This is a genomic window from Planktothrix paucivesiculata PCC 9631 (assembly GCF_900009265.2).
GTDB lineage: Bacteria > Cyanobacteriota > Cyanobacteriia > Cyanobacteriales > Microcoleaceae > Planktothrix > Planktothrix paucivesiculata.
This window is the reverse complement of record NZ_LR735002.1, coordinates 1-57,671: the sequence shown is the minus strand read 5'-3', so window position 1 is coordinate 57,671 and position 57,671 is coordinate 1. Positions and strand designations below refer to the sequence as shown.

45 protein-coding genes and 1 CRISPR repeat array (1 of these 46 running past the window's edge) are annotated in these 57,671 nt (G+C 40.9%); of the genes, 21 read left to right on the top strand and 24 right to left on the bottom strand.

Annotated elements, in window-relative coordinates; genetic code table 11:
- The 5 genes from PL9631_RS26620 to rpsT all read right to left on the bottom strand — a co-directional run.
- Positions 1 to 1,397 carry the 5' end (the start) of a DNA-directed RNA polymerase subunit beta'' gene (locus PL9631_RS26620; RefSeq protein WP_083617831.1) on the bottom strand. The gene continues 3,103 nt to the left of window position 1, outside the view, so the window shows 1,397 of its 4,500 coding nt (coding positions 1–1,397); the start codon lies at positions 1,395 to 1,397; its stop codon lies off the left edge, out of view.
- A 205-nt stretch (positions 1,398 to 1,602) separates the two neighbouring features.
- Complete coding sequence (locus PL9631_RS05410; protein WP_083617829.1) at positions 1,603 to 3,498, bottom strand: DNA-directed RNA polymerase subunit gamma; 1,896 nt, start codon at positions 3,496 to 3,498, stop codon at positions 1,603 to 1,605.
- Positions 3,499 to 3,663: 165 nt separating this feature from the next.
- On the bottom strand, positions 3,664 to 6,978 hold the full coding sequence (gene rpoB, locus PL9631_RS05405; protein ID WP_083617827.1) for a DNA-directed RNA polymerase subunit beta: 3,315 nt from the start codon (positions 6,976 to 6,978) through the stop codon (positions 3,664 to 3,666).
- A 181-nt stretch (positions 6,979 to 7,159) separates the two neighbouring features.
- Positions 7,160 to 7,945 carry a TatD family hydrolase gene (locus tag PL9631_RS05400; RefSeq protein WP_083617825.1) on the bottom strand — a complete coding sequence of 262 codons (786 nt, stop codon included), beginning with the start codon at positions 7,943 to 7,945 and terminating at the stop codon, positions 7,160 to 7,162.
- A 194-nt stretch (positions 7,946 to 8,139) separates the two neighbouring features.
- Complete coding sequence (gene rpsT / locus PL9631_RS05395) at positions 8,140 to 8,436, bottom strand: 30S ribosomal protein S20 (RefSeq protein WP_079679896.1); 297 nt, start codon at positions 8,434 to 8,436, stop codon at positions 8,140 to 8,142.
- Positions 8,437 to 8,872: 436 nt separating this feature from the next.
- Here rpsT and hisD point away from each other — a divergent pair, with 436 nt between their 5' ends.
- Positions 8,873 to 10,168, top strand: coding sequence for a histidinol dehydrogenase (gene hisD / locus PL9631_RS05390; RefSeq protein ID WP_083617820.1), 1,296 nt, complete (start codon positions 8,873 to 8,875; stop codon positions 10,166 to 10,168).
- Between the two features lie 101 nt (positions 10,169 to 10,269).
- Positions 10,270 to 10,695 (top strand): universal stress protein, encoded by a 426-nt coding sequence (locus PL9631_RS05385; RefSeq protein ID WP_083618058.1) that lies wholly within the window; start codon positions 10,270 to 10,272, stop codon positions 10,693 to 10,695.
- A 488-nt stretch (positions 10,696 to 11,183) separates the two neighbouring features.
- Here the strand turns inward: PL9631_RS05385 and PL9631_RS05380 are convergent, their stop codons facing one another.
- Positions 11,184 to 11,693, bottom strand: coding sequence for a hypothetical protein (locus tag PL9631_RS05380; RefSeq protein ID WP_083617818.1), 510 nt, complete (start codon positions 11,691 to 11,693; stop codon positions 11,184 to 11,186).
- 175 nt (positions 11,694 to 11,868) lie between these two features.
- Between PL9631_RS05380 and PL9631_RS05375 the strand changes: the two genes are divergently transcribed.
- The 4 genes from PL9631_RS05375 to PL9631_RS05360 all read left to right on the top strand — a co-directional run bounded on the left by PL9631_RS05375 (position 11,869) and on the right by PL9631_RS05360 (position 14,621).
- Complete coding sequence (locus PL9631_RS05375) at positions 11,869 to 12,555, top strand: P-loop NTPase family protein (RefSeq protein WP_083617815.1); 687 nt, start codon at positions 11,869 to 11,871, stop codon at positions 12,553 to 12,555.
- Positions 12,552 to 13,166 (top strand): hypothetical protein, encoded by a 615-nt coding sequence (locus PL9631_RS05370; protein WP_083617813.1) that lies wholly within the window; start codon positions 12,552 to 12,554, stop codon positions 13,164 to 13,166. Before PL9631_RS05375 ends, PL9631_RS05370 begins: the two co-directional genes overlap by 4 nt.
- A gap of 38 nt (positions 13,167 to 13,204) precedes the next feature.
- On the top strand, positions 13,205 to 13,954 hold the full coding sequence (locus tag PL9631_RS05365) for a hypothetical protein (RefSeq protein ID WP_083617811.1): 750 nt from the start codon (positions 13,205 to 13,207) through the stop codon (positions 13,952 to 13,954).
- 97 nt (positions 13,955 to 14,051) lie between these two features.
- A complete protein-coding gene (locus PL9631_RS05360; protein ID WP_083617810.1) occupies positions 14,052 to 14,621 on the top strand; it encodes a 2'-5' RNA ligase family protein in 570 nt (189 codons plus the stop codon).
- A 178-nt stretch (positions 14,622 to 14,799) separates the two neighbouring features.
- On the opposite strand, the gene PL9631_RS05355 is transcribed toward PL9631_RS05360, so the two are convergent.
- Positions 14,800 to 15,726: an alpha/beta fold hydrolase gene (locus PL9631_RS05355; RefSeq protein ID WP_083617808.1), complete on the bottom strand. Its 927-nt coding sequence runs from the start codon at positions 15,724 to 15,726 to the stop codon at positions 14,800 to 14,802.
- A gap of 152 nt (positions 15,727 to 15,878) precedes the next feature.
- Between PL9631_RS05355 and infC the strand changes: the two genes are divergently transcribed.
- The 4 genes from infC (at position 15,879) to PL9631_RS05335 (ending at position 21,273) form a co-directional block, all read left to right on the top strand.
- Entirely contained in the window at positions 15,879 to 16,412 is a 534-nt protein-coding gene (gene infC / locus PL9631_RS05350; RefSeq protein WP_026785810.1) for a translation initiation factor IF-3, read from the top strand.
- 208 nt (positions 16,413 to 16,620) lie between these two features.
- Positions 16,621 to 19,665 carry a HEAT repeat domain-containing protein gene (locus PL9631_RS05345; RefSeq protein WP_083617806.1) on the top strand — a complete coding sequence of 1,015 codons (3,045 nt, stop codon included), beginning with the start codon at positions 16,621 to 16,623 and terminating at the stop codon, positions 19,663 to 19,665.
- A 111-nt stretch (positions 19,666 to 19,776) separates the two neighbouring features.
- The gene (locus PL9631_RS05340; protein ID WP_083617804.1) at positions 19,777 to 20,256 is read left to right on the top strand and encodes a Crp/Fnr family transcriptional regulator; all 480 of its coding nucleotides are present in this window, start codon (positions 19,777 to 19,779) and stop codon (positions 20,254 to 20,256) included.
- A 45-nt stretch (positions 20,257 to 20,301) separates the two neighbouring features.
- The gene (locus tag PL9631_RS05335; RefSeq protein WP_083617801.1) at positions 20,302 to 21,273 is read left to right on the top strand and encodes a bestrophin family protein; all 972 of its coding nucleotides are present in this window, start codon (positions 20,302 to 20,304) and stop codon (positions 21,271 to 21,273) included.
- Positions 21,274 to 21,356: 83 nt separating this feature from the next.
- Here PL9631_RS05335 and PL9631_RS05330 read toward each other — a convergent pair whose 3' ends face one another.
- The gene (locus PL9631_RS05330) at positions 21,357 to 21,689 is read right to left on the bottom strand and encodes a DUF4870 domain-containing protein (protein WP_083617798.1); all 333 of its coding nucleotides are present in this window, start codon (positions 21,687 to 21,689) and stop codon (positions 21,357 to 21,359) included.
- Positions 21,690 to 21,744: 55 nt separating this feature from the next.
- On the opposite strand from PL9631_RS05330, the gene PL9631_RS05325 reads away from it, so the two are divergent.
- Positions 21,745 to 22,896: a nucleotidyltransferase domain-containing protein gene (locus PL9631_RS05325; protein WP_231516648.1), complete on the top strand. Its 1,152-nt coding sequence runs from the start codon at positions 21,745 to 21,747 to the stop codon at positions 22,894 to 22,896.
- Positions 22,897 to 22,953: 57 nt separating this feature from the next.
- Here PL9631_RS05325 and PL9631_RS05320 read toward each other — a convergent pair whose 3' ends face one another.
- On the bottom strand, positions 22,954 to 23,916 hold the full coding sequence (locus PL9631_RS05320; protein WP_083617796.1) for an aldo/keto reductase: 963 nt from the start codon (positions 23,914 to 23,916) through the stop codon (positions 22,954 to 22,956).
- 69 nt (positions 23,917 to 23,985) lie between these two features.
- Between PL9631_RS05320 and PL9631_RS05315 the strand changes: the two genes are divergently transcribed.
- Entirely contained in the window at positions 23,986 to 24,564 is a 579-nt protein-coding gene (locus PL9631_RS05315; protein WP_083618054.1) for a DUF1802 family protein, read from the top strand.
- Positions 24,565 to 24,674: 110 nt separating this feature from the next.
- A CRISPR array of direct repeats spans positions 24,675 to 25,089; the repeat unit is 37 nt; unit sequence GTTTCAGTCCCGCAAGCGGGATTATTTTTATTGAAAC.
- 351 nt (positions 25,090 to 25,440) lie between these two features.
- Here PL9631_RS05315 and cas2 read toward each other — a convergent pair.
- The 8 genes from cas2 to cas3 all read right to left on the bottom strand — a co-directional run bounded on the left by cas2 (position 25,441) and on the right by cas3 (position 35,351).
- Positions 25,441 to 25,737, bottom strand: a complete 297-nt coding sequence (cas2, locus tag PL9631_RS05310) for a CRISPR-associated endonuclease Cas2 (protein ID WP_083617795.1) — start codon at positions 25,735 to 25,737, stop codon at positions 25,441 to 25,443.
- The gene (gene cas1d, locus PL9631_RS05305) at positions 25,734 to 26,711 is read right to left on the bottom strand and encodes a type I-D CRISPR-associated endonuclease Cas1d (RefSeq protein WP_083617794.1); all 978 of its coding nucleotides are present in this window, start codon (positions 26,709 to 26,711) and stop codon (positions 25,734 to 25,736) included. Before cas1d ends, cas2 begins: the two co-directional genes overlap by 4 nt.
- A 6-nt stretch (positions 26,712 to 26,717) precedes the next feature.
- Complete coding sequence (cas4, locus tag PL9631_RS05300) at positions 26,718 to 27,296, bottom strand: CRISPR-associated protein Cas4 (protein ID WP_083617792.1); 579 nt, start codon at positions 27,294 to 27,296, stop codon at positions 26,718 to 26,720.
- A 174-nt stretch (positions 27,297 to 27,470) separates the two neighbouring features.
- Entirely contained in the window at positions 27,471 to 28,292 is an 822-nt protein-coding gene (cas6, locus tag PL9631_RS05295; protein ID WP_083617790.1) for a CRISPR-associated endoribonuclease Cas6, read from the bottom strand.
- Positions 28,267 to 29,046 carry a type I-D CRISPR-associated protein Cas5/Csc1 gene (gene cas5d / locus PL9631_RS05290; protein WP_083617788.1) on the bottom strand — a complete coding sequence of 260 codons (780 nt, stop codon included), beginning with the start codon at positions 29,044 to 29,046 and terminating at the stop codon, positions 28,267 to 28,269. The genes cas6 and cas5d overlap by 26 nt, the downstream gene beginning before the upstream one ends.
- A gap of 144 nt (positions 29,047 to 29,190) precedes the next feature.
- Positions 29,191 to 30,228, bottom strand: a complete 1,038-nt coding sequence (gene cas7d, locus PL9631_RS05285) for a type I-D CRISPR-associated protein Cas7/Csc2 (protein ID WP_083617786.1) — start codon at positions 30,226 to 30,228, stop codon at positions 29,191 to 29,193.
- Positions 30,229 to 30,250: 22 nt separating this feature from the next.
- Positions 30,251 to 33,217 (bottom strand): type I-D CRISPR-associated protein Cas10d/Csc3, encoded by a 2,967-nt coding sequence (gene cas10d / locus PL9631_RS05280; RefSeq protein ID WP_083617784.1) that lies wholly within the window; start codon positions 33,215 to 33,217, stop codon positions 30,251 to 30,253.
- A gap of 4 nt (positions 33,218 to 33,221) precedes the next feature.
- A complete protein-coding gene (cas3, locus tag PL9631_RS05275; protein ID WP_083617782.1) occupies positions 33,222 to 35,351 on the bottom strand; it encodes a type I-D CRISPR-associated helicase Cas3' in 2,130 nt (709 codons plus the stop codon).
- A 91-nt stretch (positions 35,352 to 35,442) separates the two neighbouring features.
- Here cas3 and PL9631_RS05270 point away from each other — a divergent pair, with 91 nt between their 5' ends.
- The gene (locus tag PL9631_RS05270) at positions 35,443 to 36,285 is read left to right on the top strand and encodes a helix-turn-helix transcriptional regulator (protein ID WP_083617780.1); all 843 of its coding nucleotides are present in this window, start codon (positions 35,443 to 35,445) and stop codon (positions 36,283 to 36,285) included.
- Between the two features lie 248 nt (positions 36,286 to 36,533).
- On the top strand, positions 36,534 to 37,160 hold the full coding sequence (locus PL9631_RS05265) for a Uma2 family endonuclease (RefSeq protein ID WP_083617776.1): 627 nt from the start codon (positions 36,534 to 36,536) through the stop codon (positions 37,158 to 37,160).
- A gap of 76 nt (positions 37,161 to 37,236) precedes the next feature.
- On the opposite strand, the gene PL9631_RS05260 is transcribed toward PL9631_RS05265, so the two are convergent.
- Both PL9631_RS05260 and PL9631_RS05255 read right to left on the bottom strand, forming a co-directional pair.
- Positions 37,237 to 37,866: an ABC transporter permease gene (locus PL9631_RS05260; protein ID WP_083617774.1), complete on the bottom strand. Its 630-nt coding sequence runs from the start codon at positions 37,864 to 37,866 to the stop codon at positions 37,237 to 37,239.
- 18 nt (positions 37,867 to 37,884) lie between these two features.
- Entirely contained in the window at positions 37,885 to 38,634 is a 750-nt protein-coding gene (locus PL9631_RS05255; RefSeq protein ID WP_083617772.1) for an ATP-binding cassette domain-containing protein, read from the bottom strand.
- 455 nt (positions 38,635 to 39,089) lie between these two features.
- Between PL9631_RS05255 and PL9631_RS05250 the strand changes: the two genes are divergently transcribed.
- Positions 39,090 to 40,157, top strand: a complete 1,068-nt coding sequence (locus tag PL9631_RS05250) for a GUN4 domain-containing protein (RefSeq protein ID WP_083617770.1) — start codon at positions 39,090 to 39,092, stop codon at positions 40,155 to 40,157.
- Between the two features lie 71 nt (positions 40,158 to 40,228).
- The gene (locus tag PL9631_RS05245) at positions 40,229 to 41,851 is read left to right on the top strand and encodes a YcjF family protein (RefSeq protein WP_083617768.1); all 1,623 of its coding nucleotides are present in this window, start codon (positions 40,229 to 40,231) and stop codon (positions 41,849 to 41,851) included.
- Between the two features lie 125 nt (positions 41,852 to 41,976).
- On the opposite strand, the gene PL9631_RS05240 is transcribed toward PL9631_RS05245, so the two are convergent.
- From PL9631_RS05240 to PL9631_RS05230, 3 genes are all read right to left on the bottom strand, one after another.
- Entirely contained in the window at positions 41,977 to 43,080 is a 1,104-nt protein-coding gene (locus PL9631_RS05240) for a M23 family metallopeptidase (protein WP_083617766.1), read from the bottom strand.
- An 89-nt stretch (positions 43,081 to 43,169) separates the two neighbouring features.
- On the bottom strand, positions 43,170 to 43,817 hold the full coding sequence (locus PL9631_RS05235; RefSeq protein WP_083617764.1) for a hypothetical protein: 648 nt from the start codon (positions 43,815 to 43,817) through the stop codon (positions 43,170 to 43,172).
- Positions 43,818 to 44,021: 204 nt separating this feature from the next.
- Positions 44,022 to 45,338: an AAA-like domain-containing protein gene (locus PL9631_RS05230; RefSeq protein ID WP_083617763.1), complete on the bottom strand. Its 1,317-nt coding sequence runs from the start codon at positions 45,336 to 45,338 to the stop codon at positions 44,022 to 44,024.
- Between the two features lie 404 nt (positions 45,339 to 45,742).
- Between PL9631_RS05230 and PL9631_RS05225 the strand changes: the two genes are divergently transcribed.
- From PL9631_RS05225 to PL9631_RS05205, 5 genes are all read left to right on the top strand, one after another.
- A complete protein-coding gene (locus PL9631_RS05225; protein WP_083617761.1) occupies positions 45,743 to 47,317 on the top strand; it encodes a sensor histidine kinase in 1,575 nt (524 codons plus the stop codon).
- A gap of 15 nt (positions 47,318 to 47,332) precedes the next feature.
- Positions 47,333 to 51,067 carry an MHYT domain-containing protein gene (locus PL9631_RS05220; RefSeq protein WP_083617759.1) on the top strand — a complete coding sequence of 1,245 codons (3,735 nt, stop codon included), beginning with the start codon at positions 47,333 to 47,335 and terminating at the stop codon, positions 51,065 to 51,067.
- Between the two features lie 66 nt (positions 51,068 to 51,133).
- On the top strand, positions 51,134 to 53,062 hold the full coding sequence (locus PL9631_RS05215) for an adenylate/guanylate cyclase domain-containing protein (RefSeq protein ID WP_083617757.1): 1,929 nt from the start codon (positions 51,134 to 51,136) through the stop codon (positions 53,060 to 53,062).
- Between the two features lie 139 nt (positions 53,063 to 53,201).
- Entirely contained in the window at positions 53,202 to 54,176 is a 975-nt protein-coding gene (locus tag PL9631_RS05210; RefSeq protein ID WP_083617756.1) for an adenylate/guanylate cyclase domain-containing protein, read from the top strand.
- Between the two features lie 59 nt (positions 54,177 to 54,235).
- Complete coding sequence (locus PL9631_RS05205; RefSeq protein WP_083618052.1) at positions 54,236 to 55,054, top strand: alpha/beta fold hydrolase; 819 nt, start codon at positions 54,236 to 54,238, stop codon at positions 55,052 to 55,054.
- A gap of 12 nt (positions 55,055 to 55,066) precedes the next feature.
- On the opposite strand, the gene PL9631_RS05200 is transcribed toward PL9631_RS05205, so the two are convergent.
- Positions 55,067 to 56,713 carry a mechanosensitive ion channel family protein gene (locus PL9631_RS05200; protein WP_083617753.1) on the bottom strand — a complete coding sequence of 549 codons (1,647 nt, stop codon included), beginning with the start codon at positions 56,711 to 56,713 and terminating at the stop codon, positions 55,067 to 55,069.
- A gap of 190 nt (positions 56,714 to 56,903) precedes the next feature.
- The gene (locus PL9631_RS05195; RefSeq protein WP_083617751.1) at positions 56,904 to 57,545 is read right to left on the bottom strand and encodes an HAD family hydrolase; all 642 of its coding nucleotides are present in this window, start codon (positions 57,543 to 57,545) and stop codon (positions 56,904 to 56,906) included.
- Positions 57,546 to 57,671: the final 126 nt, after the last annotated feature.

The following is a 57,671-nucleotide window of genomic DNA, read 5'->3' as shown; positions in this document are numbered from 1 at the left end:
TCGGGAACCACATCCGCAAATTTGACTTCCCCAGCTAAGTCCGTGGCCACGTCCTTGGTGGCTTTTTCCGTGGTTTTCCGGGCTGTCCGACCCCCGGCGGCAATTTCCGCTAGGATTTCGTTAGCTTTAACTCGTTGGCCTTCTTGGACAATAATGGTTGTCCCTTGGGCGATACTGTGTTTTTCGGTATTTTTTCCGCCACCCTCGACAATAATTTGGCCCGTGTTTTCCACGATGAACGCATCATCTCCGTGACGGGTACGGAAGGGACGGACTCGCAGGGATTTAGAGAACTTGACCACCCCATCAATTCCGGCTCGGATCATCCCCGCGGCTTCGGCGGTGAAAACCCCTCCGGTGTGGAATGTCCGCATGGTTAACTGGGTTCCGGGTTCGCCGATACTCTGGGCGGCAATAATTCCCACCGCTTCCCCCAGGTTGACGTTATGACCATGGGCTAAACTCCAGCCATAGCAATGTTGACAGACGGAACGGTTGGCTTCGCAGGTCAGAGGCGATCGCAATAGCACTTCCTCAACCCCGGCTTCCTGAATGGCTAGGGCTAACTCCTCACTCACGGAGTGATTTTTAACCGCCTGTTCCGACTGATAGGTGACAATTTCTCCGGTTTGGGGGTGGCGCACATCTTCCCCTAACACCCGGCCCATTAACCGATCTTTAATCGGAATTAACACCCGTTCCCCATCGGTCATACTGCGAGTCCAAATCCCCTTGCTGGTTCCGCAGTCAATTTCCCGCAGGATCACATCCTGGGAAACATCGACTAAACGGCGGGTTAAATACCCAGAGTCGGCGGTTCGGAGGGCCGTATCTACTAGACCTTTCCGCGCCCCGTATGAGGAAATAATATACTCAGTAACGGTTAAGCCTTCCCGGAAGTTGGTTTTAATCGGTAAATCGATAATCTCCCCTTGGGGGTCAGCCATTAGTCCCCGCATCCCGACTAGCTGACGGACTTGGGAAATATTCCCCCGGGCACCGGAGAAGGCCATCATATAAACCGAGTTCAGAGGGTTACTGGCTTTAAAGTTTTCCACCACCCGATCTTTTAGGGCTTCAGATGTGCCATTCCAAGTATCAATAACTTTTTGGAACCGTTCAACTTCGGTAATTTCTCCTTTAATATAACGGCGTTCTGTATTTCTAATTTCTTCTTCGGCTTCTTCTAATAAAGCTTTTTTGGAAGGCGGAATCTGTAAGTCATCCACACTAATAGAAACCCCGGCTTTTGTGGCATAGGTAAACCCTAATTCCTTTAATTCATCGGCAATTTGGGCGGTACGAGCCGTACCATAATTCATAAAAGCCCAGGACATGATTTTTTTTAATTGTCCTTTATCAATAACTTGATTCCGAAAGATTTTTTTGTTAGCCATGATTTTAAATCAGTTATCAGTTATCAGTTAATTCTTAACTATTACCCCTTATCCCTTAGAGGTAATCAGTAATGGTAATGGGTTTTAGTAGGTTTATTTCTTGTCGTGAATACGCCTTAAATTGCTTGTAATTAAAGGCGTATTCTATTTAGAAGAACAATAAACTCTACCCATTACCCATTACCCATTACCCATTACCTATTACCTATTGAATTAGGGTGTCTTGAACGGTTTTATTGAAAATGACGCGGCCTGGAGTTGTCCGAATATATTGAGTTATAATATTTCCCTCCGCATCTTCTCGAACTCGTCGCATTAGTTTCCCCGTTTTTTTGCCCACATAAGTTTTAGTGATTACTCCAGTTAAGTCGTCTTTATGTTCGACGCCTATCTGTTCTACTTCATCCGATAAAATCTCCCCATCAAATCGCACCATTACATAAGAATGTAAACCCAAAGCACCCTGTTTATAGGCTAGGATAACATCTTCTAAATCAGGAAAATAGCGGTGGCTTTGATCCTCCAATTTGGGGTTTTCTGCGGTTAAATAATAACATCCCAACACCATATCCTGACTAGGTGTAACAATCGGTCTACCCGTAGCTGGAGACAGAATATTATTGCAGGCTAACATTAATAACCGGGCTTCTGCTTGGGATTCAATCGATAGAGGGACGTGAACGGCCATTTGGTCACCGTCGAAGTCGGCGTTAAAGGCGGGACAAACTAACGGATGCAGTTGAATCGCCCGACCATCGACTAAAATCGGTTCAAAGGCTTGAATTCCTAAACGGTGCAAGGTTGGGGCGCGGTTTAGCATCACCGGATGTCCTAAGATAACTTCTTGTAAGACCTCCCAAATGCTCGAATCATTCCGTTGAATCAGTTTTTTTGCCGCTTTAATATTGTTGACTAATCCTTGACGAATCAGGCGGTTAATTACAAAGGGTTGGAACAATTCAATTGCCATTTCCCGAGGTAAACCGCATTGGTGCATTTTTAATTTTGGCCCCACCACGATAACCGAACGTCCAGAATAATCGACCCGTTTTCCTAATAGGTTTTGGCGGAATCGTCCTTGTTTTCCTTCGATAATATCGGAGAGGGATTTTAAGGGTCGATTATTTGCCCCCACCACCGTCCGACCCCGGCGACCGTTATCAATTAAGGCGTCAACGGCTTCCTGTAACATCCGTTTTTCGTTACGGATAATAATTTCTGGAGCCAGAATTTCCTGCAACCGAGCTAACCGATTATTTCGGTTAATGACTCGACGATATAGGTCGTTTAAATCGGAGGTAGCAAACCGTCCCCCATCTAACTGCACCATCGGCCGTAAATCAGGAGGAATGACGGGAATGACATTCAAAACCATCCAATCGGGTTTGGAACCCGTAGCCACAAAGTTATCAATTACCCGCAACCTTTTAATATATTTGGCGCGTTTTTGTCCCTTGGCGACGCCGATTTCTTCCCGTAATCTTTCGGCTTCTTCTTCTAAGGGGATATCTTCGAGCAAACGGGAAATTGCTTCAGCCCCAATTCCTACTTCTATTCCGGTTAAAGTGGAATCTTCACTATAAATTTGGTCTTCAATTTCTAACCAGGTATCTTCAGTTAATAACTGTTTATAGGATAGGCCCTCATAGTTGCCTGGATTTAACACCACATAGGCATTAAAATAAACAACCTGCTCCACATCCCGTAATGGCATATCTAATAAAATAGCCATATAACTAGGAATGCCTTTGAGATACCAAACATGGGTCACAGGAGCGGCTAGTTTAATAAAACCCATCCGGTGACGACGAACCCGGGATTCTGTTACCTCTACCCCGCAGCGTTCACAGACAATTCCACGATGTCTGACCCGTTTATATTTCCCACAATGACATTCCCAATCCTTTGCCGGGCCAAAAATTCGTTCACAAAACAACCCATCCATCTCCGGTTTCAGGGTTCTGTAATTGATGGTTTCAGGTTTTGTGACTTCTCCAACCACCTGACCATTCGGTAGGGTTCTTTCTCCCCACTGACGAATGCGTTCTGGAGATGCGATTCCAATTTTAACGTAATCAAACCGTTGTTCAATTTTAGCCATTTTATTCAGGGAATAGGGAACGGGGAATAGGTAATGGGTAATGGGTAATGGGTAATGGGGAATGGGGAATTACGAATTACGAATTACGAATTACGAATGGTTAATAGACTGATAACTGATAACTGGTAGAGACGCGCCATGGCACGTCTCTACACTGATAACTGATTATTCGTCTTCTTCCACTGAACTACTTAAATCATAAGTAGGTTTAGCGGGGGCAAAGTTATTAGAAGTGTAGGTCATCCGGGTGGCTGGGATATCAGCCATCAGGTCTACTTCCACATCTCGACTTCCACCTTCGTCGGTGGTTTCCACTTTATGTACCGCAATATCCAAACACAACGACTGCAACTCCCGCATTAACACCTTGAAGGATTCCGGTGTCCCAGGACGGGGGATGGTTTTACCCTTGACAATGGCGTTGAGGGCTTCGTTTCGTCCCTGCATATCGTCGGATTTCACCGTTAACAACTCCTGCAAGGTATAGGCCGCCCCGAAGGCTTCCAAGGCCCAAACCTCCATTTCTCCAAATCGTTGTCCCCCCTGTTGGGCTTTTCCTCCCAAGGGTTGTTGAGTCACCAAAGAGTAGGGGCCAGTAGACCGGGCGTGAATCTTATCATCAACCAAGTGAACCAGTTTCAACATATAGGCAATTCCCACGGTGACGGGTTGGTCAAAGGGTTCTCCGGTACGCCCGTCATAAACAATGCTTTTCCCAGGATAGTTTTCGTTAAATAACCAATCTTTCTTGGTTTTATCCCGGGCTTCTCTCAACTTCCCATGAACGGTTTCCCGAGACATTTCTGGCCCGTGCATTTCATCAAAGGGAACCACTTTGAACCGTTTTTTCAGGTTTTGACCCGCCCACCCTAATAAACATTCAAAGATTTGGCCCACGTTCATCCGACTGGGTACACCCAAGGGATTCAAGACAATATCCACAGCCCGACCATCGGGCAAGTAGGGCATATCTTCAATCGGCAGAATCCGAGACACAATCCCTTTATTTCCATGGCGTCCGGCCATTTTGTCCCCGACTTGGATTTTGCGTTTTTGCGCCACATAAACCCGCACGACCATATTCGCCCCAGGCGGTAACTCATCCCCCTGTTCCCGGGTAAAGACGCGCACATCAACAACCCGACCTTTTTCTCCGTTGGGAACCCGCAGGGAGTTATCCCGCACGTCCCGGGCTTTTTCTCCAAAAATTGCCCGGAGTAATTTTTCTTCCGGGGGTTGGTCGGATTCCCCTTTGGGGGTGACTTTCCCGACTAAAATATCCCCGGATTCCACCCAAGCCCCGACTCGGATAATCCCGTTTCCATCGAGTTGTCGTAGGGAATCTTCCCCGACGTTGGGAATTTCGCGGGTAATTTCTTCCGGGCCGAGTTTGGTTTGTCGGGCTTCAATTTCGTATTTTTCAACGTGGATGGAGGTGTAAATATCCTCTTGGACTAAACGCTCACTAATTAAAATCGCGTCTTCGTAGTTATATCCCTCCCAGGGCATATAAGTCACTAGAATATTATGACCTAAAGCCAGTTCAGCCCCTTCGGTGGAGGAACCATCGGCTAATACCTGACCCGCCACCACCTGATCTCCTTCATAAACCAAGGGACGCTGGTTTAAACAAGTATCTTGGTTAGAACGTTGATATTTTTGTAACTCATATTCATGTTCTTTGCCCGTGGTATCCATAACCCGGATACAAGACCCATCAATATAGCTAACTTCCCCATCGGTACGGGAGACAATCACCATCCCACTATCCCGGGCGGCTTGGGCTTCTAGTCCGGTTCCCACTAAGGGCCGTTGTGGACGCAGCAGGGGGACGGCTTGCCGTTGCATATTAGACCCCATCAAGGCCCGGTTCGCGTCGTCATGTTCCAAGAAGGGAATCAAGGAGGTGGCAACCGAGACAATCTGTACCGGAGATACGGCGGCATAGTCCACCTGCATCGGAGTTGTGGTAGTGAACTCCTGGCGATACCGCACCGGAACAATCTCCCCTAAAATCGTCCCCTCGGCATCGGTTCTAATATCCCCTGGGGCGACCCGCAGGTCGTCTTCTTCGTCGGCGGTCATGTACACCGCAGGCAAATCCCGGCGGACTTTGCCGTTTTCGACTTTATTGTAGGGGGTGGCAATAAATCCGTAGGGGTTCACCCGGGCTAAGGTTGCCAAAGACCCAATTAATCCGGCGTTTGGCCCCTCTGGGGTTTCAATCGGACAAATCCGACCGTAGTGGCTGGGGTGAATATCTCGGACAGCAAATCCAGCCCGTTCTCGGGTTAGTCCCCCGGGGCCAAGGGCAGATAAACGGCGTTTGTGGGTCAGTTCCGCTAGGGGATTTGTCTGATCCATAAACTGCGATAATTGGGAACTACCGAAGAATTCTTTAATGGCAGCGACTAGGGGTTTGGGGTTGACCAGAGAAGCAGGAGTTAAGGCATCGGCGTCACTTACGGTCATCCGTTCTCGGATAATTCTTTCTAGGCGGTTTAACCCGACCCGAATTTGGTTTTGCAGCAGTTCTCCGACTGACCGTACCCGACGATTTCCTAAGTGGTCAATATCATCGGTTTCACCGATATCAAATTCTAGGTTAATTAAATAATCAATCGCCGAGAGAATATCAACGGACGTTAACACCCGGGTAGTATCGGGAATAGTCAGCCGCAGTTTTTTATTCAGTTTATAGCGTCCCACCCGGCCCAAATCATAGCGTTTGGCATCGAAGAAGCGGTTATTAAGCAACTGTTCTCCACCGGCCACCGTTGGGGGTTCCCCGGGACGGAGTTTGCGGTACAGTTCCATTAAGGCGTCATCTTCGCTAAATTCCCCTTCCCGTTCAATGGTTTTTTCAAAGTATTCGGGGTGACGCAGGGCATCAAAAATTTCGTTATTGGTGAGTCCCAAGGCTTTTAATAAGACCTGGGCCGATAGTTTGCGGGTTTTATCAATTCTCACCCACACTAAGTCATTTTTATCGGTTTCAAATTTTAACCAGGCGCCTCGGTTGGGAATTAGGGACGCGCTATATGTCCGTCGGCCGTTTTTATCAATTTCAGATTTATAATAAACCCCGGGACTTCTCACAATTTGGTTAACGATAACTCGTTCAGCCCCATTGATAATAAAAGTTCCCCGTTCTGTCATTAGGGGTAAGTCCCCAATAAAGACTTCTTGTTCTTTAATTTCTCCAGTTTCTTTATTAATTAAACGAGTCGGAACGTACATTTGAACCGCGTAGGTACTATCCCGCCGTTTGGCTTCGTCAACGTCATATTTAGGACGTTTCAGTTTATAGTCTTTGGCTAAAAAATGCAGTTCTAGTTTACCTGTATAGTCGGTAATGGGGGAAAAACTTTCTAATTCTTCAATCAACCCGGCTTCTAAAAACCAACGGAAACTTGACCGTTGAATTTCAATTAAGTCAGGGAGTAAAAAAGTGGGTTCGTTATGGGTTAGACTTGCCATTTATCAGTTATCAGTAATCAGTTATCAATTATCAGTGATTGAGTTAATTGTTATCAGTTATCAATAATCAGTCATCAGTCATCAGTCATCAGTCATCAGTTAATCGTTAAGAAGTTTACAGTTAATTTATTAACTCCTCAACTGATCACTCCTCAACTGATCACTCCTCAACTGATAACTATTAACTGATTACTGATAACTGAAACAGTTGACAGGCGTTATCGGTGGTTTGTTGAGATAGGGTTTCTAGGGAAATATCCCGCAGTCGGGCAACGGTTTCGGCAACATGGCGCACAAAGGCGGGTTCGTTCCGTTTTCCCCTTTGGGGAACAGGCGCTAGAAAAGGACAGTCCGTTTCGATTAAAATTCGATCAGACGGAACTAGACGGGCGCATTCGTGAATCGCGATCGCATTTTTAAAGGTCACGGTTCCGCTAAAGCTGATATACAGTCCCAACTTCAGAAACTCCTGCTGTTCGTCGGGAGTGCCTCCCCAACAGTGCATTACCCCGGAAACTTTGCCCCGTTCTTGCCAAAATTGCCTTAATAGAGGGATCATGGTTTCTGCTGCCTCCCGACAATGGATAATCACAGGTTTATGCAAACGATAGGCAATTTCTAGCTGTTCGGTAAACACCTGGATTTGTTGATCTCGGTTATCGGCTTTATAGAAATCCAGCCCCATTTCCCCAATCGCAACGACTCTATCATCGGATTGGGCGAGTTGGGTTATGGTTTGGGCCGAGGTAGAATCCCAGAGTTTTGCATCCAAGGGATGCAACCCAACAGCAAAGCTTAGTTCCGGGACTTGATTGGCAATTTCCTGTATTTCCTGAAATTCTCCAGGGTGAACACAGGAATGCACCAAACGGACTACTCCCGCCTCTTGCCATCTCTGCCGAATTGCGTCTAAATCCGATGCCAAGGCTTTGAAGTTAATATGGACGTGGGTATCGATCAGTTGCATAGTCCCTTTACTCAGATTCATCAGCAATCAGTGATCAGGATAAAAACGTGCCGATATCGAGCCATGCTGTTAGGCGATTGGCGCGTTCGTAATCAGTTATTGGTTTTGTCGTGCCAGCGTCCTCGCCGACTGCTTTCTGTTTAGCTGTTTACTCATAACTGATGACTGATTACTGTTGACTGATCACTGATGAGCTAGGCCGCAACAGTTTGGTGGCGCTTTAAGGCTCTAGCCAAGCGAGATTTTTTCCGAGCACCATTGTTAGGATGCAGAACACCCTTTTTCACGGCTTTGTCGATTTTACTAAAGGCAGCCGACATTTGTTGATTTACGGCGGTCAGATTATCGGTTGTAGGGTCAGTCCCGAATTTATCAACAGAGGTCAGACATTTTTTCATTAAAGTCTTGACGGCTGACTTGTAAGATTTGTTACGCAAGCGATTGCGCTCTGCGATTTCGACTCGTTTGACAGCAGATTTGATATTAGCCATAGGTTCTGATTGAAGAAGACGCAGGTATTTCGATTAGAGATACTCAGTTACAGACATACCAATATAGCATTTATTTTGTCAAATTCAACCTATCTTCCTATTTAGCGATAGGAAGAATCAGGAAAATTCTGGATTTGAGTCATTGTAGCAAAAAAAATGGGTTTAACGCCCTCTTATGACTTTGATCCCTTCAGTCACCATCTAGGATAGCTTTTTGTGCTATACTGAACCAGGTATGAATCCCTAGAGTGTTGCCCCTGTGGCTAAAACTCTAACTAAAGTATCGCTTAAGGATACAAAGTCTGGGTAGGGACAAGGAACAAGGGGGAGAAATTCTCCACGCGGGTTAATAAGCCTCGGGGTCAAGACCTTTATCCCTGTTGTCTGTTCCGTATCTACTTCCCGGTGTTTTTTAAGGTTTGCACTCCGAATCACCATGCTGCGAATTATTACTCAGTGGGTTGAAGCACAAGCTGAATTGCGACGGATCTCTGACCGTACCCATGATGACGCCATGATCCATAAAGAAGCAACCGTGCGGGAAGTCTTGCAAACGGTTCGGCGTCAAGGGGATAAGGCACTTCTGCACTATACGGAAGAATTCGATCAAAAAATATTGACATTAGACGAGTTGCGGGTGAGTGGTTCGGAGTTGGACGCAGCTTACCAGCAAGTATCTAAGGAATTGTTGGATGCGATCCAGTTTGCCCGCCAACAAATTGAAGCCTTTCACCGCCAGCGCACTCCTAAATCCTGGGTGCAGTTTGGAGAGGATGATATTGTCCTGGGGAAACGGTTTACCCCCGTTGACCGGGCGGGTTTATATGTACCTGGGGGTAAAGCTTCATACCCCAGTACGGTTTTAATGAATGCGGTTCCGGCTCAAGTGGCCAAGGTTCCCCGGATTGTGATGGTGACTCCCCCAGGGCCAGATTCTAAGGTGAACCCGGCGGTGTTGGTGGCGGCTCAAGAGGCGGGGGTTCAAGAAATTTATCGTGTGGGCGGAGCGCAAGCGATCGCAGCCTTGGCCTATGGCACGGAAACCATCCCGAAAGTCGATGTAATTACTGGCCCAGGCAATATTTATGTCACCTTGGCGAAAAAATTGGTTTATGGCACGGTGGGAATTGACTCCCTGGCTGGGCCATCGGAAGTTCTGATTATTGCTGATGGGGCGGCGAACCCGGTTCATGTGGCGGCGGATTTATTGGCCCAGGCCGAACATGATAGCCTAGCGGCGGCAATTTTATTAACAACGGATTCGGCCTTGGCTCGGCAGGTGGTGGCCGAGGTAGAAAGGCAGTTGGTGAACCATCCCCGACGCACTTTGACGGAAAAAGCGATCGCCCACTATGGGGTGGTGGTGGTTGTCGATTCCTTAGAAGCCGCAGCCGAGTTGTCTAATGAGTTTGCCCCGGAACACTTGGAATTAGAAGTGGCCGAACCCTGGGACTTACTGGAGAAAATTCGCCATGCGGGGGCAATATTTTTAGGTTGTTCGACCCCGGAAGCGGTTGGGGATTATTTAGCCGGCCCTAACCATACTTTACCGACATCGGGGGCAGCCCGTTATGCGTCGGCCTTGGGGGTGGAAACGTTTATGAAACATTCGAGTTTAATTCAGTATTCGCCCACGGCTTTACAGAAGGTTGCAGGTGCTATTCAGGTGTTAACGCTGGCCGAGGGTCTACCTTCCCATGGGGACTCGGTAAGGTTGAGAACGGAACCCTAGAATCAATTTCAAAGGGTTGCAGGTAACGTCTTACCTTTAGAATGGGATTTGTGAAGATTTCAATTTCGGTGACTTTCCAATTGTTTAGAGGGGACGTTTTTGTGCTGAATACGATTTTGGTTGCTGTGGATGATTCACCAACTGCAAAGTTTGTGATTAAGGCGCTGGGTCAACTGCGATTGCAACCCACAACCAACGTGATCTTCTCTCATATTGTTCCAACGGTGGAATCGGATTTTGATCTGGTGGCGGATCGGCCGCGTCCGGGTGCGGATGAGTTTCCCTATGGTCATCTGGAAAAGCAACTGAGGGCTTATCAGGATCAGTTCGATTGTCAGACTGAAATTGAGATTGTAGCGGGTGATCCGGCGGAGGAAATTATTCGTTTGGCTAATATATATAAGGCAGATTTGATTATTATTGGAAATCGCGGACTCACGGGGGTAAAACGAATTCTGGAAAGGTCGGTGAGTTCCCAGGTGGTATCGGAAGCAAATTGTTCGGTTTTGGTGGTTAAGGAAATTTAAAGTTAGTGGGAAGTTGCGATCGCTGAATGTTTTTTAAGTATCAATTTTATATTATTTATTTGAAATAATTTTAGCTTCAACCTCGTTTCTAGCTTCTAGCTAGAAATGCAATTCAGGAGGCTCTGCCTCCTATAACAGAAGGCGGAGCCTTCCAGTAGGCATTCCCAGGCTAGAGCCTGGTAACGAGAGAAACCCGCCCTGTCTGTCCCCAAATGTAGGGGCGGGTTCGAGTTGATTTTGGTGATGATCATTAACCTAAATAAACCCGTCCCGTCTTGTTAATATTAATCAAGACAAAACCCCATAAGCCTAGTTTTTTCATCTAAAATATCCGTGGGGTGGGCCGGGTTTATTAAGATTTTCTGTGAGATTTGAAAGATTTTGTTGAACCCGCCCCTACAGATTGATTTCTTGTGTTCTGGTTGATTTGATGCTATTTTAATTGTTGATATTTTTGGTAAAAAAACCAGAATAATACCAACAATATGTTATAAATCTACCTGATTAACAACCTCTAAAGAAAGATTTAAAGCCTCTGCAATTTGCTCATTATTCAAGCCAAATAGCCGTAATTTATTAATCGATTCCATATTAACTTTGTTTTTTCTGGTTTTGGTATTAACAGTAGAAGGTTGACTTTTATTTGAGGAAGGAGTTGGATTATCTGGACAAATATTGATATAGTTAATTTCTTTACTGTTTTGAAAAGTAGTATTATTATTACCAAGATTTATGTTTAAATTTATTTGTCTATCGAGTACAGATTTAAGATTATTTTTATCAACAGTTTCACCAAAGAAATTAGATAAAAGTTGTAACAGCTTGTAACCCTCATCCTTAGCATGACCCGCAGTACAACCGTAGGTTTCTGCAATGTCAGTATACCTCTGTCGTTTCAGTGTTCCCTCAATAATTCCCCGTTGCAAATCGTTGAGATGTTTGCCAGTTTTAAAGGAGATAATTTCATCTACAAACTGTAATATATCAGGAATGTCCATCGGTAAAGACCTGAAAAAACCTGCTGTTATTATATCCGTCCTTTTCCGTCTTTTTCCGCCCTTCACTAAAATTTTAGAAATTCCCGTCTTTTTCCGCCCTTTTCCGTCTTTACAGATTTTATCTGAGAACCTTAGTATAGTTTAAGACTTAAAAAATGTATTTTGTCTAATATTTATGCCGTTGCCTCTCGTTCCAATCTTTATCGCTTTTGCCGTTGGCGCGGTGGTAAGCGGATCAGTTGTCTCTAACTGGGAAACTATTGTCTATTCCCTGAAGGGAAAGAAAATTGCCGTTTTAGGTGGAAGGAGAGTCGGAAAAACTACCCTTTTAAAATATATGGAAAAGGGGATTTTGATTGAGCGATATAACCAAACTGTCAATATAGAAGATATACAGAGGACGCACATTAAGCTCGGCGATTTAGATATTCTTCTTAAAAAGACTGATGATGTTCCAGGTGGTACAGATCAATATTATAAGTGGAAACAACTCTTTGAAGAAGCTGATTTAGTTTTATATCTCGTTAGAACAGATATGTTGCTAAAGCATGATTCAGAGACAGAAAAAGGGACTGAGGATGATCTAAAACAGATTCAAATCTGGATTAAAGAACTAGGTGCAACAGAAAGAAAGCAATTCTTTATTGTTGGAAATCATTGGGATTCTGATCCCGTCTATAAAAATCTTACTCCTGATCAGAGGGGTAACTACCAGAGCCAATTTACATCCCTTCCCATTGTAAAAAAAATGATTCAGCTTGCTGGAGGAGCAGCTACAGTCAAAGTTGCTCTGGGAAGTTTGGCAAATGAAAACGATGCAGATTATCTAATTCAGACAATTTTTAAGCAGGTGGAGAAATGACAAATTTATCATTTTTTGCTCAGAATCTTGACAATAAATCTCGTGATATTATTATTCAAAATGGAGAAGAATTATATAATGATGAATCACGGCGAAAGCTTGTGTTTGAAATTTCTGAGGTTCGTGCAAAAAAAATAGAAATTGCATCTCATGGCGCGTCCGTTACTGTTCGTTACAGTGATCCTAAATTTGTCATGGAAGTTATACCTGTTGAGAAAGATGAAAGTAATCGTCTAGCTCCAATTGTTATCTATGGAGAGTTTCCAGAGGAATGCCCGTCAAACTGGGTTAATAATGTATGTAATGAGATTCAAGAAGTTGTCTCTAATCAAATTAAGAGAACATTACAAAACGGTACATTAGAATCAATTGAAAAATGGTTGAATGAGGAATTAGACGCAAAAAAAAAGCAGGTGCAGTTGCAAATAAATCTTATCAGTTTGTCAATAAGTCTTTTCGTTCCTTTAGCAGTAAGCTTGCTGATACAGTTTCAAGGGTGGCAATTAACACCGCTACAAATTGGGGGGTTAATAGGACTGAACAACCTATTGATAATGTCCATGCAAATATTCCTGATCAACCCAAATCAGAGCAAATTAAACCTGAAATAATCCCTGACAAATTTAATAATATCAATCAGAAAAAACAGATGAATATTGATGCAGTTTCCCCTAGAAAACGCAAAGCTATTTTAGTTATTTCTTCTCACGATTTGACTCGACTAGAATATACTTCGGGTGGGAATGATTTACTTTTAAGTGATCAGGTTCATCTTTTAGTTCCTTCCGATGAAGTATCAAGTTCTTTAGAAAAAAAATTGGAAAATAGTGGACTTTTGGAAGAAGGATCTTTATTAATTCAAAATCCTTATGATTCATCGGATTATGTTGTTCTTGAGAAATCGGCTTCAACCTTTGCATTAGCAAAATATCTTCATTTTACGACTTTATGCGGGTTCCTCGGTGCGCGAGAAGTTACGGTAGAACAAATCGAAGTCAAAACTTCAACAGGAAAGCAAGTTTATAAAGGTTCTCTAAATAGTTCTGGTGTTACGGGAAATATTGAAGCACAGAGTAAAACCTTGGAACAAATACGGAATCAACTTAAAATTCGGAGTACATTTCCAGGGGGAAATCCGAATATAGAAGAAGCTGAAGCTCATCTAAATAAATATCAACTGTTAAGCGATCATTCTATGACAAGTTTAATTGCTCAAAGATCAGGTAGTAATCCTCTACAAAGTCGAGAATTAACTTTAAGTCTCAGCGAGGAATTTAAGAAAAATTTTAAAGCAATTGCTGATATTAATGTTCCAGTTTATCTTGATTTACAAGCTCAAATTGAGCAAATTAAAAAAGAAGTCTATGAGTTTAATTTAACCGTTAAAGTTGAATTTTAGTAAGCTGTTGAGCATCTCATCTGAAATTTCTGGTTTTATGTTAATATAGTCTAGGGTAGTGCCTGCGCCGTAATGACCAACCCTAGCCTATTTTGAGATGACACCTTCAGAACGACTATTTTTTATTGCCCTACTTCCTCCTAAACCCATTCAAAACCAAATCACAGAGATTAAACAATATTTTGCCCAAACTTATAATAGTCGCCATGCGTTGAAATCTCCCCCCCATATTACCTTACAACCTCCTTTTAAATGGTTAACTGAAGACTTGCCAACTTTAGAACAACATTTAACTACATTTGCCCTAAATCGTGCTTCTATTCCAATAACTTTATCTGGTTTTAATGCCTTTCCCCCCCGTGTCCTGTTTGTTGATGTGATCAAAACACCTGAATTAATTAATATTCAACAACAGTTAAGCAATAGCTTAGAACAACAGCTTAATATTGTTCATCAAGTTTCTAAAAAATATCCCTTTTCTCCCCATGTCACCGTCGCGTTTAAAGATTTAAGTCGAACTGCTTTTGAAACCGCATGGATAGAATTTGCCCAACGTCCGATTTATTTTGAATTTACTGTCCCTCAATTAACCCTATTAATTCATAACGGACAAACCTGGAACATCAAAACTGAGTTTCCTTTCCTTAATTGTGATTCTCGTCTGTAGTCTATTCTTGGCTATTTGATCAATTTTTCGCCGATTTCTAGGGAATTAGCTTGACAAAATCCCCCAGATAGGAGACAATATTCTTACGCTGACCATGGATATACACTTGACCAAAAAATCAATATTTTAATATCAGGGTGACAAGTGGAGTTGCTTCTCAAGATTAATCAAAAACCTCCTACCCTAAATCAAAACTTTCCTGCAACCAAGTTAAAATTTCCCCATTCACCCGTTCTGGACATTCATCATGGGCGCAATGTCCGGCATTTTCCAACTCCACTAATTTTAATTGAGAGTAATATTGTAAATATTGACGAGGGTTAGCAAATTTAACTGGAATCAAACGATCTTCTAATCCACAAAGTAACAAAATAGGAACCGTTAACTGTGGAAATAGACTTTTAACCGTCGGCCCCAACCGGGGATTGCCCATCATCTTTAAAATTGCACAAAATGCCCGGGCAGCACCACGTTCTAGGGCAGGAGTGACTAAAATTCCCACTAATTCATCGGTAATCGCATCAGGGTTATTATAGGCTAACTTTACCCAACGCCGGACAAAACTCGGACGACGAGCCAAGGCAAAAAATAATCTTAAAACCGGAGGAGAAGCTACAATATTTTGTACAGTTTCCACCACGGGAATTGACCAAGGCGGTAACATTTCTAATTGTAATCCCGGGTCAGGAAGACTAATTAAAACTAATCCTTTAGCTAATTTCGGATCTTGGGACGCTACCATTAAACTCACCAAAGACCCAATTGAATTTCCCACTAAAATTACAGGTTCTCGGATAAAAGTTTTCCAAAAATCATAGACCAAATCTACCCATAACTGAGTATTGTAGGTGGCGATCGCTTTTTCCGAACCGCCAAAACCCAATAAATCCAAAGCATAAACCGTATGGGTTTGACTCAACACAGCCAAATTGTATCGCCAATGTCCAATCGAAGCCCCAAATCCATGTAAAAACAATAGAGGGTAACTGGGACTAGAAGATAGGGACAAACCGGGCCGACTATAGGTATATCGAACCCGCCAACCCCGCCAAATCCAATCCCGTTGACAACCTACCTGGTCTTGCCAGCTTGCAGAACTTAACAAATATCCTCCGATCACAACATAACTTTATATAGATAATCTTAACGTTTCTGGAATTTAGGTTAAATTTGGAACAGAATATCGATGGGAATGAGTACAATAGGAAACTGTAGAACCCTATCACTATCATATTTAATCGCTTGCAAACTTCTTTAATGCCTGTGACCGATAAAAAAATCAATCGCAATTTGCCTCCAATTAACGAAAATATCCGGTTTCCTAAAATCCGGGTCATAGACGCAGATGGCTCTCAATTAGGGATTCTCACCCCTCGAGAAGCCTCGCGCATGGCGGAGGAAAAAGAACTCGACTTGGTATTGGTTAGTGACAAAGCCGACCCCCCGGTGTGTCGGATTATGGACTATGGCAAATACAAGTACGAACAGGAAAAGAAAGTTCGAGAAGCCAAGAAAAAACAACACACCGTTGATGTCAAGGAAGTCAAGATGCGCTACATCATTGACGAACACGATTACAAAGTGCGCGTCAATCAAGCCAAACGCTTCCTGCAATCGGGGGATAAAGTCAAAGCCACCATTATGTTCCGGGGTCGGGAAATTCAACACAGCCACCTCGCCAAAAGCCTGCTGGAACGCATGGCCTCCGAGTTACAAGAACTGGCTGAGGTGCAACAGGAACCCAAACAAGAAGGACGCAGCATGATGATGTTGCTCTCACCCAAAAAGTAGAACTCCGGTGTTGAGGTTTGGACTTCTAGGAGGTTGCCTTTAGATCTCAAGTTCAGCCCAAAAACCCTGATTATAGGTAAGATTAGATCCTCCTTAACCAGGGGGATTTTAACTGGTCGTTTCCATCCTTTCTAACTCAAGACACGCTATAAATCGGTTAAACTCTATGGAGAGATCCGATCATCACAAAAAGGGGTTTGGGCATCGCATGGAAAAACCAGTCAGTGGTTCCGCTATGCTGGGACAAGGGGTGCTGCGGGGACTGAATCTCCGTCAGGAAGAAGTAGAAAGAACCCTACTGATGTTTTTGGTCTACACCTTAGCATCCGTGGGGTTAATTTGGTTAGAACTCAGTACCGTGGGTTTATTCCTCGATGAATACGGCGCTGATAAATTACCTTGGATCTATATCGCTAGTGCCGGGATGGGTTCAGGTTTAGGCTTTGTTTATTCGTCGCTGCAAAAGGTTTTTCCCTTACGTCAGGCAATTGTCATTATCTTTGTGATCATGGCAATACCCCTATTTTTATTTCGTTGGGGACTGGGATTATCCGATATCAAAATATTAGGGTTAAGTCTTCAATTTATTACCCTATTTTTAATGTGGTTATGGGTGGAAGCCTCTTATGTTCTCAACGACTTAAATAATGCGATCACCGCTAACCAACTGTTTAATATTCGAGAAATTAAACGCACCTATCCGATTATTAGTAGTGGATTTCTAGTTGCTGGGGTAATTAGTGGATTTTCCCTGCCCCTGCTATTAAGGGTGGTGGGACTCAATAACGTCACTTTGGTTTCTGGGGTGATGGTACTCCTAGCCGCCGTAATTTTATTTTATCTATCCCAACGTTACGGTCAATCCTTCCCCGACTCCACGCGCTGGACACCGGAAGATGAAGAACAAGAATTTAGTACCCGCAATCTCAAGGGCCCAGTTTTGGGTTATGTGATTCCCCTAGTCTCGTTTTTTGTTCTAGCAGAAGCCCTCTATGTATTAGTCGATTTTCAATTTTTTAGTCAATTAGAATTTCAAAGCGATACAGCCGGAGCCAGTGGGATTGTTAGCTTCCTGGGAATTTTTGAAGGGATTTTGAGTGTGGCTCAGGTCTTAACTCAGTGGTTTGGGTCTAGCCGATTAGTTGAACGCACGGGGGTCTTTGTCACCGCCATTGTTTTGCCCGTTGGGGTGATTATTTTAGGCACGATTTCCTTCATTGGGGGAATCACCGGAATATTTTCTGTTTTTATAGGATTTGTGATCCTGCGATTCCTAGATGAATTATTCCACTACACCTTAATTGAAACCACCGGAGCCGTCCTGTTCCAACCGTTGCCCGATCATGTTCGTAGCGATATTCAATCGATGGTGAATGGCATCTTTGAACCGATGTCCACGGGGGTGACGGGGGTACTGATTTTAATTACCCTCTGGGTCTCGCGGTTGATTTTTCCTGAATCGGCCGAAACCCAGTTACAAAGTCAGCAGGGCTTAATGTTCGTCGGTCTGATCATCCTCATGGCTGTGGTTTGGCTATTGGTGGTTTGGTTAATTCGTGCCCAATATGTCAGTTTATTGGTTCGGAGCGCTGAACGGGGACGGCTGAGTGTCTCGGATATTGATATGCCTCAACTCAAGCGCAATGTGGTAGAAACCCTGAAAAAACCAGGAGAAGAAGCGGATAAACGCTCCTGTATTGAACTCCTGAGTCAACTGGATGCGAAAAACGTCGGTGAAACCCTGGTTCCCCTCCTCGATAGTCTCTCCCCGGGGTTACAGCGTCAGAGCTTGGAAATTATGCTCAATCACCCAAATCCTGCCTATTTGGAGGAAATCCGCTCCTTCACTCAGGGGACTTTACCCCCGGAAGTCCTGGCCCTGGCCCTGCGATACCTGTGGTTAACTGAAAGCAGTCCCGATATTGAACAGTTACGTCCCTATCTCCAACCCCAGGTTGATCCGGTGGTGCGGGGGACGGCCGGAGCTTTAATTTTGCGTCGAGGCGATCGCGAACAAAAAGCCGCCGCCACCAATACCATCCGGCGCATGATTACCAACAGCCAAGAACGGGAACGGGTGATGGGAGTTCGTGCCTTGGGAGAAGCGGACTATTTACAAGGACTGCGGCTCTATCTGAACGATTTATTACAGGATGAATCCCTGCGCGTCCGTTGTGCCCTATTAGATGTGATTGCCTCTACCCATTTAGAGGAATACTATCCTTCTTTAATCAAAGCTCTCTCCTATCGTTCTACCCGGGATATAGCGTTACAGGCTTTGGTGAGATTGGGAAATGAGGCAATTCCTTTGTTAATCCAGCAAGCAAGTGATATTTACAAACCAGATTTGGTGCGGTTACAGGCTTGGACAGCCCTCGGTGAAATCGGCACAGCCGAAGCCCTGGATACCCTGATCGGTGAATTGATGATTTCCTGGGGAACTACCCGGCGCAATATCCTCAGAATTTTGCTTAAAATTCCTCAAGATGCCGGAATTGAAGGAGTATTAGATCGGGTCGGACGCACCGGGGTAGAAATTTTAATTGAACAGGAATTAATGTTCATCGGTCAAATTTATGCGGCTTTGCTGGATTTGTCCCTGGAAACCCCTATCCTGTCGGACTCAGACGATGAAGATTCAGATACCTTTGATCCCTTCGATCCGGTTGTCCCTGATATTCATGCTCCCCAACAGTTATTAAAACGCGCCCTGGAAGGATTAGAAATTGATGCGGTGGATCGTTGCTTTCTGTTAATGAAGTTTTTGTATCCCCATAGTTCTGTTCAAGCTGCATCGTTTAATGTCCAGTCCAATTCTTCTTCTAATGTCGCACGGGGGTTAGAAATTCTTGATAACATTGTTGATATTGCCCATAAACGGGCATTAATTAGCATTCTCGATCAGCACTCTAAATTAGAGAAATTGCAGAATTTATCCGATTTAGTCAGCTATCAACCCCTAAAACCCAGCGATCGCCTACGCCGTTTATTAGAGTTACGCCATTTCCTCTCGGACTGGGCTTTGGCCTGTTGTTTCCATTTAGCCAAAAGCTCCCGATGGAGTTTAACAGCCGAACAAGCCTTGATGTGCTTACGTCATCCCACCGGGTTTGTTCGAGAAGCGGTCTTAGCCTATCTAAAGATTGCATCTGAACGGGCTTTGATAGAATTATTGCCAATGCTACAAAATGATCCCGATCATTTAGTCGCAAACCAAGTTGAGGAGTTAATGCTTCAGCTTGGAGTTAAGTAGCGATCAAAGGTATAGAGTGCGGAACACAGAAGTTAATGATTTTCCCCCTATTCCCTATTCCCTGTTCCCTGTTCCCTGTTCCCTCCTAGAAATGAATTTTTTAGTAAACCTATGTTAACCAGCGTTGAACGCCTTTTATTTGTCAGGGGTGTCCCGATTTTTAAAGAATTGCGAGACGATTTTTTAGTCCGTCTGGCATCGGTGATGGATGAATTATCCTTTCCCAATGAACATAGTATTTTTACCGAAGGTCAAGAGGGGCGAGCGCTTTATATTGTGGTTTCTGGACGGGTGCGGGTTCATATTGGCGATCGCAATTTAGCCGAATTAGGAAAGGGAACCTGTTTTGGTGAAATGTCTCTTTTTGATGCCGAACCTCGCTCCGCCACCGTTAGCACCCTAGAAACCTGCGAATGTTTGATATTAACCCAAATGCAACTCTATGATGCCATTGATGAAACCCCCGGAATTGCGATTAATATTATTCGTTTATTATCTCGGCGAATTCGAGAACTGAATCAAAAATTAAATCCGCCTACCCCTCCCGTAGAAGGAAATAAAGTCGTCGAACTGCGACCATCTGCGGGATAGTCTCTGAATCAGAATTTTTAGGAGAATAACCGTTCATACTCTTGTATGTTTAATCCCGAAAAAAATTGGTTTAAGTTAACAGTTACCATTAAAAACTCTGTTATTCCAGCGATTATGCCCCGTGTGATTCTATGTACAACATTGGGCATTGCAATTTCTCTATTCGATTATCATGATTGGCCGATCGTATCGGAAGTCTTTAATTATTTTATTTTTCCTGATTTGGTTCTGGGTTTATTATTAGTTTTCCGAACAAATACAGCCTATGATCGCTTTTGGGAAGGTCGCAAACTTTGGGGAACTTTAGTCAATACCGTGAGAAATTTTTCTCGTCAAATCTGGTTAATAGTTCCCGAAAAAGATATTAATGATACCCATAATAAAATCGTCACATTAAGACTATTAGTTGCTTTTGCAGTGGCAACTAAACTTCATTTAAGGGGAGAGAAAATTAATCCCGAAATTGAGGCTTTAATTTCTTTAGAACAGTATCTAAAACTGCAAACAATGAACCATCCCCCTCTGGAAATTGCCTTTTGGATTGGAGATTATTTACAGGATCAACATAAACAGCATCACCTTCATATTTATCAATTAACTGCTTTATATAAACTTTTAGATACCATGGTCGATGTTTTAGGAAGTTGTGAACGCATTACTAAAACTCCTCTACCTTTAGCCTATCAAATTCATCTCCAACAAATTTTATTAATTTACTGTTTAATTTTACCTTTAAAAATCGTTAATAATCTAGGATTATTTACCGGGTTAATCGTAGCAATTATGACGTTTACCCTATTGGGAATTGAAGAAATTGCCCGCCAAATTGAAAATCCTTTCGGTTATGACGAAAACGACATCCAACTAGATACAATTTGTCAAGCTATGTTAAAAAATATTCAAGATTTAATTTCTCTCCCCCCCAGTGTTCAGACCTATGAACAAGAAATTAAATCTAAACTTAATGATATAGCAGTCGCCCAGGAAGTTAGGACTCCTACTGATTCTGAAACCTAGACTTGTACTCCTCCTATTCCCTATCCCCTATTCTCCATTACCCATTACCCATTACCCATTACCCATTCCCTCTTCCCTTATTCTTAAATAATTCTAAAAATGAAAGGATAGGAATAAGGTTGATCAGGATTAGAAACAACAGAAACAATCGCCAAAATCGGCATGACCAAACTAAAAACGCCTAAAATTACTAATAAAGGAAACCCAATTAATAAAAAAGTCAGCATTGTAAATACAAACGCATAAATGTATAAATTGATATGAAAGTTTAGGGATTCTCTGGCATTGGCTTTGACAACGGAATCTTGAACTAGAAATAAAATAGCAATAGGAATACCAATGGCGATTAAGGTAGCACTAAAAAAGATTGCACCATGACTCAGTACCGATAGAATCAGTCGTTTATCTCGTTCCATGAGGATCACTCCTTAAAGGGTAATTGATTTATTATATCAACCCCGGATAACATTTGTGTTAGACCTCAAATTCAATTACAGTAAAATAGCAGAACGCACTTTTTTAATTTCTGTCTTTATGAACCGTTTAGAGATTGAAAACCGGACAATTTTACTGGCGTTAACGGGTTCCAGGGGTTATGGACTGGATACACCGACTTCTGATTATGATTATCGCGGGGTATTTATTGCCACCAAACCCTATTATTTAGGATTTAATATCATTGAACAAAAAGATCGGGGTTGGGAGACAGAACCGACAGAAAAGTTCCCATTTTTATCTAAAGATACCTGTTTATATGAATTAAAAAAATTCCTGAAACTTTTGATTGATAATAACCCTAATATTTTAGAATTATTATGGTTTAAAGACTATGTTCATCTGACGGAAGTGGGAGAACGATTGAGACAACATCGCCAGATTTTTTTATCTAAAAAAGTCAAACAAACCTATTCCGGCTATGGCTATGCTCAAATTAAAAAGTTAGAATCCCATCGTCGTTGGTTATTGAACCCACCCACCCAGAAACCCACGGCGGCGGAATTTGGGTTAGTGGAAACACCGCCTTTAACCGTTAGTCAGATGAATGGTTTTTTAGAGTATTTATATGGGTTAGTTCGCGATCGCATTGAGTTTTTAGAACCCACCCAAGAACTCTATAAACTCCTAACGGCGGATATCGATTTTAAAGGGATTTTAAAACAGTATCCTTTACCGGAATCTACTTTGGAGATGACTCAAAAGTTATCTAATTCTTCTAATGATTTTATCCAATTATTGCAAAAAAGTCAACAATATCAACGGGCTTGTCGAGAATATCAACATTATCAAGATTGGAAGAAAAATCGCAATCGCGACCGGGCAGAAATGGAAGCCAAGGTGGGATATGATTGTAAATTTGCCATGCAAGCCATTCGCCTATTAAAAACGGGAATTGAGGTTTTAGAAACCCAATCTTTGATTGTAGACCGTCGAGAAACTGGGGATGCTCAGGAATTATTAGACATCAAAAAAGGCAAATATTCCTATGATCAGGTGATGGAAATTGCCAAAGGTTTGTATGAAAAACTCGACCAAGCGGCGGAAAATTCTACCTTGCCGAAACAAGTGGATGCGGAAGTTGTGAATCAACTTTGCATTGAATTAGTATCTCAGCAAGGATTTTAATAGGGAATTACGAATTACGAATTACGAATTACGAATGAATATTAATTGTGAAACTTTTTAAAAATTCCACATCACCGGACTATCATCTAAATAATCCGTAACAGTCCGTCCAATTTTATCGATTTCTGCGATATCTTCGGGGGAAAGATGAATCTGAGTTGCCAGAGTATTTTGTTGGGCTTGTTCAGCATTTCTAAACCCAATAATTGCGTTGGTTTGGGGTTGAGAAATTAACCAAGCGATCGCTAATTGTCCTAAAGTACAGTGATAACCTTCGGCAATGGGTCTTAATTGGTTTAGGGCATTTTGTACCCGTTGATAATGGTCTTTATCGGCAAACAATTTATTTTTAGACCGATGATCTCCTTCAGCAAATTGATGATTAGGGCCGAATTTTCCGGTTAATAATCCTTGGGCTAAGGGAGAATAGGCTAAAATCGAAATATTCTGTTCAATACAATAGGGCATGGCATCTTTTTCTACCTTTCGCCAAAATAAAGAATAGGGAGGTTGTAGACTTTCAATTTTTCCATATTGGGCAGCTTCTTCTAATTGAGAACGAGAGAAATTAGACACCCCAATGGCTCGAATTTTCCCCTGTGCTTTTAAGTCGTTTAAAGCCCTCATGGTTTCTGCAATGGGCACAATTTCCGAGTTCATGAATCCAGAGGGCCAATGAATTTGATAGAGGTCAATATAATCGGTATTCAGATTTTTTAAAGACCGTTCACAGGCTGCAATCACTTGATCATATTTTAAATGATTAGCAAATACTTTACTCGCATAAACTACTTGCCCTCGAACATCCGATAAAGCTTGGGCGACGATTTGTTCCGAGTGTCCTTCCCCATAAATTTCTGCGGTGTCAACGGTGGTAATACCCGCATCAAAGGCGGCACGAATGGCTTTAATGGTTTCTGCATCTTCAATGCCCACCCACATCCGTTTTCCGGCTTGCCAAGTTCCGATTAAAATAGGAGTAATTAAAATATCAGATTGACCAAGAATCCGTTTTTCCATGTTAAATTCCTCAATTATCGGTTATTATTATATCTAAAATTAGAGGCAATTAAAATATTAAATAAACCTATGGAAACCGTAACAAATTATGCTTTAAAGGAATGGGATATGGCGATTCAAGCCTTGGAGCGGGGTGAAACGATTATGTTATTGAGAAAAGGCGGAATTTCAGAGGGAGGAACTTTTCAAATCAATCAGAATCGAGTCCTACTCTATCCCACCTTTGAACATCAAAATCCCACTTTATTAAAACCAGAGTATGAGAATCTTGTGCAATCTGTTGCATCGGGTTGGCATCCTGAAAGCGTTAAAATTAGCAGTTTTGCTGAAATTACTGATATTTTATCATGGAATAATACTAAAAATGAATCTTTAATTAATTCCTTAATAAAATATCATATTTGGAATCAAGCATTTATTCGCGATCGCCTGCAATATAAACCCCATAAACCGCTTTATATTTTATTATTGAGAACCTATAAACTCTCTCAAATTTATGATATTCCCTATCATCCCAGTTATGGAGGATGTCGCTCTTGGATTGAGTTACAAGAAATGATTTCATTAGAAAATATAGCTCCGGTTTTAACTCAAGAAGACTACGATCAACAAGTATCAACTATCCATCAAATTCTTCAATCCTCGTAGTAAGGCGTTCACGCCTCTATTCTTCTTCAGAAAGCCCTGAAGGATATAAATATAAAAATTCTAAAAATTCTGTTCACTTTTTAAGAAAGCCCTGAAGGGCTTACTACGGGAATTTTGTCCCGCAAGCGGGATTATTTTAATTGAAACTTCCTTATTCTTAAAAGAATAGGTTTGAGTCTGAACGTTTCAGTCCCGCAAGCGGGATTATTTTTATTGAAACAATTAATTCAAACCTATCCACGGGAGAAATAATGGCAGTTTCAGTCCCGCAAGCGGGATTATTTTTATTGAAACTTAGGATCTGTTACTAGATTTAAAGAAGGGCCTCAAATCGTGTTTCAGTCCCGCAAGCGGGATTATTTTTATTGAAACTCCTCTATGTGAATCTTCCTCTAGTTTTATATTATTTCAAGTTTCAGTCCCGCAAGCGGGATTATTTTTATTGAAACTCCTTTTGATGATGGTGTCGGTAGCTACCCATTCAATAAGTTTCAGTCCCGCAAGCGGGATTATTTTTATTGAAACTCTGCCGTTTGAAAGCCTGATAGGGCGGTGATTCTGGAGCCCATTTTCGTGAACCTCAAAAATTGCCTCATTTCAGGCTTCATTATTGATACAGATTATCAATAACTAACCGGACTCAAAAATATAAACTATTGATTTGTCAAGGTTCTAAGGTTTTTCGTGAACCCCCCCAGGTTTTCGCTCCCGCTTAGGTTCACGAAAATCATCATAAACCGAAACAATTTTCTTGTCAAGCGGAATCTTATATGATATGGCGATCGCCCCTTAAAACTAAAGACCAATTCTTGCCGCCCACAATAAAAAACCCTGCCTCCAACGGAAACAAGGTTAAGGGTATCCTATTCAATTCAACTAAATGACAATAGCCTGATCTTGGCGGGGATGTTCCGACCCATAGGTAATTGTTCGTTTTAAAGATCCCGCATCCAAAACATAAATCCGTACCGAATCTTCCGTAGGTTTAACTAACTTTTCAATTTGGTGTTGTAGGTTCACAAACTGAATACTGGTTAAAAAACATTCAAACACACTATATTGACACCATTTGCCATAACCTGATAACAATTTATGTAACCTTGTGCGCCGTTTATTTGCCGCTTTGCTATCGGGTAAATCGTAAATCACCAAATAAAATAACGTGTTTTTCATCGTAACACCAAAGGTTTATAAACCAAGTCTTCCTGTAAATAGCGTCCTAATAATCGAGCTTGTAATTCAATCGCCCGCCGATAGGTACACCGATACTCAAAAACTGGATGTTTAAACTCATCATTCATTTTTCGTTCAAAGGCTTGTAAAAACCGCTTACGGCCCTCATCTTTGAGTCGATAAGCACCCAAACTTTCGGTAAAATCCTCCGGTTGAATTTCCCGTTTATTCAATACCGAAAATACCAAACTATCCGCTACCAAAGGACGAAATTCCTCCATTAAATCCAATACCATCGACGGTTGACCCCGACTGACTTCATGCAAATATCCAATATAAGGATCAAGTCCCACTAAATGCACTGCTGCTGTTACCTGTACCCGCAATAAACCGTAGGCAAAACTTAATAACGCATTCACCGGATCGGTCGGTGGACGACGATTTCGACCCGGAAAAAACCAAGGTTCATTTAAGATCGCTGACCACTCCCGAAAATAATCTTTTGCGGCAATGCCTTCCACTCCTCGGACTTCATCTAAAGTGGCTTTTTTAAACACTAACTTTTTATGATCTTTTAAAGGACTATCGGCAATTTTCTGACGATATAAAACCGTAGCTTGATTTTGAATTTTAGCCGATACAATGGTTTTCACTAATTCCAAGCGGCGTTCCGTATCCTGATATAATTCAAACTGGGCTAACCGTAGGGCTCCATTCCGAGAATATCCGGGTAAAGCACTGCCTAAATATTTGCCAAAACTGGTTAAATAGTGAATAGGCATACCCAATTCTAAAGCATAGGTTAGAGCATCTCCAGTCACTTGAGGATTGCCCATTAATACCACTTGTTCGACGGTTTGGGCGGGAACCGATTGTTTATTCCACTTGCCACTTTCTTCTTGAGTTGCGACGGTAAAGGCTTCATACTTTTTGCCTAAAATTGCTTGAGGTTGGGTGATATAAAGAATAGACATTTTAATTTAAACTCCTTGACGAATTAGTTCTTTTACTTCAAAAGGTAGACAAATTCCGATTAAGCTACAGGCTTGACATTTTTTAGAATTGTTAATCGGTAAAGGCATTTTACCCATCGCGGTTTGATGGGCTAAGGCGATCGCTTCTTGGGTCATTTGTCGCAATTTTGGGGTAAATTCAACCCGTTGACGACGGCGATTTCCATGATAAAAAATTTCACCATAGGGAATTTCTTTCCCCGTACGTTCTTCTAAACATAACGCCGCTGCACACAGTTGAAAATGATCATTGAGATGTTGCGCCATTTTTCCTTTTTTATATTCTAAAGGAATCAGTTGACCCTCCCGTTCTTCCACAGCATCAATAATTCCATTCACTTTCAGATCTTCACTCCAGACCCACTGCTGACGGTGAATAATAGTATCTCCTTCAAAAGTCGTTCCTTCTTCATTGATATTTTCATGGAGATAACGCCCCATAATAATATGTTCGTTATCCTGCATTTCCCCCAATTGATACTCTAAATAAAATCGACGGGGGCAATATTCCCAAGCATTGAGATAAGCTAAAGTTAAATCAGTCATCAGTCATCAGTTAACAGTTATCAGTTTTAGAGTTAACAGTGTAGAGACGTGCCATGGCGCGTCTTTTAGTTAACATTTAACAGTTATTGGTTTTCTGGGATAATTTTGCTTGATTCATTATTGCTAATTCTGGTTTTTTTAGGATAGCAAAAAGAATTTTTCCGACTTCATCAGCTAACTGTTAACTGATAACTGATGACTGATTCTCGTTTGTCCCATTCCCATAGCGGTTTTACGACCGATGGCTGAGAAAAAGGCAAAATGGGCTAAGATATTAGCAATTTTTGCTTCTTGATGGTCAGAAAATCTATATTTAATCCATCCTTTTGCCCCAATTTCTATGTTATTTTCCATTTTTAAAGTATGGGTTTCTAAACTATAGGCAGAAACAAAACCTTGCCACGCGATCGCCTCCATTTTTTGTTCCTCCGGTGCAAAGGCATTCCATCGTTTCATCAGACTCGAAAATACTAATTCCGGTGAGGGAAAAAGTTGCACATATTTTTGTTGCTTAAAACTGGTAGGAGAAAGAAACTCTAAGGTAATATCATCGGAATTTTTTGGCAGTTTTGCTAACATTTGATAATCCCCCGAACCCACCCAAGGATGAGTACCGGGTAAAGAATGAATGCCTTTAATAATAAAGGGAAATTTACCTAAAGTTAGGGGTTCACTTCCCCATTGTTCAATGCCACTTAATAGGGGTTCTATCAGGCTTCCATTTAACAAACCAATGCGAAAATAAAACTCATCTCCAGAGCGAATTCCAGAGGTACGACGATGACCAATTAAACCCGATAAACTTATGGGAGAATCCTGACTATTATGGACATATTCAGAAGCATTTGGATCGCCCATTTGTAACCAATATAAAACTTGAGCATGGATCGCCCGCCCTAAAGTTGGAGGTAAATAACCCCGATTAATAGCGGCTATTTGGACAACGATCGCATATAAATTAAAAGATTTCTCAGACTGCAACGGTATTAGCTCCATAAGCCACTCCTAAAGGTAAATTGATCGGAAAAGATAACTCAGTTAATTGTGACCATTCTGCCATTTCTTGCCCCCGATCCGGTCTTGAGATTTCCAAATATTCGCCGATCAATTGTGCCTGACTTAATAAACTAACCGGAGGCATAACAATCCGATTGTATAAAAGTAAGCGACAAGAGGGTGGTAAATCTACGGGATTTAAGGGATGTTTACAGACATATTCTCCCGATTTTTTTTTAATCCCAGTATCGGGAATTGGTGTCACATCTACTTTAATTTTTGCCGCCCATTTTCCTAACCGTATCCAAGCCGGAAATTTCACCTCTGGCGGTGCAATAATATAAGTCCGATATCGGCTACCTACGGCTAATTCCTTAGCTCGACCGTAGTTAATCGGATAGTTGCGACTTGCCCCGGTAGCCCCAAATTGTTTGGAAATACCATAGTAATTTACTTGAGCCGCTTTAAAGGTATTAATTTGATAGGAACAGTGCAAAGGTTCGGCGGGAAAAACGTAAATTTGGGCTCGATTGAGATGGAGTAAATTTTGTTCGCGATCGCCATCTAAATAAGCAGGTTTTTGAGCATTTTTCCCATGCAGTCGATAGGGTTTAGGAATATAAACCGCTTCAAATAACGCATAACTCAAGGCCCAATTATGCAAATATTTTTCCGTTTCATAAAGAATACCCATTTCCCGACTCGCAAAAAAAACATTATCATGCAAAGTCAAATTACAGTGATAAAGAACCATTTAATTTTCCTCAAAAACTTGATAAAAGTTGTTGCGCTTCAGCGCACCCAAAGGTTTAAAAGAAAACAGGAAATTTCCAGCTTAATTTAATCCCAAGATTGTGTGCTAAAGCACAACAACTGAGTGCTAAAGCACAACAACTAATTAAGAACTAGATTTTCCTTTGTTTTTGCCTTTTTCCTTAGTAGTTAAAGCACCATAGGTTTCGGCATAACTTTTCGTCTGTTGATAGAGAGTGGTCAAAGTTTCCCGCAAGCGGGTTTCATCCTGATAAATTGCACTCACTTCTGTTAATAACTCATCCAATTGAGGACGCAAAATTACCTGACTTTTCCGCACGGGTTCCTTTTTAATTAAATGATCAGCCACTTCCGTTGCTTTAGTCAAAATATCACTAATCGGAGCATTAATATCTGGCTTTAACTGATCATAAATTGCCTGGGTAAAATGCAGATTACTAAAGATTTCCCCATCACAAAAAGCAATTCCAAGAATATGATTTGTCATCTTACCTGTGCGGGATTCCTGTGCGCCATAGCGCCGAGTTCGCAACAGATTACCCAAAACATAAATAAACCCTTCAAATGTCGGATCACGCAAAGTTTCAACAGTTGGAAATACGATTTCAGGAAGAATGTGTTCCTGTTCGTTAATAGATGTACGAGTTTTCTTGTCTTCACTCCGCTTTGGATCGTCATAATCGAGTATCATTGTTCCTGCTTCGCCTAACGCATTGAAAGAGAAACTCTTGCGGGAATCTTGATAAGGAGTTAGAGAAAATGCAGAATCAGAATATACTTTAGAGCGTTCTGAACCGCTATCACCAACAGCAAAACCATAAATTACACAATCTGGACACTTGCCACAAAACTGTTCTCCACCATAACGACAGAAATTATCAGCCTTTTTGTCTTCCCCATCTATCAAATTAATAGAGCGTAAGAGTTCGCGTCCGATTAGTCGTTCAGGGCTGACTTGTTTGCGCTTAAACATGACTATTCGAGCGATGAAATCTGATGTATTTAAACCTGCTTGGGTTCGAGTTGTATTTAGTATCCCGTCAGTTTGGAATACTGGGAACGATTGGCTGTGGCGCAGCATTAAGAAGTGGATATATTTGCTAGAAGCAAACGGAGGAATATTGACATGAAATTGAGGTTTAAGTGTTTCGAGAATTGCCATGGTGATCATCTCCTTTAAAGTGTTAGTTTTGGACTTGAGATTGTTGTTGTTTGTCTTGTAATGCCAACCAACGGTAAGCAAATTCTGCCCCCGCTTTGATGCGGTTCCGGTTTTCTTGAAGCAGGGCGCGATCGCCTTTATATTGCTTCAAAAAAACCTCCTCCACAAAGGTTGTCATAAACCCATGAATTGCTTCAAGTTCCTGTTGTTGACGCAGGGCATAATCCACGGATTTATCTTTAATTAAGGGGCGTTTATAGACTTCTTGACGATCCAAAGCATCGCGCAATTGTCCAGCACCTTGAAAGATTAAATCTTGGGGGTCAAGATCATTTGGACTCGATAAAATCACCTCCAAAGCTTTAGTAATAGGTAACAAAATCGAATGACTCGAATCTTTAATATCGACTTGATAGAACTTGCGATATTTTTCGACTAAATCTTTGGTAAATTCCATGGTTTTCTCCATAACATCATCTCCTTTTGACCAAATTTGAGCAAACTCCCAATAGCGATCAATTTCATTGCTATAGGGTTCTCGTTTGTCACGACGAAATCCCTCATTCGCGATCGCAAAAATATTCAACACATTCGTGGCTAAATCCCTCACCGTGCCATTAAACGCTTGCCAACGGGCATCGGGTTTAGCACTCCGATTATCTAAGTGAATGCTATAGGCAATTAACAAGCGTTCTAGGGCTGTTTCTAAGCCATCTAAACGAATAGATGAATCTAAACCGAGTAGATTCCAAAACCCAGCAATTCCGTCTAATTTCACGGTTTCCAGAAACTCTTGATCACTGGTATAAAGAGGATCGGGACTGGTGGTAGCTACGACTTTTACACCTAAAAGTCTGGGCAAAGCTAGGGATAAAAACGCAGGTTCTACCCAAGCATCCGTTACGGTTTTTCCCATGGTTGTTGTGTAATTAATTGCCATAAATGGCAAGTCTTGAACGGAATATTGATGCTTTGCAAACCGTCCTGCTTCTGGTTCATCTTGGTCTTGCCAAGCTAAGGTTTGTAAGCCGTCAATTTGCAAATTAGCATCAATCCAATGTTTACGAACCTCCCAAAGATTCATTCTTTTTAAAGTATTAGTTAATAGTTTCACCGCTTTAGCGGTTTGGGGTGAGTAAACGTAGGCGGGGAAAATATACAGAAAAACCGGTTGTTTATCTTCTAGTTTTCCCGCCGGGGCAGACCAATAAGCCTGCCGTAATAACATTTCTAAAGCCCATATTTTTGAGATTCCTCGTTTAATTTTACCTCCTCCTAGGGCATTTTTATTACTATATTGTTGGGGTTTAAACAACACTACGGAATCCAGTTGATCCTCGGCGGAAAATTCCCCAGAACTTAACGAACAAATCGGTTGATTTGTAACTTTTGCCTCGGTATAAGCCGTTAGTTCATTAGGGAATTTATGAGGAAATGCTGTTAACCCCCAAACCTCTAAATACTGTTCTAAATAATCGCTAAAGGCTTCACGAGTTGGGCTACTATTTTGTTTAAGTAAACCTTTTTCTTCTGCCCAAGTTGCTAGGCGATCGGCAAAAACAGTTAAAAATTCGGTTACTTGTTCTAAATTTAGGGTTAAATGATCAGCCATATAATGAGCAGCAACTCGATACCAACCATAATTAACCCCCCCGGATTGAATTGCTGTTTCTTCTGGGGAAATTTGGGTTTCTAAATTTAGCAGGGTTAGAACTTGGGGGGCGTATTCCCCAGAGGTTTCAAAAAATTGATTTTGAGTAAAAATCAAAAATTCCGCAATTCGATCCGCCCGCAAATCCGCCGCTTTTAATAGTCTTTCTTTTTCAACTTGGGAAATGTCTAACTTTTCAATGCGCTTAGGAGTTGCGTGACTTTTATCATTAGCAACTTTAACTTCTACAACATGGGGAAGTTGTCGAATTAGGTCTGCGGGACTGAATAATTCCAGAGTTTGGGGGGCAACTTTTAAGCCTTTCCCATCTCGGACAAACCCAATATCACCCTTACTAAAATATTCAGCTAGACCTTGAATATTTTTATCTTGATCCCCTTGGATAATATTCTGCCAAATAGCATTTTCAATAGCTCTAAAATCGGGAATTTTGGGTATTTTAGGGGCTAAATAAACTGTACCATGGGCAAAATATAATAGGGGTTCCCAGCCCATTTTTTCGACAAAACTAACCACCGCATTATGAATACGATTAGTCAGCAAACCCCGACAGTCCCGCAGGCGATGGTAAACCAATTTTTTCTCGATTTCTAACCAGTCTAAATGATCTTGTAGGCGATCGCCTCCCGTTTGGATTGCCACATCCGTCGGATCATTAAAATGCACTGCAATATCACCAAAAGCTAACAGGTGACGCAGGGGTAAATCTAAGCGGCGATCATCCTCAATTTGTACCTGAAAATCATCAATTTCCCAATTAGAAATGACCGTATTACTTCCCACATTAAATTGGGTATTTTGGGCTAAATAGGCAATGTCTAGTAAATACTCACGCCACGGATGCCAAAACCCATCAAAATTAAGTTTTTCTCCCCAGGTTTCGCAGACTTGCAAAATTTGCCGAATTTCATGGGCTTTTGGGGATGTGGATGCTTCGGTTTGACCTTGAATGGCTTTATTATAATCATGCAAGGTGATTCCTAAACACAATAGCCTTTTTTCTTCCTCGGAAAGTTGTAAATCATCGGGTAAATATTGACTCAAATTCCAAGCCGTTAATAAGGCATTCAGAACATGAACCTGTAAACCTTGATCGGCTTTATTTGACCACCGTTGAGCTTTTTCTTCGGCATGGCGATCGCCTTGTTTTTCTAATTTGTTTAAATGACTTTTATAGGAACCCCCTAAAGCCGTAATAACTGAAAATTCCCGTTCCATTGCCGGGAGAATAGTCTCAATATAAGAACGCAAAATCGGATCAGTATCTTCGGGTAAGGTTTGAATCAGTAATGTTTGCAGAAGGGTGAGTTTTTCCATGATTTTAAAAAATATAAGGTTGGGCGGTTTCACAAGGTTTGAGTCGCCATTTCATCGCTTCTAAAAGTAAGGCATCTTGATTAAAAGCACAGGCGTAGGCAACACCATCGGCATCGGTTAAACGATATAATCCAAAGGTGGGATTAAGATGCAATTTGCGACTAACTTCCCAATGACTATAGGCTTGACTCCGGTTGACTGAAACAATAAATGCCAGTAATTTCCGTTTCCGAAGACATTTTTTAACCTCCCCTTGGGGGTGTCCGACAATCGTGAGTTTATCGAGTAAAATTAAAGTACATTGTTTGAGTTCTTCGGTTGTGCGATCGCATTCTAATTGCATCTCAAATCGTCGATCTGTCCATTGTTTTATTTTTAAGTAAACTTGGATATATTGATCAGGAAATTCCGTCGCTGGATGGTTAAATTTTTCAGCCGCTTCTAAAAAAGTCTGGGAATCAATAATTTCTACCTCTGCATAGGGTAAAAGTCGTAATAAATCATAGGTATAAAACCGTGAACCCTCCCAAACCGCCGCTTGTAGGTCTGACCCGCCTCGAAATCGTAATAATTCTTCCTGTACCGCCTCACCCGTTGGATTGTTATTTAATGCACACCAATGACCCCGTTTTTTATCTAATTTTTCCCCATAAACCCGTCTTAAATCCTCACTCATATTCTGATGAATTCGCTCCATCACGGCTGCATTTTCCCCGGTCATTTTTAACAACATTCCTTGAGCTTGTAAGGCTCCCCAATAACTGCGATATTGCTCAAATTCCGTCGGGGGATTAAAGGCATCTTCAATAATTTCTCGAAATTCCGTTCGATTTATGTCTTGTCCTTCTGTTAATTTTTCAGCTAATCTAGCTTCAATCCAAGGCGCGCGACCGGGAAGTAATACATAGGCATTGTAACTGGAGAAATTAGGATGACGACCTAATCGACCTAATCGTTGAATAAAGGTGGCAGAATCACTCGCCTCAAAAATCAGCAAATTAATTTTAAAATCCACTCCCACATCTACCGCCGATGTTCCTACTACTAAAACCGATTGTTCAGCATTTTTTAACTCCGTTTGGGTGATCGTTCTTTCCTGTCGATCAATTCGGCCACTAATCTCTCGAACTTTGATTTGATCTTCTGGAAAAATTGCTTGTAATTCTCGAACTGTGCGACTGACTTGGGCGACGGAATTGAGAATAATTAATCCTCGTCCTTGACCTTCTACTGTGAGAAGTTGTCGGATCAGTTCCGCTTGTTCTTTCAACCAGGTTAAACTATCTGAATCTCGATCTAACTGCACAAATTTGAGTTCGACTGACTGCAAAATTTGCCGATATCCGGCCGTGGGTTCAGAAACATAATTTCCTGCTATTTTAGTCACTTGAAATCCCGCTTTTTCTAGGGTGTTAATAAAACTGGGTTTCGGCGTTGCGGAAGTGAATAAAACCTTGATCGGACGTTTACGCGGTCGGTTGTAGCGAATTAATAGCAAACTATTAAGAATAGCGGCTTCTTGATGCACTCCAAAAATATGAAATTCATCGGCAACATAGAGATCGGGATTTCTGGCTAAAAGTGAGGGAAACCAGGCGTGATTATAGGCTGGATTATAATAACGAAAATGGGTAATGAGGTGGAAAATATCGGGGTTTGTCAGAATAACGGGTTTGTGTTCAATAACTTTTGATAATTCCTTAAATTTGTTACTTTTTTCTGCAATTTCTACCCGTCGGGCTAATTCCACACCATACAAACTATCGACGCGCCGACTCCCATCTAAATTAAAATCTTGGCAATAATTTCTAACTTGTTTATCTTGATCGGTGACTAATTCAATGGTCGGATATAGGGCAATTGTCCGAAATTTAGGATTAAGTAATCCCCCTAAGTAAGCCGCCAGGGATTTACCATCTCCGGTAGCTGAGGTGTTAAAGATAATCTCTGCGGGGCCATCGAGCACTTGGGCGCAGGTTTGTACCTGGTGTACGGACAGAGGACAGGAAACCTCTGGATTTTTACCAAAGTTCGTGGCTTGCTGTTTAACTTTGCATTCACCCCGACATCCCAACGGACAGCCCTGGACATCGGTGTTTTGCTGAGAATATAAAGGAAGTAGCGTAATTTTCACGATTCCCCCTAGAATAGTGACGGGTCGTTTATAGTTGTTAATAGACCGATTATGGCACAGCTTTATTTGATGTGCAAGTATAAAAACTAAAATGGCTCGAAAAAAAGAAACCATTACACTGTCTATACCTCCAGGAACGAAGGAGCAATTAGAAGCGATCGCAGCTAAATTCCAGATTCTATGGGGCGATCGCCCTAGTATATCGGGCTTGCTAGTGGCGATCGCCCGTTCAGAATTGGAAGTCGGCGATCGCTTTACCCTCAGTTCAGTGCAAGTACAATCTTTGGAGCAAGGGACGAAAGCCCTAATTGATTCCGGTTATATTAGCGAAGCCCAAGCATTAATGGCCCTGCTCCTAGAACGGGGAAATCTGGCTGACCCCCTGCGTCAGTCCTTTGTCCAACAGATCAGTCAATCCCTCCCGGCTTGGCGGGTGTTACTCGATCAGCAAATTGCCCGTCGTCAACCCTTTCGCCTTCTGTACCGAGATGCCCAACAGCGAGATTGGATGTATACCGTCCGTTATGCCAAAATTTTGCCCCGGGAAAAACGCCTCTATTTGGAGATCTGGAGCGAGGAAACCGAGGGCAACCGGGATTTACCGGAATTGGCCCATAACCGTTCCCTGCGTCTGGATCGGATTGCGGATCTGAATATTCTCCCCGGGGAGGGGACATGGCGAGATGATTTAGATTTTATTAAAGTGTACTTACACTTTAAGGGAGAACTGGCGAATAGCTACGAATCCAAACGGGACGACCTCAGCAGCGAACGGGACGGTGATATCCGTCGCGTGGTGCGTCGGGTGACGAACACCTTTTGGCTGATCCGCGAGGTTTTGGCCTATCGCTCCCTGTGTGAAATTGTTGCGCCTGACAGTGTGCGCGATCGCATTAAGCAAGAAGCGCAAGCCATCTGTCAACAATATGATTAATCAGACGGGTAGAAGCGAGATTCCTTTCACCCGTTGTACTTTTATATTAGTTCCGATGTGGAAAGGGGGTCTTCCATTGATACGGGGACAGAACAATATCCCATTTCCAGAATTTTCCAGATTTTTTTGGTTCAGAAAGAGAGATATTCTACTGTTAACAATAATTCTGGGAATGGAAGAAAGCCCTGAAGGGCTTACTACGGGATTATACTACAATTATTGTTTTCATAACTTGCTTAAAAAAACCTATGCAACTCACTGAACACCGTGCTGATCGCGTTGTTTTATACAATATTAGTTGGCAGCAATTTGAAAATCTCCTGATTGATTTAGGACAAACTCGCGCCGCTAGAATTGCCTATGATAATGGGACTTTTGAAATTATGACCCCCTTACCCGAACACGAATATTATAAAGAAGCAATCGGAATTTCTATTCAAGATATTGCCGAAGAACTAAACATCAATTATGAAAGTTATGGTTCAACAACTTGGAAACGGGAAGCACATTTAGCAGGAATAGAACCTGACAACTGCTTTTATTTTCAGAATGAAGCTAAAATTCGGGGCAGATTACAGTTTAATTTGAATCAAGATCCTCCTCCAGACTTAGCTTTAGAAATTGATATGACCCATAAATCTTTAAATCGCTTTCCGATTTATGCTCGCTTGGGAATACCCGAAATTTGGTGTTACGATTCCGGCGAATTAAAAATTTACCAACTCCAACAGGAAACCTATCGAGAAGTAGAAAAAAGTTCGGTATTTCCGATGCTGCGGGTGCAAGAAATTCCAACTATAATTGAGCAATATCGTCTTGATGGTAAGCTGGCAGTACGGCGGGCAATTAGAAATTGGGTAAGACAATTAAGATAAAAACTAATCAAGTTTCCCATACCTATTTTACTGTTAACAATAATTCTGGGAATAGAAGAAAGCCCTGAAGGGCTTACTACGGGGATTTTTTTAGTCGTTTTTCCAGTTTTCCTAATCCTAAATCAACGAATAATGCTAGGATGGCGGCTGGAATGGCTCCCGCTAATAACAGTTGATTATTAACGGTTGCTAACCCTCTAAAAATTAATACTCCTAACCCTCCCGCACCAATAGCCGCGGCAATAGTTCCTAAACCAATTGCAATCACACTGGCGACTCTAATTCCGGCTAAAATGATATTTAAAGAGAGGGGAATTTCGACTTGAGTTAATAATTGTCTAGGGGTCATGCCCATGGCTTTTCCGGCTTCTAATACGGCGGGATCAACGTTAGTAATTCCGACATAGGTATTCTGAATAATGGGTAATAATGAGTAAAGGGTAATGGCGACAATCGCAGTGCGATCGCCAATTCCCCCAATTAACGGCATCGGAATTAAAAACCCAAATAGGGCTAAACTGGGAATGGTTTGCATAACATTGGCAAAACCTAAAATCGGTTGACTTAATTTAGGATTTCGAGTTAATAATATTCCTAAAGGAACCCCAATTAAAATAGCAAATATTATGGCAATTCCCACTAAAATCAAGTGTTGGGTTGTGCGTTCGATTATTTCCGCACCATAACGGCTCAAAAAATCAATCATTTTCTAAAATAAATATAACTAAGTGGGTAATTTTAAACATTCTAAAAAAGCCTGGGCTTCCGCGTGTTCCGATTGTTTGAAATCCGTAGGAGTTCCTAAAAATACTAACTGTCCATACTGCATTAAACCAATCCGGGAAGCTAATAAAAATGCTTCTTGAATATCATGGGTGACAAAAATAATCGTTTTTCCTAATTGTTGTTGGAGACGGCGAAATTCTCGCTGTAATTCTAGGCGAGTAATCGGGTCAAGGGAGCCAAAGGGTTCATCCATTAATAATAACGGAGGATCAGCCGCTAGAGCTCGAGCCACACCCACCCGTTGACGTTGACCGCCTGAAAGTTCCTGGGGGTAACGATGGGCAAATTGAGCCGGATCTAGGTTCACTAAATGCAAGAGTTGATATACTCTTTCCTGAATGCGATCGCGGTTCCATTGTTGTAATTTAGGGACTAAAGCAATATTTTGTTCTACGGTAAAATGGGGAAATAAACCCACATCTTGAATCACATAACCTGTCTGTCTTCGCAGTTGAATTAGATCCCATTGATGGGTTGATTTTCCCTCCACTAAAACCTCTCCGTCCGTGGGAGTTAATAAATGATTCACCAGTTTTAGGGTTGTGGTTTTTCCACTTCCACTTCTTCCTAATAAAACTAAGGTTTCCCCTTGATAGACTTTTAAATTTAACTTTTCAATCAAGAAACGCTGATCAATTTGATAATTGACCTGACAGAACTCAACAATAACAGAGGGATTCAAAGCCATGATCATAGGGAAATAGCCAGGATTGGGATTCAGAGGTGAACACAATTAGGATTCATTCAGAGAATTTACTGATGAGCTTTTGTATAAAAAAGTACCATACATCCGCAATAATTATCAAAAATTGAATTAGGGTTAATGACAATCATTATAGTTGTTTGGGATGATTTCAAAGCTTAAAAAATAAAAATACAGTGATCAAGGATTGTATTTTTAACGACTCGTGAGTAGCAAAGTTGATCCGATAACAACAGGATAAAACCGTTTATTTTTTAGGATGTTCTGTTAGAATCTAAGCCTAGCATTGTTTTTTTTCAATGCTACATCAGGGAATGGGGAGTAAAGCCCAGGAAAAAAAGACTTTATAGTCTGAGTTTTTGGCTAGACGCAACTCCTATATTATGAAACTCTCTTGACTTTCCCCTGTTTTAATTCACATTGCATCTATCAATATTAACATGAAAAATCCTAGATTGCCCGCGAGAAGCGATACATTAATTGGGAAATTTATTGATCAATTTCCTACTTTTGCTTTTGGATTTATTACGGGATCACTGATTACTGTATATGGAACTTTAACCCAGATCAATTTTTTGAATTATCTGAATAATGACCAGAATATTCTCAAATTTTATCGAGAATTATTGGGATTTTCCCAACCTCCCCTAGAGCAAAATAGACAATATCGCGGATATATTGAAAAATTGAATATTAGTGTTAATCCCAATAGTTTAAATATTTATGTTCTCCCCAAATCTATTTGTGAAGGTGCTATTTTAGAAGGAGATAAAGTCAAGCGTTTACCTTCAGTTGAGGTGATTGGAAAACAAAACTCTGATCGAAATACGGAATTTAATGGGTTTAAACAGCGTATGAATCAAATTATTAGTGATGGATTTGGATATATTGAAGTGGTTAGTTCTGAAGATGAATTAGCAGTAATTGATATTAATTTACTCAGTGAAGAACAAAGTTGTGTGAGAAAACCCAAATATATTCAAGAGTTAGAAAAACTCCTAGAACAGAAAAAGTGGAAACAAGCCGATCAAAAAACTAATCAAGTTTTAGTCAAAATTACGAATCGAGAAAGTGTTGGCTATCTGGATGAAGATTCGATTAAAAAAATATCTTGTTCTTATTTAAGAACTATTGATCAATTATGGAAAAAATATTCTGGCGGGTTGTTTGGTTTTAGTGTTCAAAAGCGAATTTTCCTAGAGACAGATAATCAATTACAAGATGAGGCTCTAGCTCGATATGATCCCAATGCTTATATTCATTTTACCGATTTAGTAAGATGGATTGAATCGGGGAAAGATGGAAAAGAAAAATGGAAAAATTATGATAAAATGACTTTCTCTTTAGAAGCACCGGAAGGCCATCTTCCTCGCCTTAATCAACTTGAAAAAGGCATGAAAATGCAATTAAATTATCAGCTTATGTCCCCTAATTCTCTCTCTTTGTCTTCTCAAGAAATTAAAGCCAGAACTTTGTTTTTTACACAAGTTGATAATTGCAAACTATAGCAATAGTTGTTGAGGATTGCTATAGTAGAGAAAGACTCATTTGCCTAATTTCGGGTTGGAGCGATCGCAATATGCCTATCTCTCGTTATTTACTTTTAATTTTTGGAATCTGTCTAATTTTAGGCTTAATGATTTGGCTGGTGAGTTCCCTATCGGCTCTTTATAGTCAGGTCATTTGGTCAGCAAATCCGATTTTAGCAAATTTGCTACTTTTGTTATTAATTATCTTGTTAGGATTAGCGATCTTTGCCTTTTTTTATTATACTCGATTCTTCCAAAAATCAGGAAAATCTGGCAAAAAACGCCGACCTTTAAAAATACCTTTAGACAAACTAGAAGCAGCAGAAGAATCGTTAAAATCCGTACAACAACAGGTGACTCAAATTCAAGATGAAGTAGCTAAAAAAGCCTTATTGAGTCGCTCCCAAGATATGGCTTCAGAATTAGCTAAAGGTAATATTCAAGTGGTTGTTTTTGGTACGGGGTCGGCGGGAAAAACCTCTTTAGTTAATGCGTTAATGGGTCGGATGGTTGGGAAAGTCAATGCACCCATGGGAACTACCGAAGTTGGCGAAACCTATCATTTAAAATTAGAAGGAATTGAACGGGAAATTTTAATTACCGATACCCCCGGAATTTTAGAAGCGGGAATAGGCGGGTCTGAGCGGGGAAAATTAGCCCGTTCGCTGGCGACAGATGCTAATTTATTATTATTTGTTTTAGATAATGATTTAAGACAATCAGAATATCACTCTTTACAAGCCTTAGTTGAAATTGGCAAGCGATCGCTAATTATTTTAAATAAAAAAGATTTGTATACAGAAGCGGATCAACATATTATTTTAGCCAAACTTAAAGATAGAGTTAAACTATTTTTAGATGCAAATGATGTTATTTCTATTGCAGCAAATCCGCAATCAATTAGATTAGAAATGGGAGAGATAATACAGCCAGAACCAGATATTATGCCCTTAATTCGACGTATCGCCCTAATTTTAAGATCCGAAGGAGAAGAATTAATTGCTGATAATATTTTATTACAATCCCAACGCTTAGGAGAAGAAGCTAGACTCTTAATTGATAGTCAACGCAAACGGGAAGCAGAAAAAATTGTTGAGCGGTTTCAATGGATAGGTGCGGGGGTAATTGCAGTAACACCTTTACCCGTAATTGATTTAATTGCTACGGCGGCGGTTAATACCCAAATGGTAATCGAAATTGGTAAAATTTATGGGTGTGAATTAAATAGCGATCGCGGTCGAGAATTAGCTCTATCCCTAGCAAAAACCTTGGGAAGTTTAGGAGTAGTTAAAGGGGTGATTCAGTTAGTCTCAACCGCCCTACAATTAAATTTAGCAACCTTAGTGGTAGGACGGGCAATTCAAGCGGTGAGTGCGGCTTATTTAACCAGAATTGCAGGTAAAAGTTTTATTGAATATTTTCGTCAAGATCAAGACTGGGGAGATGGAGGGATGACAGAAGTGGTACAACGACAATTTCAGTTAACCCGTCGGGATGAATTTGTTAAACAATTTGTGCAGGATGCCTTTGCCAAAATTATTGAACCCCTGAATTTTAATTCTACTGAATTGGAGGAAGAAGAACAACCCATCGAAGCAGATATTAAACCGTTATTAAAGCGTTATTTAGATGATTGGGAAGATGAGAATACAGTTGATCGTCCTGATTGGTAATTAGTCATTAGTCATCAGTGTAGACACGCGCCATGGCACGTCTCTACGAGTTATCAGTTTAGAAATTAACTGGTAACTAAAATTATATCCCTATTCCCAATTTGTAATTCGTAATTCGTAATTCCCTATTGAATTTCCAGTTGATTTTGAGTTTTAACCAAAGTGCGATCGCCTCGAATTAATTGATATTCTGCTTTCCAAGTTCCAGGAGTTAAAGGTTGTTGAGGATTATTTTTTTTCCCCACATAACCAATCCAAGTTTTACTGGAATCATTCACAAAATTTTCATTATTTAAAACTTTTTGTCCCTGGGGGTCATACAGATTAAAAACCATTTTATCCCCGGTTAATACCCCATAAACCTGTACCCAAAATAACAACGCCGGACTGTCTTGGGGTAGGGTAGTTTGATTAAATTTTCCCTGCCATAATTCATCCATAGTTGGAGGTTGAGCCGAAAATCCAGCCCGAATTAATCCCGTGGGAATATAGGCAAAAGACTGTTCCCAAATCGGGTTACGAGTCACATTACATCCGGCCGTTGCTGCTGGCCCCACAAAGGGATCAATCACTGCTCCCTGATAATTAATAGTTAGATGAACATGGGGAAAAGATGCCAAACCCGAGGCCCCCACCGCCCCTAAAACCGTGCCTTTTTCGACCTGATCCCCGGGTTTGACCTGGACACTTCCCCGGCGTAAATGACAATATTGGGTTTCCCACCCCGCACCATTAGCAATAGAACTATGGTCAATCACCACACCATTGCCACATTCCGTCCCTTCCACGGTCTTTTTATCGGCTTCGGTTTGAATTCGTCGATCCACAACCCCGTCCCGTACACGCAACACCGTCCCCCCCTGGGAGGCTAAGACCGGAACGCCTCTGGCCATGGCTTGTTCATCGGGTATGGCGAAATCCGTGCCTTTATGACCATCGTAGGTTTGCCGTCCACAGCCGAAATCAACGGCATTGGGGGTGGGATCGCGATCGGGATATAACAAAATAAAGCAATCCTGACCCAATTGACAATCAATCGGTTGAGCAAAACGGGGATTTTGGGTTTGGCTGATTAGTTGTTGGGAGATCCCTTGGGCTATGGTCTGAGCTTGCTGTAGGGAAGACTCAGCCGTTTGGGTGACTTCAGGACTCCAACAACTAACTAATGCCGTTAACCCCAAAGTTAGGCAGAATGCTATCGCGTATTTTTTGGCCGTGGAAATCCTCATAAGTAGTAAGCCCTTTAGGGCTATCTTGAAAAGTAGTAAGCCCTTTAGGGCTATCTTGAAACAAAGAGGCGTGAACGCCTCACTACGGTTTAACGGAAGATGATATCCGATTGTACGGTTAAACTGAGGTCTTGACTCGGATTAATCACCACCACATCCACTTTATTCCGTCCAACAAAGATTCCCGTAACTGCGCCGAGTCCCGCACCGACTAAAACTTCTTCTGTTGCGATCGCATTATCCCCAGCAACCGCAGCAATGGCGGTGGCCGCAGCAGCCCCAATGGCTGCCCCACCGATAATAGATGTCGCCGAGGCTCCTTTGCGGATGGTTTCGGTATGGGTTACAACTTGAGAATTGGCATCTAGGCGAAACCGTTGTCGGTCACTGATAATTACTTCACTCGCCACAAATTGAGACCCCCCGGAAGCGGGTTTTAATTGTCCGACAATTTCAGCCCCGGCTGGAATCCAAACCCGTCCCTGAGTGGTTACAATATCCTGTGCCACCGTGATCGTTAGGGAAACGGTTTCATTGGGCATAACCACGATTTTTTCGGCTTCGGAGTATTCCACCGGAATCTGGGTTCCCGCTAAAATTCTATCCCGTTGTAAGGTATTGGGGAAGGCTTGGGCCGTGGCGGGAATAGCTTGTAGTAGAGGTGTGGCCACGGCTGTTGTTAAGCCCAAGGCCAGGAAAACCGACAGTCCTGAACGGGATAATTTAGAAGTTAACATACACTCAAACATCCTTATTTTTTCAAGTTCTGATTTCACTCTTATAACTTAAGAGTCGATAGAATCCCTTTATTGTTCCTTGGAAGATTCGATTTGACCGGACAGAACTTTATTTAATTTCTAATCAACGATACTATAGTGCTACCAATTAAGGTGTTTGACAAGACTAAACCTTGTAACCTGCTCATAACTTACTATTGCCTGTTAATCAAGTAATTGATTCCTAAAATATACTCGATAAAGTTCACAACTATGGACAACAGAATCTCCTTTGATGGTGACAATGCCCATACTATCTAATTTGTACGTTACCACAGAAGCTAATTTAATCGGTTGATCGGCATAAATCACTTGTTTAAATGCTTTTTCAAGTTGCGGGTCTGCCTGTAAAACCGCTAAAATTCGCCGTAGGTGACTACTATAAATTCCCGTTTCTGTTACCGCTTCTTGTAACAGTTGTTTTAGGGTTAATTCCCCTCGACATAAATAGTATAATCCCAGTCTAACTAAAAACGGATGACCGCCAACCATTGCCATGAGTTGCTTGGTTTGGGTGGGAGTCCAGTCTAACCCATGACGCAGGGCTAAGGATAAAACCTGTTCAGCATCAAAAGCGGGTAATTTTAAAGGTAATCCTACATTAAAAGGAGATTGATTAATATTTAAAGGAATATAAATTTCCGTAGAATAGGTTAAAACTAAACGTAACTTTTTCCAGGTATTATTACTTTTGGCTTGTTCATACCAAGACCGCAGGAGCGAAAAGAATTCCTCGGCAATATCAGGATATTCAAATAAACGATTAACTTCATTTAATCCTAAAACTAAATTCGTCTCAATTTGTTGTAAGAGATAGGCTTCAAAATAAATCGTACAACTGACTTTACTCCCCATATCTTCATCCCAATATTCATCCAAATTAGGATGAATTTTTAACTTCCAACTAATATTTCGACTAAACCAACGAAAAAATTTATCCACACTCGACAATATGTTTTTTTCCGCCTGTTGAAAATCAATATTAACAGTGCTATAATGATAGGATTCAGCTTGATTAATAATCCTTAAAAGTAAAGAAGTTTTGCCCATTTTCCAAGAGGCTTTAATCCGAATAATACTGCCGGGTTTAGTCACCTCTTCATAGGCAAGGGTTTCAATCGGAGGACGTTCAATATATAATTTAGAGTCTAAGCCCACAGGCGCGCCCGGGAACTCTAAAACAGAGATCAAGGTTTGAGATTGAAACTGTTCTAGGAGTTTTCGTTGGGCTTTGGTTAAAGGACGGGACTCGAACATCTGGCGCAGATTATTTTTGCCAATGGGTTCGTCCCAAAAATCACTCAGGGTTGACCACAGTTCCGACGCCGCCCGACTCAAATATTCTTTGACATAGTTAGTTTCCGATGCCATTAACGCATAGGTTTTACCATCCCAAGAAGAACGTAACACCATTTCTTGGAGGGCTGTCAGACCTTCGGGTAAACTGACTTTGAGAATATCAATGAGTTGATCAATGGTCATTCAGTCAGGTGTTGTGTTCTCGAAGCAATGGCTCACGGGCTATACTGCTATAACTGCCACCCCCAATATCCTTGCATAGAGTTAACCATTTTTATACAACTCCAGTCAAAGAAAGTTACAAGAGGTTAACTTTAGGGTATTGACAAAAATTGTTTTTTATGAAACACCTGTGAATATTAGGTTTTAGGAATTCGTTCCAGAAAGATTCCAGTATTGATATCTGATTTTAGTATTAAATTATACTGATTTCAGGTCGAATCTTGATAGATAGGATTCAAAAACTTACTTTTTTATTCTCTATTGTCTAAACTTCTATTTAACTTCACTGGAATGTTTACTCTAAAAGTCAAAGGAACCCCGATATAATTGAGTTCATACACCCATAATGTTTCTATGGATATTTTATGCAGGAACTGTTCTCTAATTATTTCATTCCCCATGGTCATTGCTATCTGTGGAAACCGGGATTAGTTAGCCTCCACATTATATCAGATGCTGCCATTAGTTTAGCCTATTTTTTAATTCCTATTGAATTAATTTTTATTGTCAAAAAGCGTCAGGATATCCCCTTCGATTGGGTATTTATGCTGTTTGGTTCTTTTATTATTTGTTGTGGGATTACCCATATTATGGAAATCTGGACACTATGGCATCCCCATTATTGGATTTCGGGTTTTCTTAAAGCAATCACAGCGGCTATTTCCCTCTGTACTGCGGCGGTGATTATTGAGTTAATTCCCAAGGTTTTAGCAATTCCCAGTTCAACCCAATTAGAAGCAGCAAATTTTGCCTTACAAGCTGAAATTTCCGAACGAAAACAAACACAAGTAGCCCTAAATCAACTTGCTACTGAATTAGAAGCTCGAGTTCAGCAACGAACCCTGGATTTAGAAAGAACAAATCAACTGTTACAACAGGAAAATCAAGAACGAGATATTGCCCAAACTGCTTTAAAAGCATCGGAAATTAAACTTCGTCAAAAAGCCGATAAACTGGCTAATACTCTACAAGAGTTAAAACACACCCAAGCCCAACTGATTCAAACCGAAAAAATGTCTTCTTTAGGACAAATGGTGGCGGGTGTTGCCCATGAAATTAATAATCCTGTTAACTTTATTTATGGCAATATTGCCCCCACTTGTGAATATGTGGAAAATCTGTTGGAATTAATCCATAAATACCAAAATTATCACCCTAAACCCAACCCAGACATCGAGAATTATATTCAAGAAATTGATCTAAATTTTATTCGTGAGGATATCAACAATATTCTAAAGTCTATCAGATTTGGAGCAGAGCGAATCAAAGATATTGTTAAATCCCTTCGCACCTTTTCCCGTTTAGATGAAGCCGAAATGAAAGTGGTTAATATTCATGAAGGAATTGATAGTACATTAATGATTCTCCAGCACCGATTAAAGGAACAGTCTCAGGGTTCTGAGATTAAACTGATTAAAGACTATCAAGACTTACCCCGAGTTGAGTGTTATTGCGGCCAACTTAACCAAGTATTTATGAATATTTTTAGTAATGCAATTGATGCCCTAGAGGAAAGAAGAACTCAACTTAAAAACCGAGTCAAAAACCGCAGTCCAGAAATCGATATAGTTTCTCCCCCGACCCTGTGGATTAGAACCACGTTAATTAATCATCAGTGGGTACAAATTCATATAGAAGATAATGGTATCGGCATGAGTTCTGAGATGATCAACAAAATTTATGATCCGTTTTACACCACAAAACCAGTTGGTTATGGGACAGGATTAGGGTTAGCAATTTCCTACCAAATTGTTAATAACCATCGGGGCTATTTATACTGTAACTCTCAGTTAGAAAGAGGCACAGAATTTATTATTTCTATTCCCCTCTCAACTTCAATACAACAGGCAACGATTCCCTTTCCCACTTGTGATTTAAGACAAAATCCTTTAACGTCAGGCTTTTTTTGGGATAGTCAACCCCGGGTTATTAATCATTAATTTAATCCCTAAAATATGAAATTATTAATCGCTATGACGGTCATTCAAAGCCATTATCAACCATTTTTAGTTGCCTTCTCCTTCCTGATCGCGGTGATTGCCTCCTATACCGCTTTAGATCTCGCCACCCGAGTCACCCCCGAATCACCCCCCCAAAGTCGCTTGCTGTGGACATTAGGCGGTGCTGTTGCCATGGGAACAGGCATTTGGTCAATGCACTTTATCGGGATGTTAGCCCTGAAACTCCCCCTACCCGTGACCTACAACCTGGTGACTACCCTACTTTCCTGGGGGGTAGCGATTATCGCTTCAGGACTGGCCCTATTATTATTCAGTCGGCCAAAACTCAGTTTAGGGGTGTTTTCCGGCGGTGTGGTCATGGGATTAGCGATCGCCTCGATGCACTATCTAGGCATGGCCGGAATGACCGTTGCTGGGGCGATGATGGCATACAATTTAAAGCGAGTTTTGCTGTCGGTGGCGATCGCGATTATTGCCTCAATGGCGGCCTTGGGTTTGGCATTTTACCTGAGAAATTCCCCCTCATCGGCGTTTGATCCCTGGAAGGTTTGCAGCGCCGGGGTGATGGGCGTTGGGATTAGTGGAATGCACTATACGGGAATGTGGGCCATATCCATGGTCGAACAGTCTTCTGTTCCCGTCAACTTAATGGAAACCAATGCTAATTCCGGGTTAGCGGTACAAATTGGAATTGTCACCTTAATCCTGTTAATTGGAACCCTAGTAATATCGGTTTTTGATCAACGGTATACCAGTCAATTAGTCTATCAAAACGCCCTACAAGAAAGTGAAAAACGCTTCCGTTGTCTGATTCGAGAAATGCCCGTCGGTGTATTACTTTTATCTCCCCAAGGAACGATTATTTTGAGTAACCAATTTGCTCAAAACCTGTTATCACAAACCGAACCAGAATTAGAAGGAAAAAATATATTTTCCCTATCTTGGCAATTTCTTGATGAACAAGGCAATCCCTTAACCCATAAAATGCAACCCATTCATCAAGCAATTTCCCAAGGGAAACCCATCCACAACTTAATTCTGGGACTGACTCAAAGCCCGTCGTCTCAAGTAAGGGCTTGGTTATTATTGAATATTGATCCTCAGTTCAATAGCACAGGTAAATTAGAACGAATTGTTTGCACGTTTAATAATATTACTGAACGGAAAAAACTTGATCAAAAACTTGCCGAATCTCAACAATTTTTAAATACTATTATTGAAAATATTCCCTTAGCTATCTATGTAAAAAATATCGAGAATGATTTCAAATTTGAATTATGTAATAAATCCACTGAAACCATATTTGGAGTTAAAAGAGATAAGATTTTAAGCAAAAATATTTATAGTCTTTTACCCCAGAAACAAGCGGATTATTTTCGATCGCAGATTTTAGAAATTTTAAATCACCAAACAGCCGTAGATATCCCGGAATTTATGATTCATAATCTAGCCGGTAATGACCTTCTATTAAGAACCCAAAAAATCCCGATTATTAATAATAATCAAAAAATTACCCATATGTTATGTATTTCTGAAGATATTACCGACAAAAAAAATACCCAAATTGCTTTACAAGAAAGTTTAGAACGGGAACAAGCCCTAGCAAAAGCAATTCAAAGAATTCGCCAAACCTTAGACATAAAAACAATTTTTTCCACCACGGCTTTAGAATTAAGACGAGTGCTTAATTGTGAACGGGTTGTGGTGTATCAGTTCCGCCCTGACTGGAGTGGAGAATTCATCGCCGAATCGGTTAGTCAGGGGTGGATGTCTTTATTTGAAGAACAAAATACTAATCCCTCATTACAGGAAAATACCACGGAAAATGAACGGTGTACCGTTAAACTCTTTGAAAATAATTCTTCTAACATTTCCCCTCTAGTCCAAGATACTTATTTAAAAGATACCCAAGGCGGTCTATATAGTCAGGGGGTCAACTATCGGGCGGTTACTGATATTTATAACGCTGGATTTAATCAATGTTATATCAACTTATTAGAGAGTTTTCAGGCTAGAGCCTATATTATTACTCCGATTTTCTCTAACAATCAATTATGGGGTTTACTCGCCACTTACCAAAACTCCAGTCCTCGTCTGTGGAAGGAAGTAGAAATTAATATTGCCATCCAAATTAGTAATCAGTTGGGCGTAGCTTTACAACAAACTGAATTATTAGAAACCACCCAAAAACAATCGATTCAGCTACAAAAAGCAGCCGTAGCGGCGGATAAAGCCAATCAAGCTAAATCAGAATTTTTAGCGAGTATGAGTCATGAGTTAAGAACACCCTTGAATGCCATTTTAGGGTTTACTCAATTAATGAATGAAGATCCTTTATTGTCTGCCAAACATCATAAATATGTGGGGATTATCAATCAAGCCGGGGAACATTTATTGACCTTGATTAATGATGTTTTAGAAATGTCTAAAATTGAAGCCGGAAGAACTACCCTAAATCAACATCAATTTGATTTAATTAATCTTTTAGATGGGTTAAAAAAAATGATGCAAATGCGGGCAGAATCCCAAGGCTTAGAATTGAAATTTGAGTATGCACCAGACCTACCCCGTTATTTAGAAACCGATGAAGGAAAATTACGACAGGTTTTATTAAATTTGTTAAGCAATGCCATTAAATTTACCAATCAAGGCGAAATTCGAGTCCGGGTAAAAGGCAAATATCAAATTGTTCAACCCGAATCCTCCTCAGCTTCTAATTTAGAGGATTTAGATGGGGAAAATTTGGCTATTGATTCCGAGAATCAGCAGAAATTAGAGTTTATTTTATTTGAAGTCGAAGACACGGGGGCGGGAATTGCTCCCGAAGAAATTGACCTGCTCTTTGAACCCTTTAAACAAACTGAATCAGGACGAAATTCTAATCAGGGAACCGGATTAGGATTAGCAATTAGTCGAAAATATGTACAACTTATGGGCGGAGATATTCACGTTAGAAGTCAGTTAGGCGCCGGAAGTTTATTTGGCTTTGAAATTCCCACCCATTCCCTAGAGTATTGTTCATTGCCCGTGAATACAAATAAAGTTAAAGCAATTCATCTTGCACCCGGACAGCCAGACTATAAAATTTTAGTCGTCGATGACCGTTTAGATAGTCGTTTATTACTGAATGAATTATTATCAGATATGGGGTTTAAAATTGAAAATGCCGAAAATGGTCAACAAGCCATTGATTGTTGGGAAACTTGGCAACCGGACTTAATTTTAATGGATGTTAGAATGCCCGTCATAGATGGGTTAACCGCTACTAAATTAATTAAAGGTACATCCCTAGGACAAAAAACTAAAATTATCATTTTAACCGCCAGTGTCTTTCAGGAGGATCAAGAACAAATTTTAGCCTGTGGTTGTGATGATTTTGTGGATAAACCGGTACAAATTGAAAAATTACTCGAAAAAATTAGTCACCATTTAAGTGTAAAATATACTTATCAAGAAAATGAAACTCAGTCAGAAGAATCAAGTTCTAATTTCTCCCCCAATTCAGAAGAAAGTTTAAGTTCTCTCCTGACCACCATGTCCCCACAATGGCAAGGAGAACTCTATTATGCTGCGGCTCAAGGAAGTGATGAAAAAATTGGAGATTTGATTGCTCAAATTCCCCCGGAAAATCAGGAATTAATGACTATCCTAAATCGGTTAAACATGAATTTTGAATTTCAAACTATTTTAGAATTCACGAGTACCGAGATTACGACCGGACAACCCTAACCCCATCAAAAATTCCCCTTGTGTCAAAGTTTCAGCTATCCCACTCTGTCGTCAAGTTAGTGATTTATGAACATTAATACCAATAATACCAATCAATTAAAAGCCGATATTCTGATTGTTGATGACAATGTTGACAACATTCGTTTTTTATCCGATTTCCTCGTCCAGCAAGGATATCAAGTGCGGAAAGCGATTAATGGAAATGTGGCTTTAATGGCGGCGAGAACCGTAATTCCCGATCTGATTTTGTTGGATATTAATATGCCCCAAATTACCGGTTATGAGGTCTGTAAAATCTTAAAATCCGATCCCAAAACCAGTTCTGTACCCGTTATATTTTTAAGTGCTGGAGATGATGTCAAGGATAAAGTCAAAGCCTTTGAAGTCGGAGGAATAGATTATATTACTAAACCCTTTCAAATCGAAGAAGTTTTGATTCGAGTTCAAACCCAATTAAAACTTCAAGCCCTTCAGAAAACCCTCCAAACTCAAAATCAAGCCTTAGAAAAATCCGAGGCAGAAGTTAATGCTTTATTTAAAGCAATGAAGGAATCAATTGTCGTTTTTGATGCGGATGGGCATTATCTAAAAGTAGTTACCCCCAATACGCAATTATTATATAAGCCGGAACAGGAAAGAATCGGCCAAACTATTCATGATATTCTCCCCCAAAAACAAGCTGATATTTTGTTGGCAGGGATTAAAACCGCTTTAGAAACCCAGGAAACCATTGAAGTTGAATATAGTTTAATTCTCGAAAATAAAAAAACAGATTTATCCGTTAATATTTCCCCTATTTCCTCTAGTTCAGTCCTGACTGTGATGCGAGATATCAGCGATCGCAAACGTCGAGAAGACGCCCTAAAATTAATTGTAGAGGGAACAGCCTCTAAAACCGGAGATGATTTTTTTCGCTCCTGTGTTCATTCCCTAGCTGAAATCCTGGGGGTTCATTATACTTTAGTAACTGAATTTACCAGTCATAAAAAAAACAAAGTTCGCACCCTGGCATTTTGGGTTGATCAGGGTTTTATTAACAATATTGAGTATGAATTAGTAGGAACACCTTGTGGTCAAGTCATTGGTAATGGAGAATATTATTGTTGTTCTGATCATATTTTTGATCAGTTTCCCGAAATTAAAACTTCACTGGAATCAACAACACGCAGTTATGCAGGAATTCCCTTAATAGATTCCATGAAAAATGTGATCGGTAATATTGCGATTTTGGATACAAACCCTATGATCAATGACGAAACCAGAGAACTGGTGTTAAGGATTTTTGCAGCCCGGGCTGGCGCCGAATTAGAACGTAAAAATACCGACAAGGCTCTCCAAGAAAGTCAGGAACGTTCAGAAAAGTTATTACTAAATATTCTACCTCCATCCATTGCAGAACGCCTGAAATATGATACCAGTTCAATTGCCGAAAAATTCGATGAGGTCACAATTTTATTTGCCGATATTGTTGGGTTTACGCCCCTTTCAAATCGCATTCAACCCGATGAATTAGTGGAGCGATTAAATCAAGTGTTTTCGGTATTTGATCAACTCACAGAAAAGCATGGTTTAGAAAAAATTAAAACCATTGGGGATGCCTATATGGTGGTCGGAGGTTTACCCCTAGCCAAGCCCGATCATGCCGAAGCTGTGGCTCAAATAGCTTTAGATATGCAAGGAGCGATCGCCAATTTTCAAACCCAATATAACGAACCTTTACAAATCAGAATTGGGATTAATACTGGGTCAGTAATTGCGGGAGTAATTGGGGTGAAAAAATTTATTTATGATTTATGGGGGGATGCGGTTAATGTCGCTTCTCGAATGGAATCCTCCGGTTTACCGGGGAAAATTCAAGTCACCGAAGCCACCTATCAACGCTTAAAAACTTCTTACATTTTTGAAGAACGGGGACAAATTGAAGTCAAAGGTAGGGGGAAAATGACTACCTATTGGTTAATTCAGGAAACCCTTAACTCTGGGCATAGGGAATAAACTATTATTATAGGGAAAAACCATAAGACAAAAATCCAATGGGACATATTTTATGAATAGTAATACAAATGAAATTAGTAGATCATTTAACGATAGGGAGTTAAATATAAACTCATCTACCCTTAACTTGACTAGCCTTATGACAGACTCTATCGATGAAATTCTTAATAATGCACCCTGCGGTTTTTTGTCATTTACCGATGATAAGATGATCGCCATAATCAATAATACATTATTAAAATTACTAGGCTATGAAACCCACGAACTCCAAGGAAAATCCATGAACTCAATTTTACCCTTAGCCGGGCGTATTTTTTGTCAAACCCATTTTTTTCCCCTGTTAAAATTCTATGGAAAAGCGGAAGAAATCTATTTTTCTTTGCGTTCAAAAGATGGAACAGATATTCCCATGCTGGTGAATGCAACCAGGAGAGAACATCAAGCAACATTCTTCAATGATTGTATTTTTACCCCAATTAATCAGCATACTCAAATCACAGAAATCTTAAAAAAATTAGCGGAATGGGGGATGGGAAGTCATGTCGTCAATGCCGCTATGAATAATCCTGAACAATTAAAATTTCAACGGTTTGATCGGACTATATTATTTATAGATATTCGAGGATTTACCGCCTGGTGTGAACAGAGAGAACCCGATCATGTGGCCACGGTATTAAATAACTATTATCGTCATGTGGAACCCATAGCAGCCCAATTTAACCCCCTAAAAGTTAGTTTTACGGCCGATGAAATTATGGCAATTTATGCCACACCCCAACAGGGAGTGAAAGCCGCGATCGCCATGCAAAAAGCAGCCTCAGATATTCTCAAATCCGAAAATATTAGTACGGGTTGTGCCGTCCATTGTGGTAATGTCATTGAAGGATTATTTGGCGGTACTGGGGTGAGAACTTATACCGTAATTGGTGATGTTGTGAATACTGCTAAACGTTTAGAAGGTGCGACTCCTGCCGAAGAAATTACGATTTCTGATACAGTTTATCAAAGTATGAGTCATTTATTAGAAGTAGAAGCAAAAAAGCCAATTGATGTCAAAGGAAAAGCCAATTCTTTAATAGCATGGAAACTGATCAAATTTCATCTCAGGGAATAGTGAATCGGTAAAACTTTTGATCACGATCAATTAAAATAAAGAAAACCCAACAGATGATTATGACTGAGAACATTCTGCAAAGAAATAATGTAAAAATTTATGGAAAAGGGACACAACCCCTATTATTTGCCCATGGGTTTGGATGTGATCAAAATATGTGGCGTTTCATCACACCTGGTTTTGAAAATGATTATAAAATCATTGTTTTTGACTATGTAGGGTCAGGAAAATCAGATATGAATGCTTATAGTGTAGAAAGATATGCTGATCTCCAGGGTTATGTTCAGGATATTCTGGAGATTTGTGCAGCTTTGTCCTTAGAAAATATATTTTTTGTAGGTCATTCTGTGAGTAGTATGGTTGGTCTTTTGGCATCAATTAAAGCTCCAGAATTATTTAAAAAGATGGTTTTGATTTGTCCTTCCCCCTGTTATATTAATGATTCATCTGATGATTATATCGGTGGATTTGAGCGCTCAGATATTGAAGATCTACTGGATCTGATGGGCAAAAATTATATCGGTTGGGCGAGTTTTCTGGCTCCCATTATTATGCAAAATCAGGATCACCCAGAGCTAATTCAGGAGCTAGAAGCCAGTTTTTGTTCGACTAATGCGGTGGTGGCTAATTGTTTTGCTAGGGCGACTTTTTACTCCGATAATCGCCGGGATTTACTGAAAGTTAGAACACCCTCATTGATTCTACAATGTACCGATGATGCGATCGCTCCTGTAGAAGTGGGATATTATCTTCAGCGCTACCTCTATGAAGGTACCTTAAAATTAATGGAGGCTACCGGGCATTGTCCCCAGATGAGTCATCCCCAGGAAACAATTAATTTAATCAAAGACTATTTATCCGATAATTTTAAGGAGTAGAGATAGGTACGGTTAAATTTTGTCAACCGCCGGGCCGTAATTGGTGGGATCGGCTTCATAATTAGGAGCAAAAATCCGAATTCCGGCTGTGGCACAACAATCTCGGATATTTTCATTCAATTGGGAGCGAGCTTGTTCAATTCCTTTTGAAGTTTTGCCCTGAAAATACTCCACATTCATATAGGCATTGAGCAAATAGGTAACGTAAACTTCGTTTAGCTCCCCTTGTAGTACGAAAGCTGGCGGAGACTCCAGCATTCCTTCCGTACGCAGTGCCGCTTGGATCAAAGCCTCGTAAGCTTCGCGCCAGGGGACTTCATACCCTAAATACACCGTCGTCCGTAGGATCAAGGGCTGGTTTAATTCTCGATAGCTAAAACTGAAGTTTTCAATCGAACTGGTGCTAATTTGAGAATTGGGAATACTAACAACGACATTCGTAGGAGTCAGGATGCGAGTCACTAGCAGGGTGGTTTCCAGAACTTTCCCAGAGATGTCGCCAATTTTAATCCGATCACCCACCCGAAATGCCCGAGTATAGATCAGAACACTACCAGAAACGAGATTAGAAATAACAGAGGTAGAGCCCAGAGAAATTAGCAGCCCTAAAAAGACAGATATCCCTTGAAACGCAGGAGACTGAAATCCGGGCAGTAAAGGAAAGATAATCACTGCCGCCAAAGCAATAATTAAAAAATTAACCAGCTTTTGGGTCGCATCGGCCCACTCGGCATAGAAGCCCGGTAAAGAAAATGTCCCGGCACTCAATTCTCGGAAGAAAGGTTTGGATAAGCTCAGAAGAAATTTGGTCGCAACAATCACCAGTACAATTGCCAACAAACTGGGCAAATAATTGATAAAAGCTTGCCACCCCGTTTGTAATGTGGCTAACAAATAGCCCTCAAAGGTTTTGGCTAATCCGCTCGTCCAAGGGAATTGTCTAAGGACAAAGGGAAAATAGGCAGCCAACAGCCCTAGAATCATCGCCGCCTGTACCAGCCGAACCAGCCAAAAAATGATATTGTCTAATTGGTTGGCACGAATCAGTTCCCAATTGCCAAACCGCACGGGACGAATATAAGATTCTTCCCAAATTTCGAGTCTCTGGTAAATTCTGGCAAAGACGTTATTAGTCATCAATAAAATAATTATCAGAGCCACAGTGGCTAAAACACTCCATAAACTGGCACGGAGCAAATATTCCAGGCTTCTTTGCCGTCGGTAGCGACTGACTCCCGCCTTGATTTTTTCTAAATACAATGCGGCTAATTCGGGGCGCGGTTTGCCAGCTATTTGGGCATCGGCGTTGGAGATTGTGGTTAAAAAAATATTGCCAGCACGAATTACCGTCAAGGGAATGCCGTCCTTGTCCCCCGTATAGACTTCAAGTTCATTAAGGGATAGGGCTTGGTTGTCAGCAAAATCTTTCAAGCTTTGGCTCATGCGTTGAGAACGTTCTGAAGGAGACGAACCGCCTAACTCAGTTTCAATCACAAATAAAGTTTCGTTCTCTAGTGTTACAGACCCACGGTTAGACTGAATCGCCGGTGAATTGGGTTGAGGGGATGGAGAATTCTGCGCCACTACTAGGGGGATGGCGGTGACAATCAGAAAGGTAACCAGCAGCCAGATGATAAAAGTTTGTCCAATTTTTTTCATAACAATAAGCCCGACCCGATAGTCAACCCGATCAGTTAAAGCATTAGGACATATAGCAATCCTAAATAGGTTGTAGCATTTTTATACTGATATGAAAAAGTCAGAAGTATTATCTAGTGTTCCCCTTTCCCTGTCCCCTGTTCCCTTTTACTCAAAAATTTTGAACACAACTCTAATAGGATTGCTATACTTATCGCATTTTTTGTAGGTCAACCTGGGTAAAATCCTCAATTACAAATGCTACCCCCAAATCTTTTAAACGATTGGGATTATGGGTAGAAGCAACCCCGATGGTTTTAATCCCCGCAGCAATGGCAGAACGAATCCCAGAAGGAGAATCTTCAAAAGCGATCGCTTCTTCTGGTAGAATATTTAACTGTTCCAAACAATATTGATAGGGCGCCGGATCGGGTTTACCGATGCCAATTTCATCAGACAAAACCACACTATCAAAATAGTTCGATAACTTCAGAATTTTCAGGATAAAATCTGTATTTTCCCGAGGCGCATTGGTAACTAAACCTGTTTTAAACCCTTGCTGATTCACCCAAGCCAAAAAGTCCATTAACCCATGTAAAGGCTGTAAATCAGCAGCCAGTTCTCGAAATTTTAATTCCTTTAAATCTACCATTTTCAATATATCTTCATCGGAAAATTCAGGAAATAAATCCCCCACAATTTCCGCATTAGTTCTGCCACTAATCCGAGTTTGATAAAAATGATGATCAATTGTCAATTGATAAATTTCTAACACCTTTGCCCAAGTCAGATAATGCAATGGGTCACTATTAACCAGAGTTCCATCCAAATCAAATAAAATCGCTTTGAGCATGATTATATACAGTATACCACCTATTTATTGCCTGTTCCCTATTTTCTATTCCCTATTACCCATTACCCTGTTACTGAGCGAAGTCGAAGTATTACCCATTACCCATTACCCATTACCCATTACCCA

Bases quoted from the DNA above. Each gene is read 5' to 3' on its own strand.
- PL9631_RS05410 (WP_083617829.1), bottom strand. From the start codon at position 3,498: ATGGCTAAAATTGAACAACGGTTTGATTACGTTAAAATTGGAATCGCA.
- rpoB (WP_083617827.1), bottom strand. From the start codon at position 6,978: ATGGCAAGTCTAACCCATAACGAACCCACTTTTTTACTCCCTGACTTA.
- PL9631_RS05400 (WP_083617825.1), bottom strand. From the start codon at position 7,945: ATGCAACTGATCGATACCCACGTCCATATTAACTTCAAAGCCTTGGCA.
- rpsT (WP_079679896.1), bottom strand. From the start codon at position 8,436: ATGGCTAATATCAAATCTGCTGTCAAACGAGTCGAAATCGCAGAGCGC.
- hisD (WP_083617820.1), top strand. From the start codon at position 8,873: ATGCTGCGAATTATTACTCAGTGGGTTGAAGCACAAGCTGAATTGCGA.
- PL9631_RS05380 (WP_083617818.1), bottom strand. From the start codon at position 11,693: ATGGACATTCCTGATATATTACAGTTTGTAGATGAAATTATCTCCTTT.
- PL9631_RS05375 (WP_083617815.1), top strand. From the start codon at position 11,869: ATGCCGTTGCCTCTCGTTCCAATCTTTATCGCTTTTGCCGTTGGCGCG.
- PL9631_RS05370 (WP_083617813.1), top strand. From the start codon at position 12,552: ATGACAAATTTATCATTTTTTGCTCAGAATCTTGACAATAAATCTCGT.
- PL9631_RS05365 (WP_083617811.1), top strand. From the start codon at position 13,205: ATGAATATTGATGCAGTTTCCCCTAGAAAACGCAAAGCTATTTTAGTT.
- PL9631_RS05360 (WP_083617810.1), top strand. From the start codon at position 14,052: ATGACACCTTCAGAACGACTATTTTTTATTGCCCTACTTCCTCCTAAA.
- infC (WP_026785810.1), top strand. From the start codon at position 15,879: ATGCCTGTGACCGATAAAAAAATCAATCGCAATTTGCCTCCAATTAAC.
- PL9631_RS05345 (WP_083617806.1), top strand. From the start codon at position 16,621: ATGGAAAAACCAGTCAGTGGTTCCGCTATGCTGGGACAAGGGGTGCTG.
- PL9631_RS05340 (WP_083617804.1), top strand. From the start codon at position 19,777: ATGTTAACCAGCGTTGAACGCCTTTTATTTGTCAGGGGTGTCCCGATT.
- PL9631_RS05335 (WP_083617801.1), top strand. From the start codon at position 20,302: ATGTTTAATCCCGAAAAAAATTGGTTTAAGTTAACAGTTACCATTAAA.
- PL9631_RS05330 (WP_083617798.1), bottom strand. From the start codon at position 21,689: ATGGAACGAGATAAACGACTGATTCTATCGGTACTGAGTCATGGTGCA.
- PL9631_RS05320 (WP_083617796.1), bottom strand. From the start codon at position 23,916: ATGGAAAAACGGATTCTTGGTCAATCTGATATTTTAATTACTCCTATT.
- PL9631_RS05315 (WP_083618054.1), top strand. From the start codon at position 23,986: ATGGAAACCGTAACAAATTATGCTTTAAAGGAATGGGATATGGCGATT.
- cas2 (WP_083617795.1), bottom strand. From the start codon at position 25,737: ATGAAAAACACGTTATTTTATTTGGTGATTTACGATTTACCCGATAGC.
- cas1d (WP_083617794.1), bottom strand. From the start codon at position 26,711: ATGTCTATTCTTTATATCACCCAACCTCAAGCAATTTTAGGCAAAAAG.
- cas4 (WP_083617792.1), bottom strand. From the start codon at position 27,296: ATGACTGATTTAACTTTAGCTTATCTCAATGCTTGGGAATATTGCCCC.
- cas6 (WP_083617790.1), bottom strand. From the start codon at position 28,292: ATGGAGCTAATACCGTTGCAGTCTGAGAAATCTTTTAATTTATATGCG.
- cas5d (WP_083617788.1), bottom strand. From the start codon at position 29,046: ATGGTTCTTTATCACTGTAATTTGACTTTGCATGATAATGTTTTTTTT.
- cas7d (WP_083617786.1), bottom strand. From the start codon at position 30,228: ATGGCAATTCTCGAAACACTTAAACCTCAATTTCATGTCAATATTCCT.
- cas10d (WP_083617784.1), bottom strand. From the start codon at position 33,217: ATGGAAAAACTCACCCTTCTGCAAACATTACTGATTCAAACCTTACCC.
- PL9631_RS05270 (WP_083617780.1), top strand. From the start codon at position 35,443: ATGGCTCGAAAAAAAGAAACCATTACACTGTCTATACCTCCAGGAACG.
- PL9631_RS05265 (WP_083617776.1), top strand. From the start codon at position 36,534: ATGCAACTCACTGAACACCGTGCTGATCGCGTTGTTTTATACAATATT.
- PL9631_RS05260 (WP_083617774.1), bottom strand. From the start codon at position 37,866: ATGATTGATTTTTTGAGCCGTTATGGTGCGGAAATAATCGAACGCACA.
- PL9631_RS05255 (WP_083617772.1), bottom strand. From the start codon at position 38,634: ATGGCTTTGAATCCCTCTGTTATTGTTGAGTTCTGTCAGGTCAATTAT.
- PL9631_RS05250 (WP_083617770.1), top strand. From the start codon at position 39,090: ATGAAAAATCCTAGATTGCCCGCGAGAAGCGATACATTAATTGGGAAA.
- PL9631_RS05245 (WP_083617768.1), top strand. From the start codon at position 40,229: ATGCCTATCTCTCGTTATTTACTTTTAATTTTTGGAATCTGTCTAATT.
- PL9631_RS05240 (WP_083617766.1), bottom strand. From the start codon at position 43,080: ATGAGGATTTCCACGGCCAAAAAATACGCGATAGCATTCTGCCTAACT.
- PL9631_RS05235 (WP_083617764.1), bottom strand. From the start codon at position 43,817: ATGTTAACTTCTAAATTATCCCGTTCAGGACTGTCGGTTTTCCTGGCC.
- PL9631_RS05230 (WP_083617763.1), bottom strand. From the start codon at position 45,338: ATGACCATTGATCAACTCATTGATATTCTCAAAGTCAGTTTACCCGAA.
- PL9631_RS05225 (WP_083617761.1), top strand. From the start codon at position 45,743: ATGCAGGAACTGTTCTCTAATTATTTCATTCCCCATGGTCATTGCTAT.
- PL9631_RS05220 (WP_083617759.1), top strand. From the start codon at position 47,333: ATGAAATTATTAATCGCTATGACGGTCATTCAAAGCCATTATCAACCA.
- PL9631_RS05215 (WP_083617757.1), top strand. From the start codon at position 51,134: ATGAACATTAATACCAATAATACCAATCAATTAAAAGCCGATATTCTG.
- PL9631_RS05210 (WP_083617756.1), top strand. From the start codon at position 53,202: ATGACAGACTCTATCGATGAAATTCTTAATAATGCACCCTGCGGTTTT.
- PL9631_RS05205 (WP_083618052.1), top strand. From the start codon at position 54,236: ATGACTGAGAACATTCTGCAAAGAAATAATGTAAAAATTTATGGAAAA.
- PL9631_RS05200 (WP_083617753.1), bottom strand. From the start codon at position 56,713: ATGAAAAAAATTGGACAAACTTTTATCATCTGGCTGCTGGTTACCTTT.
- PL9631_RS05195 (WP_083617751.1), bottom strand. From the start codon at position 57,545: ATGCTCAAAGCGATTTTATTTGATTTGGATGGAACTCTGGTTAATAGT.